General features: G+C 71.3%; 44 protein-coding genes and 2 pseudogenes. 20 read left to right on the forward strand and 26 right to left on the reverse strand.

Going from position 1 to position 46,544, the window contains the following annotated elements:
- Nucleotides 1-269 precede the first annotated feature (269 nt).
- The 3 genes from BHU15_RS16960 to rsmI all read right to left on the reverse strand — a co-directional run bounded on the left by BHU15_RS16960 (nt 270) and on the right by rsmI (nt 2,743).
- The gene (locus tag BHU15_RS16960; RefSeq protein ID WP_069627960.1) at nt 270-1,202 is read right to left on the reverse strand and encodes a TatD family hydrolase; all 933 of its coding nucleotides are present in this window, start codon (nt 1,200-1,202) and stop codon (nt 270-272) included.
- A 42-nt stretch (nt 1,203-1,244) separates the two neighbouring features.
- A complete protein-coding gene (locus tag BHU15_RS16965) occupies nt 1,245-1,700 on the reverse strand; it encodes a hypothetical protein (protein WP_069627961.1) in 456 nt (151 codons plus the stop codon).
- Between the two features lie 128 nt (nt 1,701-1,828).
- Entirely contained in the window at nt 1,829-2,743 is a 915-nt protein-coding gene (rsmI, locus tag BHU15_RS16970; RefSeq protein ID WP_255293132.1) for a 16S rRNA (cytidine(1402)-2'-O)-methyltransferase, read from the reverse strand.
- 121 nt (nt 2,744-2,864) lie between these two features.
- On the opposite strand from rsmI, the gene BHU15_RS16975 reads away from it, so the two are divergent.
- Complete coding sequence (locus BHU15_RS16975; protein WP_031231233.1) at nt 2,865-4,586, forward strand: dolichyl-phosphate-mannose--protein mannosyltransferase; 1,722 nt, start codon at nt 2,865-2,867, stop codon at nt 4,584-4,586.
- 156 nt (nt 4,587-4,742) lie between these two features.
- Nucleotides 4,743-6,368: a penicillin-binding transpeptidase domain-containing protein gene (locus tag BHU15_RS16980; protein ID WP_069627963.1), complete on the forward strand. Its 1,626-nt coding sequence runs from the start codon at nt 4,743-4,745 to the stop codon at nt 6,366-6,368.
- A 39-nt stretch (nt 6,369-6,407) separates the two neighbouring features.
- Here BHU15_RS16980 and BHU15_RS16985 read toward each other — a convergent pair whose 3' ends face one another.
- The gene (locus BHU15_RS16985) at nt 6,408-6,869 is read right to left on the reverse strand and encodes a VOC family protein (RefSeq protein ID WP_069627964.1); all 462 of its coding nucleotides are present in this window, start codon (nt 6,867-6,869) and stop codon (nt 6,408-6,410) included.
- Nucleotides 6,866-7,459 carry a DinB family protein gene (locus BHU15_RS16990; RefSeq protein ID WP_069627965.1) on the reverse strand — a complete coding sequence of 198 codons (594 nt, stop codon included), beginning with the start codon at nt 7,457-7,459 and terminating at the stop codon, nt 6,866-6,868. The genes BHU15_RS16985 and BHU15_RS16990 overlap by 4 nt, the downstream gene beginning before the upstream one ends.
- Nucleotides 7,460-7,518: 59 nt before the next feature.
- Here BHU15_RS16990 and BHU15_RS16995 point away from each other — a divergent pair, with 59 nt between their 5' ends.
- From BHU15_RS16995 to BHU15_RS17005, 3 genes are all read left to right on the forward strand, one after another.
- Nucleotides 7,519-8,484 (forward strand): helix-turn-helix transcriptional regulator, encoded by a 966-nt coding sequence (locus tag BHU15_RS16995; RefSeq protein ID WP_069627966.1) that lies wholly within the window; start codon nt 7,519-7,521, stop codon nt 8,482-8,484.
- A gap of 69 nt (nt 8,485-8,553) precedes the next feature.
- Nucleotides 8,554-9,063, forward strand: a complete 510-nt coding sequence (locus BHU15_RS17000; RefSeq protein ID WP_023541119.1) for a YbaK/EbsC family protein — start codon at nt 8,554-8,556, stop codon at nt 9,061-9,063.
- Nucleotides 9,060-9,911 (forward strand): EamA family transporter, encoded by an 852-nt coding sequence (locus BHU15_RS17005; protein WP_069627967.1) that lies wholly within the window; start codon nt 9,060-9,062, stop codon nt 9,909-9,911. Before BHU15_RS17000 ends, BHU15_RS17005 begins: the two co-directional genes overlap by 4 nt.
- Nucleotides 9,912-10,151: 240 nt before the next feature.
- Here the strand turns inward: BHU15_RS17005 and BHU15_RS17010 are convergent, their stop codons facing one another.
- Complete coding sequence (locus tag BHU15_RS17010) at nt 10,152-10,550, reverse strand: hypothetical protein (protein ID WP_023541117.1); 399 nt, start codon at nt 10,548-10,550, stop codon at nt 10,152-10,154.
- 498 nt (nt 10,551-11,048) lie between these two features.
- Here BHU15_RS17010 and BHU15_RS17020 point away from each other — a divergent pair, with 498 nt between their 5' ends.
- Nucleotides 11,049-12,422, forward strand: coding sequence for an NsdA family TPR-like regulatory protein (locus BHU15_RS17020; protein ID WP_069627969.1), 1,374 nt, complete (start codon nt 11,049-11,051; stop codon nt 12,420-12,422).
- Nucleotides 12,423-12,428: 6 nt separating this feature from the next.
- On the opposite strand, the gene BHU15_RS17025 is transcribed toward BHU15_RS17020, so the two are convergent.
- Nucleotides 12,429-13,349, reverse strand: coding sequence for a phosphotransferase enzyme family protein (locus BHU15_RS17025; protein WP_079128194.1), 921 nt, complete (start codon nt 13,347-13,349; stop codon nt 12,429-12,431).
- 240 nt (nt 13,350-13,589) lie between these two features.
- Here BHU15_RS17025 and BHU15_RS17030 point away from each other — a divergent pair, with 240 nt between their 5' ends.
- From BHU15_RS17030 to BHU15_RS17035, 3 genes and pseudogenes are all read left to right on the forward strand, one after another.
- Nucleotides 13,590-14,249, forward strand: a complete 660-nt coding sequence (locus BHU15_RS17030; RefSeq protein ID WP_069627970.1) for an MSMEG_1061 family FMN-dependent PPOX-type flavoprotein — start codon at nt 13,590-13,592, stop codon at nt 14,247-14,249.
- A gap of 101 nt (nt 14,250-14,350) precedes the next feature.
- Nucleotides 14,351-14,473, forward strand: a pseudogene (locus BHU15_RS41365) (EamA family transporter); the annotation flags it as partial.
- 14 nt (nt 14,474-14,487) lie between these two features.
- Nucleotides 14,488-14,898, forward strand: a complete 411-nt coding sequence (locus BHU15_RS17035) for an ankyrin repeat domain-containing protein (protein WP_069627971.1) — start codon at nt 14,488-14,490, stop codon at nt 14,896-14,898.
- Here the strand turns inward: BHU15_RS17035 and BHU15_RS17040 are convergent.
- A complete protein-coding gene (locus BHU15_RS17040) occupies nt 14,895-15,845 on the reverse strand; it encodes an SDR family NAD(P)-dependent oxidoreductase (RefSeq protein WP_069627972.1) in 951 nt (316 codons plus the stop codon). The genes BHU15_RS17035 and BHU15_RS17040 overlap by 4 nt on opposite strands.
- 156 nt (nt 15,846-16,001) lie before the next feature.
- Nucleotides 16,002-16,733, reverse strand: a complete 732-nt coding sequence (locus BHU15_RS17045) for a YqeB family protein (protein WP_069627994.1) — start codon at nt 16,731-16,733, stop codon at nt 16,002-16,004.
- Between the two features lie 221 nt (nt 16,734-16,954).
- Here BHU15_RS17045 and BHU15_RS17050 point away from each other — a divergent pair, with 221 nt between their 5' ends.
- Nucleotides 16,955-18,004, forward strand: a complete 1,050-nt coding sequence (locus tag BHU15_RS17050; protein WP_069627973.1) for an aldo/keto reductase — start codon at nt 16,955-16,957, stop codon at nt 18,002-18,004.
- 69 nt (nt 18,005-18,073) lie between these two features.
- Here the strand turns inward: BHU15_RS17050 and BHU15_RS17055 are convergent, their stop codons facing one another.
- Entirely contained in the window at nt 18,074-19,282 is a 1,209-nt protein-coding gene (locus BHU15_RS17055) for an NAD(P)/FAD-dependent oxidoreductase (protein WP_069627974.1), read from the reverse strand.
- Nucleotides 19,283-19,600: 318 nt separating this feature from the next.
- Here BHU15_RS17055 and BHU15_RS17060 point away from each other — a divergent pair, with 318 nt between their 5' ends.
- The 3 genes from BHU15_RS17060 to BHU15_RS17070 all read left to right on the forward strand — a co-directional run bounded on the left by BHU15_RS17060 (nt 19,601) and on the right by BHU15_RS17070 (nt 24,210).
- On the forward strand, nt 19,601-21,319 hold the full coding sequence (locus BHU15_RS17060; RefSeq protein WP_255293133.1) for a lyase family protein: 1,719 nt from the start codon (nt 19,601-19,603) through the stop codon (nt 21,317-21,319).
- A gap of 26 nt (nt 21,320-21,345) precedes the next feature.
- Nucleotides 21,346-22,533, forward strand: coding sequence for a bifunctional 3-oxoadipate enol-lactonase/4-carboxymuconolactone decarboxylase PcaDC (gene pcaDC / locus BHU15_RS17065; protein WP_069627996.1), 1,188 nt, complete (start codon nt 21,346-21,348; stop codon nt 22,531-22,533).
- A 111-nt stretch (nt 22,534-22,644) separates the two neighbouring features.
- Nucleotides 22,645-24,210 carry an MFS transporter gene (locus BHU15_RS17070; protein WP_069627975.1) on the forward strand — a complete coding sequence of 522 codons (1,566 nt, stop codon included), beginning with the start codon at nt 22,645-22,647 and terminating at the stop codon, nt 24,208-24,210.
- Between the two features lie 34 nt (nt 24,211-24,244).
- Here the strand turns inward: BHU15_RS17070 and BHU15_RS17075 are convergent, their stop codons facing one another.
- The 6 genes from BHU15_RS17075 to BHU15_RS17100 all read right to left on the reverse strand — a co-directional run bounded on the left by BHU15_RS17075 (nt 24,245) and on the right by BHU15_RS17100 (nt 29,513).
- Nucleotides 24,245-25,030, reverse strand: coding sequence for an SDR family NAD(P)-dependent oxidoreductase (locus BHU15_RS17075; protein ID WP_069627976.1), 786 nt, complete (start codon nt 25,028-25,030; stop codon nt 24,245-24,247).
- 7 nt (nt 25,031-25,037) lie between these two features.
- Nucleotides 25,038-26,240 carry a serine hydrolase domain-containing protein gene (locus tag BHU15_RS17080; protein WP_069627977.1) on the reverse strand — a complete coding sequence of 401 codons (1,203 nt, stop codon included), beginning with the start codon at nt 26,238-26,240 and terminating at the stop codon, nt 25,038-25,040.
- A gap of 44 nt (nt 26,241-26,284) precedes the next feature.
- Nucleotides 26,285-26,824, reverse strand: a complete 540-nt coding sequence (locus tag BHU15_RS17085; RefSeq protein WP_247748456.1) for a hypothetical protein — start codon at nt 26,822-26,824, stop codon at nt 26,285-26,287.
- A gap of 70 nt (nt 26,825-26,894) precedes the next feature.
- Nucleotides 26,895-27,674: an energy-coupling factor ABC transporter ATP-binding protein gene (locus BHU15_RS17090; RefSeq protein ID WP_023541099.1), complete on the reverse strand. Its 780-nt coding sequence runs from the start codon at nt 27,672-27,674 to the stop codon at nt 26,895-26,897.
- Nucleotides 27,671-28,432 (reverse strand): cobalt ECF transporter T component CbiQ, encoded by a 762-nt coding sequence (gene cbiQ, locus BHU15_RS17095; RefSeq protein WP_069627979.1) that lies wholly within the window; start codon nt 28,430-28,432, stop codon nt 27,671-27,673. Before cbiQ ends, BHU15_RS17090 begins: the two co-directional genes overlap by 4 nt.
- A 1-nt stretch (nt 28,433) precedes the next feature.
- The gene (locus tag BHU15_RS17100; RefSeq protein WP_069627980.1) at nt 28,434-29,513 is read right to left on the reverse strand and encodes an energy-coupling factor ABC transporter permease; all 1,080 of its coding nucleotides are present in this window, start codon (nt 29,511-29,513) and stop codon (nt 28,434-28,436) included.
- Between the two features lie 221 nt (nt 29,514-29,734).
- Between BHU15_RS17100 and BHU15_RS17105 the strand changes: the two genes are divergently transcribed.
- A complete protein-coding gene (locus BHU15_RS17105; protein ID WP_069627981.1) occupies nt 29,735-30,148 on the forward strand; it encodes an SsgA family sporulation/cell division regulator in 414 nt (137 codons plus the stop codon).
- A gap of 39 nt (nt 30,149-30,187) precedes the next feature.
- Here BHU15_RS17105 and BHU15_RS17110 read toward each other — a convergent pair whose 3' ends face one another.
- Together BHU15_RS17110 and BHU15_RS17115 are read right to left on the reverse strand one after the other, a co-directional pair.
- Nucleotides 30,188-32,446: an MMPL family transporter gene (locus BHU15_RS17110; protein ID WP_069627982.1), complete on the reverse strand. Its 2,259-nt coding sequence runs from the start codon at nt 32,444-32,446 to the stop codon at nt 30,188-30,190.
- Nucleotides 32,447-32,715: 269 nt separating this feature from the next.
- Complete coding sequence (locus tag BHU15_RS17115) at nt 32,716-33,288, reverse strand: TetR/AcrR family transcriptional regulator (protein WP_069627983.1); 573 nt, start codon at nt 33,286-33,288, stop codon at nt 32,716-32,718.
- A gap of 230 nt (nt 33,289-33,518) precedes the next feature.
- Here BHU15_RS17115 and BHU15_RS17120 point away from each other — a divergent pair, with 230 nt between their 5' ends.
- Entirely contained in the window at nt 33,519-36,878 is a 3,360-nt protein-coding gene (locus BHU15_RS17120) for a S41 family peptidase (protein WP_069627984.1), read from the forward strand.
- A 72-nt stretch (nt 36,879-36,950) separates the two neighbouring features.
- On the opposite strand, the gene BHU15_RS40140 is transcribed toward BHU15_RS17120, so the two are convergent.
- The 4 genes from BHU15_RS40140 to BHU15_RS17135 form a co-directional block, all read right to left on the reverse strand.
- On the reverse strand, nt 36,951-37,121 hold the full coding sequence (locus BHU15_RS40140) for a hypothetical protein (RefSeq protein ID WP_023541092.1): 171 nt from the start codon (nt 37,119-37,121) through the stop codon (nt 36,951-36,953).
- Nucleotides 37,122-37,211: 90 nt separating this feature from the next.
- Nucleotides 37,212-38,093 (reverse strand): SDR family oxidoreductase, encoded by an 882-nt coding sequence (locus tag BHU15_RS17125; RefSeq protein WP_069627985.1) that lies wholly within the window; start codon nt 38,091-38,093, stop codon nt 37,212-37,214.
- Entirely contained in the window at nt 38,090-38,986 is an 897-nt protein-coding gene (locus BHU15_RS17130; protein WP_069627986.1) for an alpha/beta fold hydrolase, read from the reverse strand. Before BHU15_RS17130 ends, BHU15_RS17125 begins: the two co-directional genes overlap by 4 nt.
- Complete coding sequence (locus BHU15_RS17135; RefSeq protein WP_069627987.1) at nt 38,983-40,524, reverse strand: flavin-containing monooxygenase; 1,542 nt, start codon at nt 40,522-40,524, stop codon at nt 38,983-38,985. The genes BHU15_RS17130 and BHU15_RS17135 overlap by 4 nt, the downstream gene beginning before the upstream one ends.
- Nucleotides 40,525-40,666: 142 nt before the next feature.
- Between BHU15_RS17135 and BHU15_RS17140 the strand changes: the two genes are divergently transcribed.
- Nucleotides 40,667-41,356, forward strand: coding sequence for a MerR family transcriptional regulator (locus tag BHU15_RS17140; RefSeq protein ID WP_255293134.1), 690 nt, complete (start codon nt 40,667-40,669; stop codon nt 41,354-41,356).
- On the opposite strand, the gene BHU15_RS17145 is transcribed toward BHU15_RS17140, so the two are convergent.
- Nucleotides 41,341-42,141, reverse strand: coding sequence for an exodeoxyribonuclease III (locus BHU15_RS17145; RefSeq protein ID WP_069627988.1), 801 nt, complete (start codon nt 42,139-42,141; stop codon nt 41,341-41,343). The two genes, BHU15_RS17140 and BHU15_RS17145, sit on opposite strands and share 16 nt — an antisense overlap.
- Nucleotides 42,142-42,181: 40 nt before the next feature.
- Here BHU15_RS17145 and BHU15_RS17150 point away from each other — a divergent pair, with 40 nt between their 5' ends.
- Complete coding sequence (locus BHU15_RS17150) at nt 42,182-42,661, forward strand: GNAT family N-acetyltransferase (protein WP_069627997.1); 480 nt, start codon at nt 42,182-42,184, stop codon at nt 42,659-42,661.
- Nucleotides 42,662-42,737: 76 nt separating this feature from the next.
- Here the strand turns inward: BHU15_RS17150 and BHU15_RS17155 are convergent, their stop codons facing one another.
- Nucleotides 42,738-43,145, reverse strand: coding sequence for a rodlin (locus BHU15_RS17155; RefSeq protein WP_069627989.1), 408 nt, complete (start codon nt 43,143-43,145; stop codon nt 42,738-42,740).
- Nucleotides 43,146-43,350: 205 nt separating this feature from the next.
- Nucleotides 43,351-43,761, reverse strand: a complete 411-nt coding sequence (locus tag BHU15_RS17160; RefSeq protein ID WP_031231212.1) for a rodlin — start codon at nt 43,759-43,761, stop codon at nt 43,351-43,353.
- Between the two features lie 218 nt (nt 43,762-43,979).
- On the opposite strand from BHU15_RS17160, the gene BHU15_RS17165 reads away from it, so the two are divergent.
- The 3 genes from BHU15_RS17165 to BHU15_RS17175 all read left to right on the forward strand — a co-directional run bounded on the left by BHU15_RS17165 (nt 43,980) and on the right by BHU15_RS17175 (nt 45,980).
- The gene (locus BHU15_RS17165) at nt 43,980-44,393 is read left to right on the forward strand and encodes a rodlin (protein WP_069627990.1); all 414 of its coding nucleotides are present in this window, start codon (nt 43,980-43,982) and stop codon (nt 44,391-44,393) included.
- A gap of 284 nt (nt 44,394-44,677) precedes the next feature.
- Nucleotides 44,678-44,911, forward strand: coding sequence for a chaplin (locus BHU15_RS17170; protein WP_069627991.1), 234 nt, complete (start codon nt 44,678-44,680; stop codon nt 44,909-44,911).
- A gap of 157 nt (nt 44,912-45,068) precedes the next feature.
- Nucleotides 45,069-45,980 carry a chaplin gene (locus BHU15_RS17175; protein WP_069627992.1) on the forward strand — a complete coding sequence of 304 codons (912 nt, stop codon included), beginning with the start codon at nt 45,069-45,071 and terminating at the stop codon, nt 45,978-45,980.
- Between the two features lie 63 nt (nt 45,981-46,043).
- Here the strand turns inward: BHU15_RS17175 and BHU15_RS40145 are convergent.
- Nucleotides 46,044-46,544, reverse strand: a pseudogene (locus BHU15_RS40145) (dimethylaniline monooxygenase); the annotation flags it as partial.

The raw sequence follows: 46,544 nt of genomic DNA on the forward strand, positions 1-46,544 counted from the left end.
GGGGCGGGGTCTGCACGCGGTTCCGGGGGTGGTGGCTGCTGGTGCGGGACCAGCGTCTCGGCCGGGGTGAACCACGCCACGGTGGGCGCCGGTTCGGGGCGGCGGTGTCCGGCCGCACGGTGACTGCCCTGCGTACTGCTCACGACGCTCGACGCTCCACAAGTCCGGTCCGGCCCCCACGCGACCCGGCGGACACTAGCGGAGCGACGGTCACTCTCCAAAGCAGCACGACTACACAGCGTCCCCACGAGCTGCCGGGACCGGCCGTCTCAGTACCCGAAGGCGCGCGCCGTGTTGGCCGAAATCGCCGTCGCCATCGCGTCCTCGCCGATCCCGCGTACGTCCGCCATGGCACGCACCGTCAGCGGAATCAAATACGGCGCATTGGGCCGTCCCCGGTACGGAACGGGCGTCAGAAAAGGCGCGTCCGTCTCGACCAGAACGAGTTCGAGCGGAGCGACGGCCAACGCCTCACGCAGCGGCTGCGCGTTCTTGAACGTCATATTTCCCGCGAAAGACATGAAGTAGCCCGCAGCGGCGCAGATTTCGGCCATTTCCGCGTCGCCCGAATAGCAGTGGAATACGGTCCGCTCCGGGGCGCCTTCGTCGGCGAGCACACGCAACACGTCGGCGTGCGCCTCACGGTCGTGGATGACGAGTGCTTTTCCGTGGCGTTTGGCGATCTCGATATGCGCGCGGAAGGAGCGTTCCTGCGCGGCCATGCCCTCGGGCCCCGTACGGAAGAAGTCGAGCCCGGTCTCGCCGACGGCCTTCACCTGCTCCAGCGCGGCCAGCCGGTCGATCTCGGCGAGCGCGTCGTCCAGGGCCGCGTCACCGCCGGCCTCGCGCGCGCCCTGGCGCGACCAGCCGTCGAGGTCGCCGTGCACGATGCGCGGCGCCTCGTTGGGATGCAGCGCCACCGCCGCGTGCACGGACGCGTGCGCGGCGGCGGTGTCGGCCGCCCAGCGGGACCCCTTCACGTCGCAGCCCACCTGGACGACGACCGGTACTCCTACGGAGGCGGCCTTGGCGAGGGCGTCCGTGACGGTGCCGCCCTGCATGTCCAGGTGGGTGTGCGAGTCGGCCACCGGCACCCGGAGGGGTTCGGGTGCCGGCGGCGGCTCATCGGTGCGCGTGGCGCTGCTCTTGGCGCTGTTCCTGGGGCTGTTCTCGGCGCTGTTCGCGGCGCTCTTCGGGCTCATGGGCACGATCGTACGAGGACGGCGCCCGGCGCCCGGGGCGGCCTACCTACGGTGAAAAGGGTGCAGGAGGTCGGAGAGGTGCCAGTGGTGGTCCTGCTTCGCCCGCGCGCTGTCGGCGACGGCCCCGATGGCCGCGCCGCCCGCCTCGTCGGTCACGGGTATCGGCTTGCCGTGCTTGGGCGTCTTCGCCTTGTGCGCCTTGGGCGCCTTCGGGGCCCGGGGCGTCCTGGGGGCGGTCATCTGCTGGCTCAGGGCGTGCACCGAGGACACCTGTCCCGAGCGCATGATGCGCACGACGTGGTGTCCGCAGTTGGCGCAGGTCGGGCTCGACAGCGGGGAAGGCACCCGCAGTCCGTCCGCCTTGTAGACGACGAATTGCTGTCCGGAACCGTCCGTGTGGTGCTCTATCTCGTACGCCTGCTCCCAGCCGTGCCCGCATCGCATGCAGCAGAACGCATATGCCTCGTGGGCGACGGCGTTGCCCGTGATCTCACTCATGCCAGCTCCTCTCCACTCGATCCAGTGGACGCCTATTCGGGCGGGAGCGCATCAGCGCTGTCGATTAATGGCAGGCTCTTGGCCTCCGCATGCCTAAAGCGCCCGGCACACGGTCTGCGCTTTGCTTTTCAAGATAGTCCTTTACCGTCCCGGGGGCTGGTACCGGCAGCATTCTTTGCCGCCACCACCGCATCGAAGACTTCCCGCTTGGGAACCCCCGCCTCGATGGCGACGGCGGCGATGGCTTCCTTCCGCCGCTCCCCCGCCTCCTCCCTCACCAGCACCCTGCGCACCAGTTCCCCAGGGTCGGTCACCGGCGCGCGCTCCGGGGCTCCCTCGACGACGACGGTGATCTCACCCCGTACCCCGTCGGCCGCCCACACGGCCAGTTCGCCGAGGCCGCCGCGCTTGACCTCCTCGTAGGTCTTGGTCAACTCGCGGCAGACGGCGGCCCGGCGGTCGGCGCCGAAGACCTCGGCCATCGCCGCGAGGGTGTCGTCGAGCCGGTGCGGCGCCTCGAAGTAGACGAGTGTGCGCCGCTCGTCGGCCACCTCGCGGAGCCTGCCGAGCCGCTCGCCCGCCTTGCGCGGCAGGAACCCCTCGAAGCAGAAACGGTCGACGGGCAGCCCGGAGAGCGCGAGCGCGGTCAGTACGGCGGACGGCCCCGGCACCGCCGTCACCTTGACGTCCCGCTCGACGGCCGCCGCCACCAGCCGGTAGCCGGGGTCGGAGACGGACGGCATCCCGGCGTCGGTCACCAGGAGCACGCGGGCGCCGCCGGCCAGTGCCTCGACGAGTTCGGGCGTACGGGCGCTCTCGTTGCCCTCGAAGTACGACACGACCCGGCCCGTGGTCTGCACGTCCAGCGCCTGGGTGAGCCTGCGCAGCCGCCGGGTGTCCTCGGCGGCGACGACATCCGCGGCCACCAGCTCGGCGGCGAGGCGCGGCGGGGCGTCGGAGGTGTCGCCGATGGGGGTCCCGGCGAGCACGAGAACGCCGGTCGGGGCTGCGGGGTCCGTTCCCCGGGAGGGCACAGTAGTCACGTACGCCATCCTCGCAGGGCGGCGCGGGAGGCCGGTCCGCAGCCGTGCCCGCGGCCGTGCCCGCGGCCGTGTCCGCCGACGCGTGACCACCTCACACAGTCGCGTTCCCTACGATGGCGCGGTGACCAGTACTGCGCCAGAAGCCCTCCAGGGTCGGGACGCCGAGGACAGGCCGCCGTCATGGCCCCAGCGCCTGCGGCGGTTCGGCTATGCGCCGAGACCGGTGATCGGGCTGCGCGAGCGGCTGGTCCCGCCGTACACGGAGCCGTCCCAGCGCCTGTGGATCGTGCTCGGCGTGCCGCCGCTGCTCGCCCACCGGCTGACCCGCTGGTCCGCGTGGCTCGGCCCGGCGCTGGTGGCGCTCGTCGCCGGGCTGCTGCGGTTCTGGCATCTGGGCAGCCCCAAGGCGGTGATATTCGACGAGACGTACTACGCGAAGGACTCGTGGGCGCTCGTCAAGCAGGGGTACGAGGGCAGCTGGCCCAAGGACGTCGACAAGCTGATCCTGGCCGACCCCTCGCAGGTGCCGGTGCCGACCGACCCCGGGTATGTGGTGCACCCGCCGGTGGGCAAGTGGGTCATCGGGCTCGGCGAGCTGATGTTCGGCTTCGACCCGTTCGGCTGGCGCTTCATGGTGGCGGTCCTCGGCACGCTCTCCGTGTTCATGCTGTGCCGCATCGGCCGCCGGCTGTTCCGTTCGACGTTCCTGGGCTGTCTGGCGGGCGGGCTGCTCGCCGTCGACGGGCTGCACTTCGTGATGAGCCGTACGGCGCTGCTCGACCTGGTGCTGATGTTCTTCGTACTGGCCGCGTTCGGCTGTCTGCTGCTGGACAGGGACTGGGCGAGACGACGGTTCGCCGACGCGCTGCCGGTGGACGCGGAGGGGGTGCTGCGCCCGGACCGCGCGGTCGGCGAGGGACTGCGGCTCGGCTGGCGGCCGTGGCGTATCGCCGCCGGTCTGATGCTGGGGCTGGCCTTCGCGACGAAGTGGAACGGCCTCTACATCCTGGCCGCGTTCGGTCTGCTCACGGTCATGTGGGACGTGGGCGCGCGGCGCACCGCGGGCGCCGTGAACGCGTATCTCGCCGTGCTCAAGCGCGACCTGCTGCCGGCGTTCGTCTCGACGGTCCCGGTCGCGATCGGCACGTACATCGCCTCCTGGACCGGCTGGATCGTCGGCGACAAGGGCTACTTCCGCGACTGGGCCGCCACCCAGGGCCAGGGCGGGATGTGGTCCTGGCTGCCGGACTGGCTGCGCAGCCTGTGGCACTACGAGACCGAGGTCTACAGCTTCCACGTCAATCTGACCTCCGGGCACACCTATCAGTCCAACCCCTGGAGCTGGATCGTCCTGGGCCGCCCGGTCTCGTACTTCTACGAGTCCCCGAGAGGCGGCACCGAGGGCTGTACGGCGGCCCCGGCCGACAAGTGCGCCCAGGAGGTCCTGGCGATGGGCACGCCGATGCTCTGGTGGGCGGCGTGCTTCGCGATCCTGTACGTCCTGTGGCGCTGGTTCTTCCGCCGCGACTGGCGTGCGGGCGCCATCGCCTGCGCGATCGCGGCGGGCTGGGTCCCGTGGTTCTTCTACCAGGAACGCACGATCTTCCTCTTCTACGCGGTGGTCTTCGTCCCGTTCCTCTGCCTCGCGGTGTCGATGATGATCGGCGCGATGCTGGGCCCGGCGGGCTCGGACGAGAGACGCAGGACGATCGGCGCGGTGGGGGCGGGTGTGCTGGTGCTGCTGATCGTGTGGAACTTCATCTACTTCTGGCCCATCTACACAGGTCAGACGATCCCGATCAGCGAGTGGCAGGACCGGATGTGGTTCGACACCTGGGTGTGAGCGGGCCGGTGCGCGCGGGTGTCCCCGGGGCGATCGTCGCGGTCCTGTAACGGGCGCCGCCCTGTTCACCCCCGTCCCGTAGAGTGCGAAAACATTGCTCCTTTGAACACGTTCGAACGTGGCCGGGGGCGCTCCTGGGGGGAGGGGACCCATCTCATGCGCAGTGGTGCGAAAGTCGCCGTCATCGGCGGCGTGTTCCTCGTCGTCGCCGGGGGTGTCGGCTACGGGGCGTACAGCCTCGTCGGCGGGGACGGCGGGGGTCTGGGCTCCGAGTCGAAGTCGACCGAGGTCAGGACCGGGCCGCTGAGCACCGAGGAGATCAAGACCACCGCCGAGGAGTTCCTCGCCGCGTGGGCCGACGGCAAGGACCCCGAACGCGCCGCCTCCTTCACCAACAACGCGGCCGAGGCGCAGGAAGCCGTCGCCGGCTACAGCGAGCAGGCGCACATCACCGGAGCCGTGATCACGCCCGGCGAGGCGACGGGCGCGAAGGTGCCCTTCACCGTGAAGGCGACGGTGAAGTTCGGCGAGCTGAGCAAACCCCTGTCGTACGCCTCCGAGTTGACCGTCGTGCGCGGCCTGACCAACGGCAAGCCGCTGGTCGACTGGACGCCGACCGTCATCCATCCCAAGCTGGAGAAGAACACCCACCTGGTCACCGGCAAGTCCGACACGCCGCCGATCAAGGCGGTCGACCGCAACGGGGCCGAGCTGACTGCGGAGAAGTACCCCTCGCTCGCGCCGGTGCTCGACCAACTGCGCGAGAAGTACGGGGAGAAGGCCGGCGGCGAGTCCGGCGTCGAGACATGGATCCAGACCGACGGCGGCGACGTGACCCGCTCGACGGTGCTGACGCTCTCCAAGGGCGAGAGCGGCGAGCTGAAGACGACGCTCGACGCGAAGGTGCAGGCGGCGGCCGAGCAGGCCGTGAAGAAGTACAGCGAGGCGTCCGTCGCGGCGATCAGGCCGAGCACCGGCGAGATAGTCGCCGTCGCCAACAACCGTAAGGACGGCTTCAACGCGGCGATGCTCGGCAAGCAGGCGCCGGGCTCGACGATGAAGATAGTGACGGCGGCGATGCTGCTGGAGAAGGGGCTGGTCGGGGCGGGCAAGCCGGCCGAGTGTCCCAAGACGGTGATGTACCAGGGCACGTCGTTCCACAACTTGGAGAACTTCGACATCAAGGGCGGCACGTTCACCCAGAGCTTCGCCCGGTCCTGCAACACCGCCTTCATCAAGCTGATCGACGACACGAAGGACGACCACGCGCTGCCGAAGTTCGCGGGGGAGGTGTTCGGCCTCGGGCTGGACTGGAAGTCCGGCGTCGCGTCCGCCGACGGCAGCGTGCCGGAGGCGGACGGGGGCGGGGCCGCCGCGCAGTACATCGGCCAGGGCACGGTCCAGATGAACGTGCTGAACATCGCGTCCGTCACCGCCACCACGAAGGACGGCACCTTCCGCCAGCCGGTCATCGTCCCGCGCGACCTGGACGACCGCGAACTGGCCGTCGCGGAGCGGCAGTTGCCGGGGGCCGTGGGGCAGCAGCTGCGCGACATGATGCGGGCGACCGCCTCGTGGGGCACCGGCCAGAAGGCGATGGCGGGGCTCGGCGGGGACAAGGGCGCGAAGACGGGGTCGGCGGAGGTCGACGGGCAGGAAACGTCGAACAGCTGGTTCACCGGCTTCCAGGACGACCTGGCCGCCGCCGCGAGCGTCGAGTCCGGCGGACACGGCGGGGACGCGGCGGGGCCGGTGGTCGCCGCCGTACTGTCGGCGGGGTAGACCCCGGGCCGCCGGCCCGCCCCGCCTTCCCGAGTCCGCTCAGTCCAGGCAGAACTCGTTGCCCTCGGGGTCGGTCATCACGATCAGCCCCCTGCTCAGCGGCGGAGCCGGCTCGTCCCGGCGTACGCGCGTCGCTCCCAGCGCGACCAGGCGCGCGCACTCGCTCTCCAGCGCGGCCATCCGCTCCTCCCCGTCCAGTCCGGGGGCGGCGCGGATGTCGAGGTGAACGCGGTTCTTGGCGACCTTGTCCTCGGGCACCTGCTGGAAGAACAGCCGGGGACCGTCCCCGTCCGGGTCCTCGACGGCCGACTTCGAGTTGCGCTGGTCCTCCGGTACGCCGATCCGCGCCAGGAAGTCGTCCCAGGCGGCCAACGGGTCGGCGCCCTCCGGCAGTTCGACGCCGGGCGGGCCGGGGTGGATGTAACCCAGCGCGTCGCGCCAGAAGGTCGACAGGGCGGCGGGGTCGTGGGCGTCGAAGGTGATCTGGATGTGGCGGCTCATCGGGTCGCTCCGTTCGTGGTGGCGTCGGTGTTGGTGTGCTGGTAGAGGTCGCGCAGCAGGCAGACCTCGGACAGATGGTGGATCAGCTCACGGTTGATGTGCAGGACCAGATCCGCCATGGGTGCGTCCGGGTACGGCTCCTTCTCGCCGATCGGAGCGCGGAGCCCGGCGGCCCCCAGACCGGCCACCCCGGCGAGCCAGATGTCGAGCTGGGCCTGGAGCTGGTCGAGCGCGGTGGCCGCGTCGCCGGCGTACTCCCAGGTCTCGTACGACGCCTCGGGCGCGCCGAAGTGCGCCGCGTTGCGGGCGGCGAGCACGCCGACGACGACGTGGCCGAGCCGCCAGGCGATGGTGGTGAAGGGCGGCGGCGTGGGCGTGGGGAAGGCGTAGTCGATGGTGAAGTCCCCGGCACCCCCCTGTACGGGCGCCGTCGATTCGCCGCGCGGCCGGACGCTCCACGCGTCCGGCACCGGGGACCAGAAGTACTCGTCGTCGGTGAGCCCGTCGAGGCGGGCCCGGAGCTGATGGTTCCAGTGGACCTCCCACTGCTCGCGCAGTGTGCGGTTCCAGTCGAGTTCGTCCGCGTTCATGGCTCCACCGTGACACCCCTGGCGGACAGGATCTGTCCGCCTTCTGTCAGGGTGGCGGAATGGAGAGTGCGAGCGGGGCCGCCGAGCGGGGTACGACGGAGCGGGTACTCACACTGCTCGGGCTGTTGCAGGGGCGGCGCCAGTGGAGCGGGCCCGAGCTGGCCGAACGGCTGGGCGTGACGTCGCGCACCGTACGGCGCGACGTCGAGCGGCTGCGGGCGCTCGGGTATCCGGTGCTGGCCGGTCAGGGGGTCGGTGGCGGCTACCAGCTCGGGCCGGGGCAGGTCCTGCCGCCGCTGCTGCTGGACGACGAGGAGGCGATCGCCACCACCGTCGCGCTGCTCGCGGGCGGCGGTACGAGCGATGCCACCCTGCGCGCGCTGACCAAGCTCGACCAGGTGCTGCCCGCCCGGCTGCGGCACGAGGTGCGCGCGCTCTCCGGCTCGGTGGCGTTCTTCGGCGCCGGCCGGCTCGCGGTCGACCCGGACGTGCTGATGACGCTGGCCAGAGCCTGCCGCGACGAGGTCGAGACCGGCTTCGACTACCCGGCGGGCAGCGGCGTACGACGGCGGCGGACCGAGCCGTACCGCCTGGTCGCCTCCGACCGGCGCTGGTACCTCCTCGCGTACGACCTCGACCGCGACGACTGGCGCACCTTCCGGGTCGACCGGATGACGGAGGTGGCGGCGCGGACCTGGCGCTTCCGCCCGCGCGAGGCGCCCGACGCGGCGGCGTACGTGCAGGAGGGGGTGGCGAGCCGGGTCTACCCGCACCGGCCGCGCTTCCTCGTGCACGCGCCGGCCGAGACGGTGCGCCGGCAGATCCCGGCGTCGGCGGGTGTCGTACAGGCACGTGGGGACGACCGGTGCGAACTGCTCAGCGGGGGCAACAGCCTGGACTTCGTCCTGATGCATGTCGTCCTGCTGGGGCACGACTTCGAGGTGCTCGATCCCCCGGAGCTGGCGGACCGCGCCCACGCGCTGGCCGAGAGGCTGCGTTCGGCCGCCACCGGTCCGCGTCCGTGAAACGAGTCCGTGAAACACGTCCGTGAAACGCGTTCGCTCCCGCAAGCCGCCTGCCGCTAGCGTGCCGCCATGAGCAACCCTGGCGGCACGCCTGACACCCCGGCCCATCCCCGCTTCGTCGAAGCCCTGCGCGAACTGGGACTCGACGACCTCACCGGCCAGGTCCGCACCTTCCCCGACGCCACCCGTACGGCTGCCGAGGCCGCCGCCGCCATCGGCTGCGGGCTCAGCGAGATCGTCAAGTCCCTGATCTTCGAGGCCGACGGCGTCCCGGTGCTGGTGCTGATGGACGGCGCCTCGCGCGTCGATGTGGAGCGCGTTCGGGCGGAGTTGGGCGCCGGTACGGTCAAGCGGGCGCGCGCCGAGCTGGTCCGGGAGACCACCGGGTACGCGATCGGCGGCGTCCCGCCCTTCGGGCACCGCACCCGCACCCGCGTGCTGGCCGACCGGGGGCTGCTCGACCACGACGTGGTGTGGGCGGCGGCCGGGACCCCGCACGCGGTCTTCCCGATGGACCCCAAGAGCGTGGTCCGGCACGCCGGCGGCACCCTGGTGGACGTCCGCGAGCGCACGGCGTGACGCCGGGTGTCGCCGCCGCCGTCCTGCTGGCGGCCGTCACGCACGCCAGTTGGAACGCGATCGCGCACACCATCAAGGACCAGCTGGTCGCCTTCACCCTGATCGCGGGCGGCGGCACCGTGCTCGGCGTCGTCGCCGTGTGCTTCTCGCCGTTCCCGGCCGCCGGCGCGTGGCCGTATCTGATCGCCTCCGCGCTGCTGCACATCGGCTACCAGGCCCTGCTGATGCGGTCGTTCAGCCTCGGCGACTTCGGCCAGATGTATCCGATCGCGCGCGGCACCGCGCCCCTGCTGGTGACCGTCCTGGCCGCCGTCTTCGTGGGCGAGTCGCTGGACCGCTGGCAGGCGACGGGCGTGGCCGTCGCGTCGGCCGGGCTCGTGGGCGTGGCCCTGTGGGGCATGCGGAGCACGGACACGAAACCGCAGTGGCCCGCGCTGCTGGCCGCGCTCGCGACGGGGGTGTCGATCGCCGCGTACACCGTCGTGGACGGAGTGGGCGTACGCGAGTCGGGCACACCGCTGGGCTACATCGGCTGGCTGATGATCCTCCAGGGCTCGCTGATCCCGCTGTACGCGCTGTACGCGCGCCGCTCCGCGCTGATCGCCCAACTGCGCCCGCACGCACGGCTCGGTCTGCTGGGCGCGACGCTGTCCGTCGGCGCGTATGCCCTGGTGCTGTGGGCCCAGACGCGCGCCGCGCTGGCGCCGATCGCCGCGCTGCGGGAGTCGTCGATCATCGTGGGTGCGGCGATAGGCGCGGTGTTCTTCAAGGAACGGTTCGGTACGCCGCGCATCGCGGCCGCCGGTCTGATGGTCGTCGGCATCGGGCTGATGCTGCGCACGAGTTGAGGCCACCCGGTCGCGCACGTGTGCCGCTGCCCGATGACACGTCGTGACGACCCAAGGACACATCAAGGGACGTGGCCAAGGGGGCAGGCACAGCAACCCTGTCTAGCCACACGGCAGAAGACACGACGACGGCCCCGGGGCCATCGGCACCGGGGGCTCGTGATTGCTAAAGAAATCTCCAGCCGGACCACCCCAGTTGCGCCCAGGCGCGAGGGTGGTCCGGTGTTGTATGAGGTGGATCTACGGGTCCGGGATCGGGTGAGAGCCGGGCTGATCTGCCGCTACGGTGGTCCATGAGGGGGCGTGTTCGTGGTAGGCCTCGGTCACGGGCACGTTGTCTTCCGGGTTGTCGTTCTCGTCCGTTGACGGAAGTCGGGATCCTCTGCTCTCGGCGACTCGTAGTGCGTCGCGCAGGGCCTCGCTCAGTCGCGCGCTGAGGAAGCGCAGCTCTCGGGTGCTGACCTTGTCGTCCCGGAGCATCGCCGCCGCGTGGTCGAGCAGGGTGGCACCTGTCTGGAGCTGGACCTCCTCCATCTCGTTGGCCAGCGTGGACAAGTAACTTCGGCCGTCGCCCGTGACGAGGTAGGAGCGTTGGCCGTCTTCGCCCGGCCATGGGAGCAGTCGTGCCTGGGTGCTCACATCGACACCTCCAACGTGTGGACGGCGCACCGCAGTCCCGCTTGGCAGCGGCATTCGTGTCGTTCGAGGCTGCGCTCATGCGCCAAGAGGTACGGCCGGACGAGTCGGGCGTCTTCGCCGCACATCATGGGCCAGACGTACGGATCCCGTACGCGAGGCAATGCCAACGTCGGCGCATCCACCGCACGGTAGTGGCCGCGAGGGGGCCGTAACAGGCTGATCAGCCGCTCGAGAATCCTGCCGATATCGTTCCGCATGTCGACCTGCTTTCATCAGGTAGGCCATGCCCCGGGGTGCCGTCACGCACCGCCGGGGTGTCTTGTCTCGACAGCCAGTCAACGACCCTCTTTGGCCAGGCGGCAGTGTTCACAAGGGGGTTCGTATGCACACCGGGGGTTCGGGAGGACAAGCGGAGGGGGTTCACGATGAACCCCCTCCCGGCGAGAACTGCTGTGACAGGATGAACACCCAAAGTGATATCGGGGGTGACGGCAGCACGTGAGCAAAGACCCGAACCATCAATTGGCCGCTGTCATGGCGGAAGCCGGGGCTTCAAACAAAGGGCTGGCCAGGCGCGTTCGCGAAGTCGCTGAGCGCCATGGCGACCACTTGGGTACCACGCACGTCGCTGTTCAGCGGTGGTTGGACGGTGGCGGTATTCAGCGTCAGACCGCCGGATACGTGGCCGAAGCGCTGAGCGACAAGCTTCGGCGGAGGATCACGCCAAAGGACCTGGGCTTCCCCGGTACGGCGCCGGCCCGGGTGCCCGTAGGCACCACCCCCTATGCCGGTTCGTTGGCCGAGACGCTGAGCACCTTGGAAACCCTCACGCATCAACGCCCGGAGGACAGGTCAGAAACCGAAGCCCCGCTGCCCGACAGTGGTGTGCAATCGGCCGCTCTGTCGTGGCTCGTCTCGCGGCCGGACGGCTTGTCCACGGATGCGCCTGCCACACATCGAGTCGGAATGCGTGACGTCGCCGCGATCCGTGCGGCCGCGGGCTTCTTCATGCAGTTGGACTTCCAGTTCGGCGGTGGCCACGCGCACAAGGCATTCCGCCACTACTTCCGCGAAGACGTACTGCCCTTGCTGAGCGCCAGCTACAGCGCCAAGGTCGGGAAAGCTCTTTTCCAGGCCGCATCCGAGATGGCCCAGCTCCTGGCGTGGAGCGCGTACGACAGCGGCAACCATGCCCTGTCCGACCGCTACATGATGTCGACGCTCCGCCTGACGCAAGTCATCGGCGACCGCGTGATGGGCGCCCGCATCCTCACGAACATGAGCCACCAGGCCAACTACCTTGGCCAGGCGCCCCGCGCCGTCACGCTCGCCCGCGCCTCAGTGGAAGGCGGACGAGCCGCCGCGACACCACGCGCCATGGCCTTGTTCTCCGCTCATGAAGCTCGCGCGCTCTCCACCGCGGGGGATCACAAGGGCGCCGGCCATGCGATGAACGAGGCGGAGCGGTTCTTCGAGCGCGCCGACAGCGCCGAGGACCCCGCGTGGCTGTCATACATGGATGAGGCCGAGCTGATCGGCGAGTTCTGCCACTGCTTCCGCGATCTCGGACAAGGGCCCGACGCCGTCCGGGTCGCGACGCGCGCCGTCGAGCTGACCGATCCCAAGTACGCCCGGACACTGGGCTTCTGCCGCATGGTTCTCGCTCAGAGCCAACTACTCAATGGCGACCTTGAGGCCGCCGTGACGACCGCCGGCCTTGCCGTCGAAGCAGGCGACGCCCTTCAGTCCGCGCGCTTTCAGCGGTACGTCAGTGACTTCCAGCGTCAGGTGTCGGTCCACGCCCACACCCCTGTGGTCCAGCAGTTCAACGGAACCGTGCGCGCAGCAATACAACGCCGGGACGACGAGTAAGCAGGATCAACCCGGATTCCAGTCACGCGGCGCGTCCTCGTCGCGGAGCGACGCGATACGACGCGTGTACTCCGCTGCTGTCTCGTCGCTCTCCGAGACGTTCTGCATCAGCCACGTCGTCATGTTGAACTCCTGCAACGACCGCAAGGTGGGGAACCCCGCCCACGAGCGGAGATCCCGACCGTATGCACCGACGAACGCGCCGTACTCCTGCGGCGTCTGCCAACCCAAGCTGTGATGCTCCGTGGCCGTGACCATCAGGTCCCACTCAGGGTGGTCGTAACCGAACCTCTCCAAGTCGATCAGGATCACCTGATCATTACGGTTCGTCATGAGATTCTGTACGTGGGCGTCCCCGTGTACGGGCCCCTTCCGAGACTCGAAGCGCAACTCCTCAACCTGGCAACGGAGTTCACGCGCGCGCTTACGCAGGAACGCGCGGTCGTCCTCCGGTATCCCGGTCGCCGCGTTGATGCGTCGGTCTGTCCGGTCCAGCACCGGGTATGGAGGGAGACTCAAGGACGCGGGCAAGGTGAGCGAGTGGAGGTCGCGGAGGATCGCTCCTAGTTCGCCGTACGTCGGCTTTCGGTCGCTCTCCTCGATCAAGTGCCAGAACGTCACCGGATGACCATCGATCATCACGGGTTGCTCCAGATCATCCAGAACCCGCGTCGCCGGGAAGCCCTCACGGGCCAGCCAGCGGGACACAGCGACCTCACCCCGGGCAGACTCCAGATACTCGGCCGACCGAGCGATCCGGACCACCACCGAGTGTGCTTCCAGGCGGAACAGAGCGTTCTCACCCAGGCGGATCAGCCGGGCCCCGTCACCGTTGAGCCCCGCTTGCCGACACGCCTCAGCGGCCACCCGTGTAGCCACGGCCGAGGTAAAGCCTTGTCCCGCGTTCAGTTCAGCACCAGACGGCATGCCTACCAACTCCTCAGATCCGCCGACCTGCCATCCGACCACCGGGCGCACTGTCACGACAACATCCATACTGATAGAACAGCCCCGCGGGCCACGACAGGCGAGGAACCAAGGCGTGACGTTCAGCCGTACACGCGGAGACTCGACCGTCCGGAGATCACTTGCGGCACGATCACGCCAGCCTTCTGACCGCCATGCGTACCAAGATCAATCGCAGGTCGGCCGATTAGGGTCGGAGGCATGACGACACCCGTTGCCAGCAGCGCCTTCGACTCGCTCCGCCTCGACGCCGTGCCCGACCAGGAGGCACTGCGCCGGGCCTACGAACTCCCCAGCGACGCGGCCGTGCGCAAGCAGATGACCGAACTTACCGAGCAGACCCGGCGGTTGATCGGCTGCTCACCGCTGGTCCTGGTCGCCAGCGCGGACGCCAACGGTAACTGCGACGTTTCCCCGCGCGGCGGCCCAGCCGGGTTCGTCGCCGTCCTGGACACACGGACGGTGGCGATACCGGACGCGACCGGCAACAAGCGTCTGGACACTCTGCAGAACGTCATCGCCACCGGACGGGCGGGGCTGCTGTTCCTCATCCCGGGGCGCACCACGACGCTCAGGGTGAACGGCCGGGCCTGCGTCTCGACTCGCCCGGACCTGCTGTCGCAGCTGACCGCCGTGGGCAAGCCGCCGGCCAGTGCGCTGGTGGTGGGGATCGAGGAGGTCTACCCGCACTGCCCCAAGTCGCTCCTGCGCAGCGGGGCCTGGAAGCCGGAGCAGTGGCTGCCGACGGACGCCCAGCCAACCTCGGCCGAAGTGACGCTGGCTCAACTGCGGATGCCGGAGCTGACGATCGCTGACATCGAACAGGCGGAGGCGGATTCGCTGAAGTACCGCTACGAATAGCGGGCCGACTGCTGCTGGACCACCGGACCGCCGGCCCCCAGACCAGCACGTCCCAAGATCAATTGCGGTGCAACCCGCAATTACAACTTCAGCAAGAATTGACATCGATCATCGTGGGTGCGGCGATAGGCGCGGTGTTCTTCAAGGAACGGTTCGGCACGCCGCGCATCGCGGCCGCCGGTCTGATGGTCGTCGGCATCGGGCTGATGCTGCACACGAGTTGAGGATGGGGCCAGGCATGAACAACAGGCGGCGGAAGAAGCTGTCGCGGCGGCTCGTGCTGGCCGCGAGGCTGGGGCGGACGGCTGAGGTCGGCGCGCTGCTGCGGGCCGGGGCGCCGGCGCAGACGTACGACTCCGAGGGGTCGACGCCCCTGTACGCGGCGTCCGTGCACGGCGACGCCGGCTCCGTACGCCTGCTCCTCGCGGCGGGCGCGCTGCCCGACACCGAGAGCGGCGACAGGACGGAGGGCACTCCGCTGTGCGGGGCCGCGTGCTGGGGGCATGCCGACGCCGTACGCGAACTGCTCACGTACGGCGCCGATCCGCGGCTGCGCGAGGACGGCGGCAGCGGGCGCTCACCGCTCGAATGGGCGCGGACCGGGCCGTATCCGGAGACCGTGCGGCTGCTGGAGGAGGCGGGGGGCTAGGGCGTGCCGGCCGAGGCCAGCATGTCGAGCGACACCTGCCACAGCCGCTCGGCCGCCACCGGGTCCAGGGCGTGCGCGGCGACGCCGCCGGAGTCGCCCTCCCGGTGCGGACGCGCCTCCTGGCAGTCCTCGAAGTACCGGCCGCCGATGCCTTCGAGCCCCGGCCAGGCCGCCACCAACACCGAGGTGGCCGCGCCCTGTTGGGGCGTCTTGAACGTGTAGCCGGAGGCGATCGCCTTGCTGAGTTCGTCCTGGCTCATATGGCGGGTGAGGTTCGACAGGACCGCGCCGGGGTGGACGGCGTTGGCGGTGATGCCGTCCTTGGCCCAGCGCCGGTTCGCCTCGACCGCGAAGAGCGCGGTGGCCGTCTTGGACTGGCCGTAGGCGAGCCGGGTGTCGAACGGCCCGTCGTGGAAGCCGATGTCGTCGAAGTTCACCGCCTGCCGCAGATGCCCGACCGAGGTGAGCGAGACGATCCGGGCCCGGTCGGCGGCGGCGAGCGCCGGGTGCAGACCGAGGGCGAGCGCGAAGTGGCCGAGGTGGTTCGTGGCGAACTGGAGCTCCCAGCCCTCCGGTGTCCGCAGCTCGGGGGTGTACATCACCCCGGCGTTGTTGACCAGGATGTGCAGCGGCCCGTCCCAGCCGGCGGTGAACTCCGCGACGGACCCCTGATCGGCGAGGTCGAGCCGCGCGACGCGCACTCGCGGGTTGCCGGTGGTGGTGCCGATGTCCCGGGCGGTGCGCTCACCGGCGTCGATGTCGCGTACGGCCAGGGTGACTTCGGCGCCCGCGCCGGCGAGCGCGCGGGCGGTTTCGACACCGATACCGGAGGAGCCGCCGGACACGACGGCGCGCCGGCCGGTGAGGTCGACACCGGCGACGACCTCGGCCGCGGTGGACTCGGCGCCGAACGGGGTGGTGACGCGGCCGGTGGAGTCGGTGGTCATGGGGGCTGCCTCTCACGGGTGACTCGCGGTCTGCTGGCAGCCTCAACCCAACCACCGGACGTGGGTCGTTCAGGGGAGGCGGAGCCAGCCCGTTTCCCTGGGGCCCCGGCCAGGACCACCCCCCGGTTCATGGCCCTGGCCGGGGACGGGGGCCGGTCAGGCCCCCGGTGGTCCGGGCGGTGGCTCGGAGGGTGGCTTCGGGAGGCGCCAGTACTGGCGTTTGCTCTCGTCGCGGATCGCCAGGCCCAGCCGGTTCAGCTCCTCGCGCAGCGCCCGGACGTCCTCCTTCTTGTCCGTCTTGCGCATCGCGTGCGCGCGGGCGCTCAGCAGGGCGTTCGCGCCCACCGGGAGGCCCGGTGTGTCCGGCACCCAGAGGTGGAAGTCGGCCTTGTGCGGGTCCTCGGCGGCCCAGTCGTAGCCGTGGGCGGTGAAGGCGGCGGCCAGGGCGGCGCGGTCGAGGTCGAAGGGTTCGCGGACCAGTTCCTCGGTGCGGTGGCCGAGCAGGACGAGGAACTTGCCGTCCAGGAAGAGCGGCCCGACGTCCGCCCGGGGCAGCTCGCGGGTCTCGTCGCGGATCGTGAGCGTCAGCCGGGTGTCCGACACCCGTACGGTCAGCGATTCGTGCAGCGCGATGAACCCCACCAGCACCCCGAGCACCACGCCCGCCGTCACGCCCAGGATGGTCAGCCAGGGCTCGGGGATGGAGTTCAGCAGCTTGGCCGGGCCCTTCAGCGGGGCCCAGTCCCACTCCACCAGCCAGTTGGCGAGGAGTTTGGCCAGCCAGCCGACGACCGCTCCGACGGCGGCGAACGCCGGGACGATCCAGGCGGGTTGGGCCAGCACGGTGACCTGCTCGGCCGCCTCCGGGGACTTCGCTCGCTTGCTCATGCGCATGCCACAAAGCTAGGAAGCGGCGGCCGGGGCGGGAATCCGCCGAAGGGATCGGCGGGCGTGACCAAAGTATCGACCTCGCCGAACGGTCCGGTCGCCCCGGCGGGCGCCGTACGGGACCGTCGCGCCTTGACCTCGATCGCACTCCAAGTCCTAGAGTGCCGGGCGTACGCCCCAGCAGACGTCTGACGATTGCCTGACCAGCAAGGGAGCACGACATGCGTTACCGCACTCTCGGCGGCACCGGTATCGAGGTGAGCGCCCACTGCCTCGGCACGATGATGTTCGGCTCCGTCGGCAACAGCGACCACGACGATTCCGTACGCGTCATCCACTCCGCGCTCGACCGGGGGATCAACTTCCTCGACACCGCGGACATGTACTCCGCCGGTGAGTCCGAGGTCATCGTCGGCAAGGCGCTCAAGGGCCGCCGCGACGACGTCGTCCTGGCGACGAAGGTGCACTTCCCGATGGGTGAGGGCCGCAACCGCGGCGGCAACTCGCGGCGCTGGATCGTCAAGGAGGTGGAGGAGAGCCTGAAGCGGCTGGGGACGGAGTGGATCGACCTCTACCAGATCCACCGGCCCGACCACACGACGGACATCGAGGAGACCCTTTCCGCGCTGACCGATCTCGTACGCGACGGCAAGATCCGCGCCTTCGGCTGCTCGACGTTCCCCGCCGAGGAGATCGTGGAGTCGCATGTCGTCGCCGAGCGCCGGGCGCTCCAGCGGTTCCGTACGGAGCAGCCGCCGTACTCGATCCTGGCGCGCGGCATCGAGTCGGCGGTGCTGCCGGTGTGCGAGCGGTACGGGATGGGTGTGCTGACCTGGAGTCCGCTCGCCTCGGGCTTCCTCACCGGCAAGTACCGCAAGGGCGGCGCGATCGACCTGACGACGGGGCGCGCGGCGCTGAGCCCGGCCCGCTTCGATCCGACGCTCCCGGTGAACATCGCCAAGCTGGAGATCGTCGAGCAACTGGCCGAGCTGGCGGCCGGTATCGGCTGCTCGCTGCCGGAGCTGTCGGTGGCCTTCACCCTCGCGCACCCCGCGGTGACGTCGGTCATCATCGGCCCGCGCACGATGGAACAGCTGGACGGGCTGCTGAAGGGCGCCTCGCTCACGCTGGACGACGCGACGCTGGACCGGATCGACGAGATCGTGGCGCCGGGGACGAACGTCTATCACCCGGACGGTGTCTGGAAGCCGCCCGCGCTGCGGGACGCCTCGCTGCGGCGGCGCCCGGTCGGAGACCGCGCCGCGGCGTGAGAGCGGGGAGTGCGGCGCGGTCTCCGACGTCTGTGACCCCTTCTCAGATGCCTTCTCGGAGATGGCTTTTCAGACCGTCGACTTGAGCATGGTGGACGGCGCGAACACGACATCCGTCGGGACGCGCGCCGCCACCATCCGCCGGTAGCGGTCGAGTTGGGACGGGCTGTTCACACACAGCGCGCCGGTGACGAGCTGTCCGTCCGAGTACACGGCGACGAACTCACGCTCGGCGAGCGTCCCGGCGACGACGTGCGGGACACCGGTCGCGAGGCCGACGAACTGGATCTCGGTGCCGTACTGCTCCGAGCGGTGGTACGGCAACGAGTCGAAGGGCATCGCGCACTCGCCGTCCGCCAGCAGCGTGTCGGCGGCGGCCGCGGCCTGTTCGGCCGTGTAGCTCCGCGTCTCGGCGTGGCCGTCGCCCTCGACCCGCATCACCTCGCCGAACAGCGGGTTGAACCAGCGGGCCACGCTGCCGGCCGCGACGACGCGCGAGGCACCCACCGCCGCGCACGTCGCGTCCAGGAGCACGCCGTCCTCGATGTCGAGACCGCTGCCCCGCAGCCATCCGGTACGTGGCGCGGGCCCCGCGGCGATGACGACCACGTCGGCCGGTACGAGAGCGCCGTCGGCCGTCACGACGCCCTCGGGGCGCAGGGAGACGGCGCGGGCACCGGTCGTCATGACCGTGCCGTGGTCGCGGTGCAGACCGGCCAGCACGCGGCCCATGTCCGCGCCGAGCACGCGCTCCAAGGGGGCGGCGCGCGACTCGACGACGGTGACGCCGAGCCCGCGGGCGCGGCAGTACGAGGCGACCTCGCAGCCGGTGAATCCGGCGCCGACGACGGCGACGCGTGGGTTGGCGGCGAGCGCGGCACGCAGGGCGAGGGAGTTCTCGGCGTCCTCTCCGAAGTCGCCCTCGGCGTGGTCGTCGAAGGTACGCAGAGCGAAGACGGCCGGATGGCCGCTCCGCAGTCCGGCGGGCCGGCGGGCCGCGGCGCCGGTGGCGATGACGAGCCCGTCGAAGCCGAGGCTCCGGCCGTCCCGCAGACGCAGCGCACGCCCGGCGTCGTGCGTGAGGTCCAGTGATTCGACCGTCGTGTGCGGCAGTGGTTCGACGTCCGGGCCGGGCGGGGTGCCGCGCCCCGCGTCGACCAGGGTGATCGGGTCGTCGAAGCCCCGGCGGCGAAGCGCTGCTGTCGCGCGCAGCCCGGCGTCGGAGGCACCGACGACGGCTATGTGGCGGAGTGTTCCGTCGGTCCCGCGGTTCGTCATTCCAGGTCCGAGTCCTTCTCGCGAGGCGGTCGTTCGCTCGACGGTGCACCTACCCACGACCTGTCAGAATGCCCTAAATATCCCCATCTCTTACGCATTCCTGACGCGAACCGGACGGCATGGGTGCGCGCCATTGACAGCGCCGCGGAGCATCCATGAACATTAATTCACCAGACGAACATCATGGCCCGTCGCTCGCCTCGCCGGACGGACCCCGACGGGAGACGCTGTTGGCGAGGGCCGGGCGCACCCCGTCCGGCGCGTACCGCTTCGACATCCGCGACATCCGACCCCAGGGCGACGAGGAGACGGTTTTCCTTGACTTCCGCCGACCGGACCACCCCATCGCCAGCGCCGATCTCCCCCGACGCGGGGCTGCTCTCGCCCGGCCGGGCGGGCTCCGCCGCCGAGGCGGCCACCGGTGACACCGCCTTCCTCCGGGCGCTGCTCGACGCCGAGGCGGCGCTGGCGCGCGCGCAGGCGGCGGTCGGGCTGGCGCCGGAGGCGGCGGCCGACGCGATCACCGCGGTGGCCGGGGAGGCGGGGCGGTTCGACGTACGGGACGTGGCGCTGCGGGCGCGCGCCGGGGGCAACCCGGTGGTCCCCCTGGTGGCGGATCTGACGGCGGCGGTGGACGAGCAGGACGCGGACGCGGCGCAGTACGTCCACCGGGGCGCGACCAGCCAGGACATCGTGGACACGGCGATGATGCTGGTCGCCACCCGTACGGTGCCGCTGATCCTGGCGGATCTGGACCGTACGGCGGACGCGCTCGCCGCCCTGGCCACGACCCACCGCGGCACGCCGATGGCGGGGCGCACCCTCACCCAGCACGCGGTCCCGACGACGTTCGGGCTGAAGGCGGCGGGCTGGCTGTCGTCGGTACGCGACGCCCGAAGCCGGCTGGCCGCCGTCCGTCTCCCGGTCCAACTGGGCGGCGCGGCGGGCACGTTGGCGGCTTTCGCGCCGACCGACGACGTGGTGGCCGGCCCGCCGGGCAGCACCTCGACCGCCGCGTCCTGTGAGCCCGTCTACGACCTGACGGGTGCCCTGGACACCACGCTCGACAGCCCTCCCGAGCCCCTGCCCGACTACCCGCCCGCCACCGGCGCCGACCCGAGGCTCGACCCCGAGCCCGAACTCGGCGCCGCCCCGGCGCCCGACGAGCCGGTCTACGACCTGACCGGCGCGGCCCCCAACGGCTCGACGGTGGAAGGGGACCGGCAGGAGGACACGGCCGGTACCGACACCGGGGTGCGGCTCCTCGCCGCGTACGCCGCCCAGCTGCGTCTCGCCGAACCGACGCTGCCGTGGCACACCCTGCGTACCCCCGTCGCCGATCTCGGCTCGGCGCTCGCCTTCACCGCGGGCGCGCTCGGCAAGATCGCCGCCGATGTGCTCGTGCTGGCCCGGACCGAGATCGGGGAGGTCGCCGAGGCGCGCGGCGGCGGCTCGTCCGCGATGCCGCACAAGCGCAACCCGGTGCTGGCCACGCTGATCGGCGCCGCCGCGCGGCAGGCGCCCGCGCTCGCCTCCGTACTGCTGGGGTCACTCGTCGCCGAGGACGAACGCCCCGCCGGACCCTGGCACGCCGAGTGGCAGCCGCTGCGCGAACTGCTGCGGCTGACCGGCGGCGCCGCCCACGACACCGCCGAACTCACCGCCGGCCTGCGGGTCTTCCCCGACCGGATGCGGGACAACCTCGGTCTCACCCAGGGGCTGCTCGTCAGCGAACGGCTCGCGGCGGCGCTGACGGCCGCCGTCGGCCAGGCGCGGGCGAAGCAACTGGTAGCCGCCGCGGCCCGCCTGGCGACCGGCGCGGGCATCCCGCTCGCGCAGGCGCTGACCGAGAGCGACCCGGCGGTCGCCGAGCTGATCGGGGAGGAGCGGATGCGGGCGCTCACCGACCCGGCCGGCTACACGGGGTCCGCCGGGGCGCTCGTGGACCGCGCGCTCGCCGAACACGCCGAACGCCCCGGGGCCAGGGGGGACACGCCGGAGGACCCACCGGACAGCCCACCGGAGGCCCCTCGATGACCGAGACGCCGGACAGGACGACCGAAATGCCCGAGACGACGACGGAGCCGGTCCACATCGGCCTCCCCCACCCCCACTTCCGCCTCGACGGCCCTGCCGACGGCGCGCCGCTGATCCTCGGGCCGTCCCTGGGCACGTCCCTGCGCGTGTGGGAGCCCCAGCTGGCGGCCCTCACCCGCGACCACCGCGTCCTGCGCTGGGACCTGCCCGGCCACGGCGGCTCCCTGCCCGCGTCCGCCCCCGGCGTCTCCGTGGCCGCCCTGGCGAACCAGGTGGTGCGGCTGGCCGACGAACAGGGCTGGGACCGGTTCGCGTACGCGGGGATCTCGCTGGGCGGCGCGGTGGGCCTGGAGTTGGCCGTTCGGCACCCCGGCCGCCTCGTGTCCCTCGCGGTGCTGTGCTCGTCCGCGTACTTCGGCGCCCCCGACACCTGGCGGGAGCGGGCGGCGACGGTCCTCGCCGAGGGCACCGAGTCCTTGGTGGCGGGCCGGCCCGGCGTCTGGTTCGCGCCCGGCTTCGAGCGCACCCCGCTGGGCGCGGCGCTCGTGGACGACCTGCGGGCGGCCGACGACAAGTCGTACGCGGCGTGCTGCTCGGCCGTCGCCGACCACGACCTGCGCGCGGAACTGGCGGCGGTACGGGGGGTCCCCACGCTCGTCGTCGCCGGCCGCGACGACCCGGCGACCCCGCCCTCGCCGCACGCCCGCACGATCGCCGACGGCATCGCGGGCACGAGCCTGGCCGAGATCGCGGGAGCGCGTCATCTGGCGAACGTGGAGCGTCCCGCGCCGGTGCTGGCCGCGCTGCTGGGCCATCTGGAGGCGACCGCGCGGGCGGTCGGGGACGCGGCCAGGCACGGCGCCGGGATGGCGGTACGGCGGGCGGTGCTCGGCGATCAGCACGTGGACCGGGCGGTGGCCCGTACGACGGCGTTCACCGCCCCGTTCCAGGACTTCATCACCCGCTACGCGTGGGGCGAGATCTGGACCCGGCCGGGGCTCGACCGCCGTACCCGCAGCTGCGTCACTCTGACGGCGCTGGTCGCCGGCGGGCACCACGACGAGCTGGCGATGCATGTCAGGGCGGCGGTACGGATCGGGCTGAGCCGCGAGGAGATCCGGGAAGTGCTGCTCCAGTCGGCGGTGTACTGCGGGGTGCCCGCGGCCAACAAGGCGTTCGCGATCGCCGACGACGTGCTGTCGGAGCACCCCTGAGGGTGCGCATCCGAGTCGCATGTCCGGTTCGCCCGACTTAAAGTCAGATCCGGTGAACGGTGGCGTTCCCTGTCCGAGGGCGCGCACCAGTCCGTTCCACCACCCTCACCTATGACTGATTCGCAGCCCCCACCGCCGGACACCACGAAGTCCGCCGACGGCCCCTCCGAAGCCCCCGGGGACAGCGGGGGCAACGGCATCGCGCTGGCCATCATCGCGTCCTGCCAGCTGATGGTGGTCCTCGACATCACCATCGTGAACATCGCGCTCCCGCACATCCAGAGCGCGCTCCACTTCTCGACGCAGAACCTGTCGTGGGTGGTCAACGCCTACACCCTCACCTTCGGCGGTCTGCTGCTGCTCGGCGGCCGTCTCGGCGACATCCTGGGGCGGCGCAGGGTCTTCATGTTCGGCATCGCGCTCTTCGCGCTCGCCTCGCTGCTCTGCGGACTGGCGCAGGAGTCGTGGCAGCTGCTGGCCGCCCGTGCCATCCAGGGCGTCGGCGGCGCCATCGCGTCCCCGACGTCGCTGTCGCTGATCACCACCACGTTCCGTGAAGGGCCCGCGCGCAACCGGGCCTTCGGCGTGTTCGCGGCCGTCTCGGCGGGCGGCAGCGCGATCGGGCTGCTGGCTGGCGGCGTCCTGGTGGAGTGGCTGGACTGGCGGTGGATCTTCTTCGTCAACGTGCCCATCGGGCTGGTGCTGATCCTGCTGACGCCCCGCTTCATCAAGGAGTCCGAGCCGCGCCCCGGCCACTTCGACATCGTGGGCGCGCTCACCGCGACGCTGGGCATGGTGTGTCTGGTCTACGGGTTCATCCGGGCCTCCGAGGAGGGCTGGACCAACGCCCTGACGCTCGGGGCCTTCGCGGCGGCCGTGGTGCTCCTGGCCCTCTTCATCGTCATCGAGCGCAATTCGCGGCAGCCGATCACCCCGCTGTGGATGTTCCGGGACCGCAACCGCGCGGGTGTCTACGGGATGATGCTGAGCCTGGCCGCGGCGCTGTTCGGCATGTTCTTCTTCCTGACGCTCTTCGTGCAGGAGGTCCTGAACTTCAGCCCGCTGCGGGCCGGTCTGGCCTTCCTCCCGGTGAGCGTGATCATCGCCGTCGGTTCGGGCCTCGCCTCGCAGCTGCTGCCGCGCTGGGGTCCGAAACCCTTCATGGTGGCCGGCGCGCTCCTGGCCACGGCGGGTCTCTCCTGGCTGACGCTGACCAACGTGAACAGCACCTATCTGGGCAGCCTGCTGGGGCCGGTGCTGGTCTTCGGTCTCGGTATGGGCTTCCAGTTCGTGTCGCTGACCCTGATGGCGCTGTCGGGTGTCGAGCAGGAGGAGGCCGGCGCGGGTTCCGGCGTCTTCAACGCGACGCAGCAGGTGGGCGGTTCGCTGGGGCTGTCCATCCTGGTGACGGTGTTCGGCACGGCCAGCAAGGACGAGGCGAAGAGCCAGGTCCCGGACTTCCTGGCGCACGCGACCCCGGCCCAGAAGGCGACGTTCCAGAAGACGGGTTCGCTGCCGAAACCGTGGAGCGACGAGGTGCTGGCCCACGGCGTCTCGAACGCGTTCATCGTGGCGGCGGTGTTCGCCGCCGTGTCGGCGGTGATCGCGATCTTCGTGATCCAGGTACGGGCCTCGGACCTGGAACGTCTCCAGGGCGGCATGCCGCCGCCCGCCTGACGCTCCGGGGCCGCGCCCCGTCACCCCGCGGAACTCACCGTTCCGCGGACACCGGCGGGGCCGCCAGCGCGTCGCGCAGCCCCACGTTCGCCGTCAGGATCCCGCCGTCCACCGGCAGCGTCACCCCGGTGATCCACCCGGCGTCCGACGACGCCAGGAACGCCACCGCCGACGCGACGTCGTCCGGCAGCCCCACCCGGCCCGCCGGGTAGTGGGGCGCCGCGCGTTCCAGGTTGGCCTCGCGGCCCCGCCAGGTTTCCGTGTGGATGGTGCCGGGGGCCACGAGGTTGACGCGGACCCCGCGCGGGGCCGCGTGGCCCGACAGGGTGCGGGTCAGGCTCGCGAGGCCCGCCTTCGCGGCGCTGTAGGCGTGGTTGCCGAAGTCCTGCTCGCCGTTGACGGAGCCGATGCTCACGATCGCGCCGCGCCCCGACGCCACCAAGTGCGGCAGTGCCGCCCGCGCGCAGCGGAAGGCGCCGGTCAGGGTCAGATCGAGGTCGCGGGCCCAGTGGTCGTCCGGTTCGTCCTCGAAGAGCGGCGCGTCCGGGGAGCAGGAGTACGCGTTGTTGACCAGGACGTCCAGGGAGCCGAAGCGCTCGACGGCGTACGCCACGGCCGCGTCGACCGACGCGCGGTCGCCCACGTCGCACACCAGCGACGCGGCCCCGTCGATCGACTCGGCCGCCCGCGAGGCCCGTTCACCGTCCACGTCCGTGACCAGCACCCGCGCACCCTCGGCGGCCAGCCGCCGGGCGACGGCCTCGCCGATGCCCCGGCCGGCTCCCGTGATCAGTACACCGTGATTCTCGAATCGCCTCATGTACCGATCATGAAGCCGACCTGACGGCTCGCACCAGGGCCTGTGCGCGGGGATCCGCCGTCACGCCCCTGCGCAGCCCGTTGGTGACGTAACCGAAGGCGATGCCCGACTCGGGATCGGCGAAGCCGAGCGAGCCGCCGCTTCCCGGATGCCCGAACGAGCCGGGGCCCAGCAGGGGCGCTCCCGAGCCGTGCAGCATGAAGCCGAGCCCGAAGCGCGTGCTGACGACCAGCACCCGGTCGGGGCCCGCCGACTCCTCGGTACGGGCGGCGGTCAGCGTCGCGGGGGCGAACAGCCGCTCACCGCCCCGGTAGCCGCGCCCGGGACCGTCCACCGGGCCGATCATCGCCGCGTAACAGCGCGCCAGCGCCCGCGCGGTGGAGATACCGCCGCTCGCCGGGAGTTCGGCGGCGTGGTACTCGGCGCTGTTCTCGTCCGGCCGCGGATCGATCACGTCGAACGCCCGCCGGGTGAGCGACTCGGGGTCCTTGTACGCCTGGGCGACCGACCGCTTCGCGCGCAGCCGCAGTCCTCCACCCGCCTCGACCGGCTCCTGGATCCTGCCGGTACGGCCCACCCGGTGCGCCTCGTCGGCGGGCAGCCCGATCCAGAAGTCCAGGCCGAGCGGCCGGGCGATCTCGTCGGCGATCCACCGGCCGACGGACCGCCCGGTGACGCGCTTGACCAGCTCGGCCAGCAGCCAGCCGTAGGTGTGCGGGTGGTAGCCGTGGTCGGTGCCCGGCTCCCACACGGGCCGCTGCGCGGCGAGCGCGCGGGCGCCCGACTCGCCGTCGAGCGCCTCGGCGGGGCTGAGCGGCCGGTCGAGCACGGGCAGGCCCGCGCGGTGCGACAACAGGTGCCGTACGAGCACCCGTTCCTTGCCCGCCGCCTTGAACTCCGGCCAGTACGTGCCGACCGGCGCGTCCAGGTCGATGCGCCCGCGCTGGTGCAGCAGGAGCGGTACGGCGGCGGCGACGCCCTTCGTCGCCGAGTGGACGACCTGCGCGGTGTCCACGGCCCACGGCTCCGCGCCGTCGAAGTCACGCGTACCGGCCCACAGGTCGACGACCTTGTGCCCGTGCCGGTAGACGGCGACGGCCGCGCCCCGCTCACCGCGCTCCTGGAAGTTCCGTACGAAGGCGTCCTTGACGGGTTCGAAGCCCGCGGCCACCGTGCCCTGGACGTCAGCGACGCCTACCATCCCGCTCATCCCTCCATGGTGCACGCATCACGGTGCCGACCGAGCCACCGGGATCAGGGCCGGCCGACGGCATCCTCGTCACGGACCGCGCCACCGTCAGCGGCAGCGGTACGGGCGGCGTCCTCGTCCCGCACCCGCCGGCGTTCCGCCCGCTGCCGCGCCGCCTTCACCGCGCCGCGCAGCGCGAAGGCACTCCAGAGTGCCGCGACCGCCACACAGGCCGCGCCCATCGCCGCGAGCACGGGCAACTCCGGCCGCCAGCCCAGCGAGAGCCGGGTGCCGACGAGGAGCAGCACCGCGGCGATCTGCCCCGGAATGTAGACGAGGACCCTGGCCGCGGTGGCCCGCAGAACGCCCGCCGTCAGCAGGCCGATCACGGCCCAGGCGACCAGATACTCCCCGAACGGTCCCGGTGCGACGGCCGGCAGGCCGAACTCCGACTCGCCGATGGAGGACGACGCCCCGGCCCAGCCCAGGCCCACACCGAAGGCGGTCACACCCACCGTCCACAACGTGTGGCGCCACCACGGGCCCGGCCGCACGTCGTTGTTGTCTTCCACGTCGTCGATGTCGAAGAGATCTTCAAACGTCATCACGCCCCGTAGGACGCGAGCGGCGGCCCCGGCCTCTCCTCGGGGGCGGCTTCGTGACCGAATCGACACATCACCGGCCGCGGGGGACGGGGACCGCCGAGGGGTCGAAACCGAACGGCAGCTCCAGCCGGTGCGCGCCCAACAACTCGGCGTCGCCCAGCAGTTCACGCGTCGGCCCGTCGGCCGCGATGACGCCCTCGCTGAGGATCACGGCGCGCGGGCACAGCTCCATCGCGTAGGGCAGGTCGTGCGTGACCATCAGGACGGTGACGTCCAACGCCCGCAGGATGTCGGCGAGTTCACGGCGCGAGGCCGGATCGAGGTTGGACGAGGGCTCGTCGAGCACGAGGATCTCGGGCTCCATCGCCAGGACCGTCGCGACGGCGACCCGGCGGCGCTGCCCGAACGACAGATGGTGCGGCGGCCGGTCCGCGTACTCGGCCATGCCGACCTGGGTGAGCGCGGCGACGACCCTGGCCTCCAGCTCCGCGCCGCGCAGCCCGGCCGTCGCGGGCCCGAAGGCCACGTCCTCGCGCACCGTGGGCATGAACAGCTGGTCGTCCGGGTCCTGGAAGACGATCCCGACCCGTCGGCGTATCTCCGCCAGGTGCTGCTTCGCGACGGGCAGCCCGGCGACGGTGACGGACCCGGCGCCCGCCGTGTGGATGCCGTTGAGGTGCAGGACGAGGGTGGTCTTGCCCGCGCCGTTGGGCCCGAGCAGCGCGACCCGCTCGCCGCGCGCGACGGTCAGGTCCACACCGAACAGCGCCTGGTGGCCGTCGGGGTACGCGTACGCGAGCCCGCGCACCTCCAGCGAGGGCGGCGGCTGTTTCCGGGGCTGCGTGCTCATAGGGTCCAGCCAAGCAGACAGACGGCGAGCGCCGTCAGGGGGAGTGCGGCGGCGGCCGTCCACTGCGCGCGGGACGCCGTCAGCTGGTCGATGACGGGCATCGTGCCGGTGTAGCCGCGGCTCATCATCGCCAGATGCACCCGCTCCCCGCGTTCGTAGGAGCGGATGAAGAGGGCGCCGGCGGATTTGCCGAGCACCCCCCAGTGCCGTACGCCGCGCGCCTCGAAGCCGCGCGAGCGGCGGGCGATCGACATCCGCCGCAGCTCGTCGGTGATCACGTCGCCGTAGCGGATCATGAAGGACGCGATCTGCACGAGCATCGGCGGGAGTCTGAGCCGCTCAAGTCCCAGCAGCAGCGCGCGCAGTTCGGTGGTGGAGGCCAGGAGTACGGAGGCGGCGACCCCGAGCGTGCCTTTGGCCAGCACGTTCCAGGCGCCCCACAGGCCGGGGACGCTCAGTGAGATACCGAGGAAGTGGACCTGGTCGCCGGGCACCACGAACGGCATGAGGACGGCGAAGGCCACGAACGGCACCTCGATCAGCATCCGGCGCAGCAGGAACCCGGCCGGGACGCGGGCGACCGCGGCGACCCCGGCGAGCAGCGCCGCGTACAGGCCGAACGCCCACACGGCCTCGCGCGGGGTGGCGACCACGACGAGCACGAAGCACAGGACGGCCGCGAGCTTGCAGTGCGGGGGCAGCGCGTGGACGGGTGAGTGGCCGTGCCGGTAGAGCTTGTGGGCGTGGCCCGCGCCCATGTCAGCTCCGTCCGTCGGCGACCGGCGCGTTCGCGGGCGTACGGCGCCGGTGGACCACGTAGAAGATCCCGCTGCCCACGACGACCGTGGCGCCGACGCCGATCATGCCCGCGAGGCCGCCCGAGAGCCGGGTGTTGGAGATGTCCTTGACGCCGTAGTCGGCGAGCGGCGAGCCGGCGGCGGCGTGCTCCTCGACCTTCCTGTCGATGCCCTTGTCCGCGGCGACCTTCTCCAGCCCGTCGGGACTGGCGGAGGCGTAGAAGGAGACGACTCCGGCGAGCAGCAGGGCCGTGCCGAGACCGGCGGCGAGCAGCCCGCGCGGCGAGCGGGAGGTGGCCGCCGCGACCGGGGCCGGGGCGGGGGCGTCGACCAGTTCACCGCCCACCCGCAGCTTGAGGGGCGCGGCGAGCCCGCGCGCCCCGTGGACCAGGTCGGGCCGTACGGCGATGACGGCGCCGACCGTCAGCGCGGTGATCGCGGCCTCGCCGATGCCGATGAGCACATGCACGCCGACCATCGCGGTGAGCACCTTGCCGACCGGGATGTGCGTGGTCCCGCCGATCGCGTAGAGGAGGGTGAAGGCTGCGGCGGCGGCGGGCACGGACACCAGCGCGGCGGCGAACGCGGACACGGTCACCGAGCGGCGCCCCCGGGGCAGGATCCGGAGCAGGCCGCGGAAGATCCCGTACGAGACGATCACCGTCACGACGCCCATGACCGTGATGTTGACGCCGAGCGCGGTGAGCCCGCCGTCGGCGAAGAGGATGCCCTGCATGAGCAGCACGACGGCGATGCACAGGACCCCGGTGCAGGGGCCGACGAGTATCGCCGCGAGCGCCCCGCCGAGCAGATGGCCGCTGGTGCCGGCGGCGACGGGGAAGTTCAGCATCTGTACGGCGAAGACGAAGGCGGCGACGAGGCCCGCGAGGGGCGCGGTGCGCTCGGCTCCGTGGCCTTCGGCGAGGGGCCCGGAGCCCAGTTCGCGGCGGGCGCCGCGCAGGCTGACGGCCACGGCGCCCGCGGCGACGACGCCGGCGGCGGCCGACACCGGCAGGTTGATCATTCCGTCGGGGACATGCATGGGCGGGCTCCGCTTCCGGGCAGGCTGTGGTGATGAACCGCTCGAAGTGAACCGGTTCGAATAGATAGTCCTCTCTTGCGAACGAGTTGCAAGAGCGCCTGCCATGCGAACCGGTGTACGGGCCCCGAACGGCACGGAAAGTTTGAGATTCCCGGGACACTCGGCGTTAATTAACGGACAAAAGGTATGTTGTGATGTAAAGCGCAACAAAGGAGCGAGCGATGGCAGCCGTCGTCGAGCAGCCCGCCAAGGTCCGTCTCATCACGGACGCCCCCCAGCCCGGGTGCCTGTCGGTCACCCTGCGCTACGACAGCGCTGACCCGCTCGCCGTCCGTGTCGCCTTCCCCGCCGAGGTGTCGCGGGACGCCGGCGAGGTGGTGTGGGCCTTCGCCCGCGAGCTGCTCGAAGCTGGCCTGCTCGCGCCGTCCGGTGACGGAGACGTACGGATCTGGCCCTGCGGCCGCGCCCAGACGATGCTTGAGTTCCACTCGGCGGACGGCGTGGCGCTGACCCAGTTCGACACCGCCGTACTGCGCCGCTTCCTGCGGCTGACACACCAGACGGTCCCGGCCGGCGAGGAGCGCTACCCACTGCGCGCCAAACGCGGCCTGGACCGTCTGCTGCACAACACCTAGGGCTCAGCCCCGGGCCGGATCAGGTCGGATCAGGTCAGGTCAGACCCGTACCAGCTCCTTCTCCGAGCCCGGACCGGAGTCCGGCCCCTGCCCGGCCCCGTCCGACTCCTTCTCCAGCATCTTCCGCAGCTGCTCGCCCTCCACGTCGACGTTCGGCAGCAGCCGGTCCAGCCAGCGCGGCAGCCACCACGCCCTGTTGCCGAGCAGCGCGAGGACCGCCGGCACGATGGCCATCCGGACCACGAACGCATCGAAGAAGACCGCGATGGCCAGCGAGAAGCCGATCATCTTGACCATGGACTCGCTGGAGCCGATGAAGCCCGCGAAGACCGCCATCATGATCACCGCGGCGGCGGTGACGACCCGCGTCCCGTGCCGGAAGCCGGTGACGATCGCCTGTCCGGGCCGCTCCCCGTGGACGTACGCCTCACGCATCCGCGTGACCAGGAAGACCTCGTAGTCCATGGCGAGACCGAAGACCACGCCCACCATGAAGATCGGCATCATCGACATGATCGGACCGGTCTGCTCGACGCCGAACAGGCTCCCGAGCCAGCCCCATTGGAACACCGCGACCACCGCGCCGAGCGCGGCGACGACCGACAGCAGGAACCCGAGGGCCGCCTTGAGCGGGACGAGGACCGACCGGAAGACGAGCATCAGCAGCAGGAACGCCAGACCCACGACGAGCGCGAGGTAGGGCAGCAGCGCGTTGTTCATCTTCTCGGAGAAGTCGGTGTTCATCGCGGTGGCGCCGGTGACCAGGACCTTCGCCTCGCTGTCCCCGGCGATCTCGCCGCCCGCGTCACGGATGGCGTGGACCAGGTTCTCGGTCTCCACCGAGGAGGGACGGTCCTTCGGGACGACGGTGATCGTCGCCGTGTCGCCCGCCTTGTTGTACGTGGCGGGGGTGACCGCCGCGACGCCCTTCATGTCCTTCACCGCGTCGGTGACCTGGCGGGCGGTCTGCTTGGCGTTGTCGTCGCCCTTGCCGTCCACGACGACCATCAGCGGGCCGTTGAAACCGGGCCCGAACCCGTCCGAGAGCAGGTCGTACGCCTTGCGCTGCGTGGTGCTCGTCGGCTGCGAACCGTCGTCGGGCAGCCCCATCTCCAGGGAGCTCGCCGGGACGGCGATGACGCCGAGACCGACGACCGCGGTGACGAGTACGGCGACGGGCCGGCGCAGTACGAAGCGCGCCCAGCGCGTGCCCATGTTGGGCTTGCCGTCGGCGATCCTGCCGTCCGCGGACGCGGCCCGCTCGCGGGCGTGCCGCTCGCGCACCTTCTTGCCGTGCACCCGCTTGCCCGCGAAGCCCAGCACGGCCGGGACGAGGGTGAGCGCGACAAGGACGGCGATCACGACCGTACCGGCAGCGGCGGCGCCCATCTTGGTGAGCATCGGGATGTTCACGACGGCCAGCCCGACGAGCGCGATGACGACGGTCAGGCCCGCGAAGACCACGGCGGACCCCGCCGTTCCGGCCGCCCGCCCGGCGGCCTCCTCGGGTTCCCGCCCCTCCGCCAGCTCCGCCCGGTAGCGGGAGACGATGAACAGGGCGTAGTCGATGCCGACGGCGAGGCCGATCATCATCGCGAGGATGCTGGTGGTGGAGCCGAGATCCATCACGCTCGCCAGCGCGGTGATGGTGGAGACGCCGATTCCCACGCCGATGAGGGCCGTGAGCAGCGGCAGTCCCGCCGCGATCAGCGAACCGAAGGTGATGACGAGCACGATCGCGGCCACGGCGATGCCGATGATCTCGGTGGCCCCCGTCTCCGGCGCCGCCTGGAGCGCGTCACCGCCGATCTCGACGGTCAGCCCGGCGCCCCGCGCGTCGTGCCCCGTCTCCTCCAGCGCCGTACGGGTGTCCTCCGTCAGCTCCATCGAACTGACCTTGTAGGTGACCGAGACGTACGCCGTCGAACCGTCCTTCGACACGGCCTTGGCCGTGTACGGGTCGGTGACGCTCGCGACCTGGTCGGAGCCGGCCGGCAGCTCGTCGACGATCTTCTCGACCTCGGCCTTGTGGGCGGCGGAGGTCATCTTCTCGCCCTCGGGCGCCTTGAAGACGACCCGTGCGGTGGCCCCGTCGGCGCTGCCGCCGGGGAAGCGCTCTTCGAGCAGGTCGAAGGCCTTCTGGGCCTCCGTACCGGGAATGGAGAAGGAGCTGGATGTCGCGGTGGACGCGGATGCCGCGCCGACGCCCGCGAGGGCGAGCAGCGCCACCCATACGAAGGCGACGAGATTTCGTCGTCGGAAGGCGAACCGTCCGAGCTTGTAGAGAAACGTGGCCACGAGGCGTACTCCCGGTCTGGGGGTGGGTCGGGGGTGTCTTGTCGATCAGGCCGGATCAGGGAGCGGGGTCTGGAGCGTGCGTACCAGGGACCGCGAACCCGGCCTGATCGGCAAGACACCCCCAAGGGCATGGGGAGCCGACCGACGGCGCGAGAGCGACACGCGTCAGGTGTTGGTGCCGTGAGGGCACCGGGTACTGCCGGTACTGCTGGGGAGCCCCGGAGGTGGGCGAGCGGCCCAGGGAGGCTGGCAGCGAGGCTGCCGGGAGATCAGACGCCGAGAGCGGGGAGAAGCACGGCGTCGATGTAATCGCGGAGGAAGGCCTGGTCCACCGGCCGGTCCTCGACGAGCTGCCGGGCGACGAAGGCGCCGACCAGCATGTGGGTGACGTATTTCAGCGCGGGCTGGTCCGCGCTGATCTCACCCCGTTCCACGGCACGGTGCACGAAGAGGCCGAGTCCGTTGAGCTCGGGCTCGATCAGCAGGTCGCGCAGCGCCTGGAAGAGATCGGGGTTGTCGTGGACGGCATGGAACAGGCCCCGCATCAGCGCGGCGTCCCGCTCCATCTGGCAGTCGTCGGCCATCGAGACCATGGCGAGGAAGTCCCCGCGCAGCGAACCGGTGTCGATCCGGGCGACATCGGCCGGCTTGTTGTGGCGCAGGGCCCGTGCGACCAGCTCCGGCTTGCTCCCCCACTGGCGGTAGAGGGTGGCCTTGCTGGAGTGGGTGCGGGCGGCGACGGCGTCCATGGTGAGGGCGTCGTAGCCGACCTCGCGCAACAGGTCGAGCGTGGTGCCGTACAACTCGCTCTCGCGCTCCGGCGTGAGTCTGGTGCGTGCCACGGTCGACCTCCCGTCGAGGTGTCGATAAGCCAAACGAAACGGTTTCGTACAGTACGAAGATAACCCCACCCTCATCGAAACGGCAACGTTTCGCTTGTGGGCTCCACCACACCCTGACGACCCGCCCCGGGCGCCCTCCGCACACCTGACGAGTACCTGCCGAACACATCCGGCCACCGTGGCCGCTTCCACGAGTTGCCGCGCCTCTCCCGCACGGAAAGCATTGGGGGGTGAGTGACGACGTCGCGTATCTCCGCTATCCGCATCTGCACGACGACTTGCTGTGCTTCGCCGCCGAGGACGACCTCTGGGTCGCCCCCCTCTCGTCGGCCAAGCACCGCCCGGACCGTGCGTGGCGGGTGACCGTCGACCGCACGCGGGTGGGTCATCCGCGGTTCTCGCCCGACGGCTCCCAGATCGCCTACACGAGCTGGCGCAGCCTGGATCCGGAGATCCACCTGGCGCCGGTGGCGGGCGGCCCGGCCCGGCGGCTGAGCTACTGGGGATCGACCGACACCCGCGTCTGCGGCTGGACCCCGCCGGACAAGGACGGCTCGGCGCAGATCCTCGCCGTCTCCTCGCACGGCCAGCCCTTCTCGTACTACTCCTGGGCCTACAGCGTCCCCACCGACGGCTCCCCCGGCGGCAAACTCCCCTGGGGCCCGGTCGCCGACATCGCGATCGCCGACGTCGACGGCGAGCGGCGCAGCCTGCTGCTCACCGGCAAGCCGCCGCACGAACCGGCCGCCTGGAAGCGGTACCGGGGCGGCGCCACGGGGCGGCTGTGGCTGCACGGCGAGCGGCTGCTGGCGGATCTGCCCGGTCATCTCGACTGCCCGATGTTCGTGGCCGGGCGCATCGCGTTCCTCTCCGACCACGAGGGCGTCGGCAATCTCTACTCGACGCTCCCCGACGGCACCGATCTGCGCCGGCACACCGACCACGACGCGTTCTACGCCCGCCACGCGTCGTCCGACGGGCAGCGCGTGGTCTACCAGTGCGCGGGTGATCTGTGGCTGGTGGACTCGCTGGCGCCGGACGCGGTGCCGCGCAAGCTGTCGGTACGGCTCGGTGGCCCGCGCGCCGGCCGGCGCACCTACCAGGTCCCGGCCGCCCACCACGTCGACGCGATCTCGGTGGACACCACGGGCCGGGCGAGCGCCATCTCCGTACGCGGCAGCCTGTACTGGCTCACCCACCGCGACGGCCCGGCCCGCACGATCACCGACACCCCGGGCGTACGGGTCCGGCTCCCGGAGATGCTGGGCAGCGGCGGCAAGGTCGCGTACGTCACGGACGCGGACGGCGAGGACGCGGTCGAGATCGCCTATCTGCCGCGCGCGAGCGGCGACCGGCCGCCGGTGCGGCTCGCCTCCGGGCGGCTTGGGCGCGTCCACGAACTGATCGCGGACCCGGACGGCGAACGGCTGGCGCTGAGCACGCACGACGGAAGGCTGCTGATACTGACGGTTCCTGACGACGCGTCAGAGGCGACGCCGACCGAGGAGACCGCCGAGCCCGTCGCCGCGGAGGTCACCGAGGACCTCACCGAACTGATCCGTTCCGTCAACGGCCCCGTCACCGACCTCGCGTTCTCCCCCGACGGCGACTGGATCGCCTGGTCCCACCCGGGCGTCGGCCGCTCGCTGCGCCAGATCAAGATGGCGCGGATCGCGGACCGTACGATCGTCGACGTCACCAACGGCCGCTTCGAGGACGAGAATCCGGTGTTCACCCGGGACGGCCGATATCTCGCCTTTCTCTCCTGGCGCGGCTTCGACCCGGTGTACGACGTGCACACCGGCGACCTCTCCTTCCCGCTGGGCTGCCGCCCCTACCTCGTACCGCTGTCGTCGGCGACGCCCTCGCCGTTCGCGCTCCTGCCCGACGGCCGCCCGGCCGCGGGCGGTCTCGACCCGCTGCCGGCCGCCCCGTCCGACGGCACGGCCCTGGCCGAGGGGACGGTCACGGTCGAGGTCGAAGGACTCGCCAGCCGCGTCACACCCTTCCCGGTGTCGGCGTCCAAGTACTCGGCCCTGCAACCCGTCAGCGGCGGCGGTCTGGTCTGGCTGCGCTGGCCGATCTCCGGGGCGCTCGGTGAGACGTTCGCCAACCCGGCCGACACCTCGGGCCGTCCCACGCTCGAACACTTCGACATCACCAAGGCGCGCAAGAGCGAACTCGTGGACCACCTCGACTGGTTCGCGCTCAGCCGGGACGGCACCCGGCTCGTGGTCGTGGACGACGACGAGCTGCGCGCCGTCCCCGCCACCGAGTCCGGCGACGGCGACTCGACCGTCCAGCTCGATCTGCGCCGCGTGCTGCACGAGGTCGACCCCGCCGCCGAGTGGCGCCAGGCGTACGCGGAGGCCGGCCGCATCATCCGCTCCTACTTCTGGGAACCGGACATGTGCGGCATCGACTGGGACGCGGTGCTCGACCAGTACCGCCCGCTGGTCGAACGCGTCGCGTCCCCGGACGAGTTCGCCGATCTGCTGCGCGAGGCACTCGGCGAACTCGGCACCTCACACGCGTACGTCACCCCCGCCCGCCGCAACGAGGGGCCGCCGCACTACCAGCGCGCCATGGGCCTGCTCGGCGCCAACCTCGTGTGCCGGGACGGCGAATGGCTGGTGAAGCGGATCCTGCCGGGCGAGTCGTCCGACTCCAAGGCCCGCTCCCCGCTGGCCGGTACGGGCATCCGCGAGGGCGCCGTCCTCACCCATGTCGACGGCCGGCCCGTCGACCCGGTGGCCGGCCCCTACCCGCTGCTGTCCGCCGCCGGCGGTACGACGGTCGAGCTGACCTTCCGTCCCGCCGAGGACCTGTCGCCCGCCAACGGCGGTGTCCGGCACGGCGGTTCACGCCGGGTGGCGGTCGTCCCGCTCATCGACGAACGGCCACTGCGCTACCAGGACTGGGTCGCCAAACGCCGCGAGGTCGTCCGCGAGATGAGCGGCGGCAAGTGCGGCTATCTGCACATCCCCGACATGGGCGGCTCGGGCTGGGCGCAGTTCAACCGCGATCTGCGCCTGGAGGTGTCCAGGCCCGCGCTGATCGTGGACGTACGGGGCAACGCGGGCGGCCACATCAGCGAACTGGTCGTGGAGAAGCTGACCCGGCGCATCCTCGGCTGGGACCTGACGCGCAACGCCCAGGCGGTCAGTTACGCCTCCAACGCGCCGCGCGGCCCGGTCGTCGCGATCGCGGACGAGGCCACCTCGTCCGACGGCGACATGATCACGGCCGCGTTCCGGCTGCTGAAGCTGGGCCCGGTGGTCGGTCAGCGCACCTGGGGCGGCGTGGTCGGCATGACCGGCCGGCACCGGCTGGGTGACGGCAGCGTGATCACGGTGCCGATGAACGCGGCCTGGTTCGACGCCTACGGCTGGTCGGTCGAGAACCACGGCGTGGAGCCGGACATCGAGGCGCTGCGCACCCCGCTCGACTGGGCGGAGGGCCGGCACGCGCAGCTCGACGACGCGGTGTGGGTGGCGCTGGAGCTGCTGGCGAAGCAGCCGGCGGCGACCCCGCCGGGCTACGGCGACGTCCCGGACCGCCGCCGTCCGCCACTGCCGCCGCGGAGCTGAACCGGCGCCGTGCGAAGGGGCGCACCCGGCGCGACAGGCACCGGGTGCGCCCCAGTCGTACGAAACGGCCGCTCAGGCGTCGTAGTCGTCGGAGAAGCGGTCGCGCGCGTCCTGCGCCCGCTGCCGCGCCCGGTCCCCCTCGTCCTGCGACGCCTCACCCCGCTCCTTCTCCTCGTCCGCCCGCCTCTTCGCCTTGTCGGCGAGTTCCCGCGACTTGTCCTTGAACTGGTCGGCGATACCCATGGCAACTCACTCCTGGAGGTCCGGTGAGGCCCGTGGAGAGGTCCCGGACCCAGACCAGACTTACACGACCGGACATCGCACGCATTTCGATCAATTACGCTGCGTACGCCCCTGCTCGTCGGCCGCCCCGCCCGCGCCGACCAGCCCCTTGCGCACGCCTCCGAGCCGGGGACCGAGGCTGCGTACGTGGCGGCTGCCCACCGTCGCGACGAGGCCCGGCAGATATCCGCGTACGGACTGCGTGCCGCGCAGCCACCACTGCGCGTACACATGCGCGGAGCGCCGCTCGATCCCGGTCACGATCCGCTCGACGGCCGGCCCCAGCGGATACGTCTTGTTCGCGGGCCACGGCAGCCGCCGCCGCATCTCCCGCATCACCTCGTCCTCGTCGGCGCCGCGCACCATGTCGGTGTCGGTCCAGGACAGATAGCCGACCCCGACCCGGACACCCCGGTACCCGACCTCGGCGCGCAGGCTGTGCGCGAAGGCCTCCACGCCCGACTTGGAGGCGCAGTAGGCGGTCATCATCGGCGCCGGGGTGATCGCGGCGAGCGAGGCGATCTGGAGGAAGTAGCCGCGGCTCTCCATCAGTACGGGCAGAAACGCCCGCGCCGTCACCGCGCCGCCGATCAGGTTGACCTCGATGACGCGCCGCCAGGCGGCCGGGTCGGAGTCCACGAACGGACCGCCCGCCGCCACACCGGCGTTGGCCACGACGATGTCGACCTTCCCGAAGCGCTGCTTCACCTCGTGCGCGACCCGGGTCATGGCCTCGTGGTCGGTGACATCGGCGCACCAGTGCTCGCACTCGGTGTGCAGCCTGCTCGCCACGTCCTTCAACTCGTCGGGCTCCAGGCCCACGAGCGCCACCCGCGCCCCGCGCGCCGAGAGCTTGCGGGCCAGCAACTCGCCCACGCCTCGCGCCGCGCCGGTGACGACGGCGACCTGCCCCTCAAGACTGACCCTGCTCATACGGCGCTCTCCTCCCCGACGTCGGTCCTGAGATGGTTCTCCACCAGTCCCCGTATCACCGCGGTCACCGCCTCCGGTGCCTCCACGGGGGTCATGTGCCCTATTCCGGTCAGCTCGGTGACTCCGACGCAGTCGGGCAGTTCGCCGGCCAGCCGGCGCGCGAGCACCGAGGGCGTCAGCCGGTCGGCCGTGCCCGTGACGACGGCCGTGGGGACCCGCAACTCCCGTACGCCCGCGTCGAGATCGAGTTCGCCGAGCACATGCGCCCAGGCCACCCGCACCGGGCGCGGACACGCGTGCACGATCCGGGCGCACGCGTCGACCCGGTCCGGCGCCGTGCCCGGCCCCATGGTCCCGTACCGAAGTATCCGCTTCGAGACGGGCGTGACCGGCCCCAGCGGGGCCCGCGCGCCCAGGATCATCCGGGTCAGCCGGGTCCGTGTCCGGCCGGGGCGCATCGGCACCACGCGCCCCTCGGCCACCAGCCGCGAACTGCCCGTGCTGCACAGCAGCGCGGCCGCCGCGTGCTCCCGGAACGCGGGCCGCGCCGAGGCGGCCATCAGTGTCATGCCGCCCATGGAGTGCCCGGCGAGCACCGCCTTCTCCCCCGGCGCGAGCGTCGCGCCCAGCACCGCCTCCAGGTCGTCGGCGAGCGCGTCGGTGGTGTAGCCGCCGGGTCCGACGGCGGGTGAACGGCCGTGCCCGCGCTGGTCGTAGACGATCACGCGGTGGTCCCGCGCGAGGTCGTGTATCTGGGCGGCCCAGAAGAGGGTCGAGCAGGTCCACCCATGGCTGAGGACCACCGCGGGCGCCCCCTCGGGGCCGTACACCTCTGTGTGCAGGCGTGCGCCGTCGGCGGAACGGGCGCTGACGGTGCGCTGGGGCCGGCTCATCGGACACTCTCCTTACGAGGGGTTCGGGTCGTCGCCGTTGGCGCGTGGACGACGTCGTACTCCCCCAGGTCCACGGCCCGTGTCGCCCGCCGGAACTCGGTCGTCGTGCCCGGCCAGAGGGTGGTGTTGCGGCCACGCGCGTCCAGGTACCAACTGCTGCACCCGCCCGTGCTCCACACGGTGCGCTTCATCCGCTCCTGCACCCGGTGGTTCCAGGCGTCGACGGCCGCCGGTTTGGGGGTGAGCGAGGCGCCCGCGCCGAGTGAGCCGAGCGTGCGCAGATAGTCGGCGAGATAGTTGAGCTGGGCCTCGATCATCAGGATCATCGAGGAGTTGCCGAGTCCGGTGTTGGGGCCGACGACGGTCATCCAGTTGGGGAATCCGACGGCGGTCGCGCCGCGCAGCGACTCCATGCCGTCCTTCCACGCCTCGGCGAGCGTGATCCCGTCCGCGCCCACCACCCGCTCGGCGATGGGCAGGTCGGTCACATGGAACCCGGTGCCGAAGACGATCGCGTCGACCTCGGCCTCCGTCCCGCCCCCAGAGCCTCCGGTCTGGGAGGTGCCCCCTGCCGCGACCACCGTCGATCCGCGCACCTCGGCCAGCCCGGACGCGACGACGTCCACGTTGGGCCGCGCGAGCGCCGGGTAGTACGTGCTGGAGAGCAGGATCCGCTTGCAGCCGATCCGGTACGAGGGCGTCAACGCGGCCCGCAGGGCGGGGTCCTTGACCGCCCGCGCGATGTTGGCCTTGGCGAGGCGCTCCACCAGCCCCAGCTCCTGAGGCCATTTGGTGAACGCCTGGACCTGCAACTCCCTGATCCCCCAGAGCAGTCGCCGCCGCGCCGCGCCGGTGACCGGCACCTTGCGGTGCAGCCACCGCTCGGCGGCGGTGATCGCCCGGTCGGTGCGCGGCAGCACCCATGGCGGGGTGCGCTGGAACAGCGTCAGCCTGGCCACGCCGGGTTGCAGGGCCGGCACGATCTGGATCGCGGACGCGCCGGTCCCGACGACCGCGACGCGCTTGCCCCGGGTGTCGTAGTCGTGGTCCCAGCGCGCGGAGTGGAAGACCTTTCCGGGGAACGAGTCGAGACCGGGCACGTCCGGCACCTTCGGGTCGGACAGTGCCCCGGTCGCGGAGACCACGACGTCCGCCGTGACGATCCCGCGCGAGGTCTCGATCTTCCAGTGCGCCTCGTCCGCGATCCAGCGCATCAGCCGCACCTCGTGGTCCAGCCGGATGTGCGGCCGGAGCCCGAAGGTGTCGGTGACGCGCTCCAGGTACGCGCGGATGTGCCGCCGACCCGAGAAGGTGCGCGGCCAGTCGGGGTTGGGCGCGAAGGAGAAGGAGTACAGGTGCGAGGGAACATCGCAGGCGCAGCCCGGATAGCTGTTGTCGCGCCAGGTCCCGCCCACCGAGCCGGCCCGTTCCAGGACGACGAAGTCGGTGATCCCCTCGCGCCGCAGCCGGACGGCGGCCCCCAGGCCACCGAATCCGGACCCGATCACCGCCACCCGTACATGCTCGTGCTTGGCCATGCCGCCGCCTCCCGCCGGAGCGCCTGAACCGAACCGCGCCAGTAATCACTGGCACTATTGGGAGAGTAGGGCAGCCACCTACCCGTGGGTAGGGGGCGAACGGGAAAAGTTACCGCCGGTACGAGGACATAGGCTGACCACCATGTCCGACCAGCAGAAAGCGCGCGAAGAGGTGCGCGAGTACCGGATGAAGGAACTCGCCGAAGCGGCAGGCATCACGGTGCGCACGGTGCGCTTCTACCGCGAACGCGGCCTGATCCCGCCACCGCGCAGGGAGGGCCGGATCGCCTGGTACGACAGCCACCACCTGGCCAGACTCCGCACGATCGCCGCCCTCCTGGAACGCGGCCACACCCTGACCGGCATCGCCGACCTCGCCACCGCCTTCGAGAGCGGCCGAGACCCCGGCCGGCTCGCCGAGGTACTGGGCCTCGGCGAGCCGACCGAGGAGACACCGGTCCGCCTCACCCCCGCGGAACTGGCCGACCACTTCGAGGGCGAGGTCACCGCGGAGAATCTGGCCACCGCACTCGAACTCGGCTACCTCGCCACCGACGGCGACGACCTGGTCCACATCAGCCGCCGCCTCCTGGACGTCTCCGCCGCCCTGGTCCGCGAGGGCGTCCCGCTCTCGGCGGTCTTCGAGGCGGGCCGCCAGATCCGCGCCCACGCGGACGCCCTGGCCGAACTCTTCGCCACCACACTCCAGACCCACGCGACCGGCGCGTCCCCCGAGACCCTGCGCCCCCTCGCCAAGAGCGTGGTGGAGGCGGAACTCTCGATGGCGATGGACCGCCGTCTGCGCAACAAGCCGGCTCAGCCCAGCTCGTAGGCCACACTCACCGGCGCGTGGTCGCTCCACCGCTCCTCGTGCGTCGCGGCCCGCTCCACCCACGCCTTCACCGCGCGCTCCGCCAGCCCCGCCGTCGCCACGTGGTAGTCGATCCGCCAGCCGGTGTCGTTGTCGAAGGCGCGCCCCCGGTACGACCACCAGGTGTACGGCCCGGTCTGGTCCGGGTGCAGGGCGCGGACCACGTCCACGTACGCCGCCTCGTCGAAGACCCGCGTCAGCCAAGCGCGCTCCTCGGGCAGGAAACCGGACTCCTTGCGGTTGGCCTTCCAGTTCTTCAGGTCGGCCTCCTGGTGGGCGATGTTCCAGTCCCCGCAGACCAGCACCTGCCGCCCGTCGGCCGCCGCCCGGTCCCTGAGCCCGCCGAGGTGGACCAGGAACTCGCCCATGAACCGGACCTTCTCGTCCTGGCGCTCCGTCCCCACGTCACCCGACGGCAGATAGAGGCTGGCCACCGTCACGCCGGGCAGGTCGATCTCCACGTACCGCCCGCTCGTGTCGAACTCCGCGCTCCCGAACCCGATCCGTACCCGCTCCGGCTCCCGCCGCGAGTAGAGCGCGACACCCGCACGCCCCTTGGCCGCCGCCGGCGCGAACACCGTGTGCCACCCCTCGGGCTCCCGTACCGCCTCGGTGAGCTGCCCCTCCTCGGCCCGCACCTCCTGAAGGCAGACCACATCGGCCCCGGTCCCGGCCAGCCACTCCACAAAGCCCTTCTTGGCGGCGGCCCGGAGCCCGTTCACATTCACGGAAGTCACAGTGAGCATCCCCGCACCCTACCCAGGCTCTACGATCGATGCCGTGGCCATCCAAATACGTCAGGTCCCCTACGACCACCCCGACGCCGTGAAGCTCGACGCCGAGGTCCAGCTGGAGTACGCGGCGCGCTACAACAGCGAGGGGGACGAGACCGTCCTCCACCCGAGGATGTTCGACCCGCCCGGCGGCATCTACTTCCTCGCCTACGACGCCGACGAGCGCCCGGTCGCCTCCGGCGGCTGGCGCTCACAGGAGACCAACGACGAGGGCTACTCGGACGGCGACGCCGAGATCAAGCGGATGTACGTGACGGTGGAGGCACGCGGCCTCGGGCTGGCCCGGCGGATCCTCGCCCGGCTGGAGGAGAGCGCCCGCGCGGCGGGCCGTACCCGGATGGTGCTGGAGACGGGCACCAAGCAGCCGGAGGCCATCGCCCTCTACCGCTCCAGCGGCTACACGGACTGCCCGAAGTTCGGCCACTACCGGTACGACCCGCTGAGCGTCTGCCTCGCCAAGCCGCTCGCGTAACGCGCCCGGAGTACCCCCGCACACGACGGAGCCCGGCCCGGCAGCCGAGCTGCCGGACCGGGCCCCGAGGGGAACGTCAGTGGTTGCCCACACCGTTCGCCGAGAGGATCGGGATGTCCTCCAGGATGTGCGACAGGGGCTCGTCGCCCTTCGCCTGCGTGGAGTTCTCGGTGCACTGCTGGTTCTGCGGGGAGGAAAGGACGTTGATGTCCTGGACCGCGATCGGCACGACGCCGATGAGCGAGCCGACGTTGGCCTTGACCGGCAGACCGACACAGGGCTTGTTGAGCGTGCCCTGCACGAGGCTGAGCTGCGGGCTCATGTCCCCGTGGGTCTCCGAGTTGCCGAACTCCTGCTCGGCACCGTTGCCACTGAGCGACGTCGTGCCCGTGTCGTTGCCGAGCGCCAGCGCCGGCGACGCGGTGGCGGCGAGGCCGCCGACCATCGTGGCCGCCACAGCAGCGGTTGCCCACAGCTTGTTCATTTTGTTGCCTTTCCAGAAAGTCGGAACCCCACCGGTGGAGTTCCGATTTGTACAACTCATCACATGACGTTTGGTTGCGCCCGTTCCCCCGAACGGCCCATAAGGCATATCGGCACATCGGCGCGCGCGGGAAAACAACCGGGTCACCGTCGAATTCGACGATGACCCGGCAGTGGTGATTCAGTCGCGATATTCAGCCGCGATATCAGCCGTTGCCCGCACCGTTGGCCGACAGGATCGGGATGTCGTTCAGCAGGTGCGACAGCGGCTCGTCGCCCTTCGCCTGCGTCGAGTTCTCGACACACTGCTGGTTCTGCGGGGAGGACAGGACGTTGACGTCCTGGACCGCGATCGGCACGAGGCCGATGAGCGAGCCCGCGTTGACCTTGGCCGGCAGGCCGATGCAGGGCTTGTTGAGCGAGCCCTGGATGAGTGCCATCTGCGGGCTCATGTTCCCGTACGTCGCCGAGTTGCCGTACGACTGAAGGGCACCGTTGCCGCTGAGCGACGTGGTGCCGGTGTCGTCACCGACGGCGAAAGCCGACGGCGCGGCCATAGCCGACATGCCGACGACGGAAGCGGCGACGGCCGCGGTGGCCATAACCTTCTTGATCACGATGAGTCCCCTTCTGAAGGATGCCCCAGTCCCCGGGGCCGTCATGAGCAACTGCATTCCGCAGGTTTAGTTATCGCGCTTCACTCCAACAGCCCATTAGGCACTCAATCAGCCCGCTCGGGCCGTGCAATCCGAACGAGTGAAGAGCCAGAACCAAACCCAGGGCATTCGGTTGGTCAGGCCGCACGACCTGCATTTCTTGAGAAAAGGAACTCACCGTGATCAAGAAGATCCTGACGGCTGCGGCGTTCACCGCCTCCGTGGTCGGCGCCTCCGCCGCCGCCGCGCCGTCCGCTTTCGCCGTCGGCAACGACACCGGCACCACGTCGCTGAGCGGCAACGGCGCCAAGGAGTCGCACGGCAACGCCGCCACCCACGGCAACCTGAGCCCGCAGGCCTCGCTCGTGCAGGGCTCGCTCAACAAGCTCTGCGTCGGCCTGCCCGCCAAGGCCAACGTCGGCTCGCTCGTCGGAATTCTCGTGCCGGTCGCGGTCCAGGACATCAACGTCCTGTCCTCCCCGCAGAACCAGCAGTGCGTCGAGAACTCGACGCAGGCGAAGGGCGACGAGCCGCTGTCGCACCTCATCGGGGACATCCCGGTCCTCTCGGCCAACGGTGCGGGCAACGGCTGACGGTCACCACCGTCACGGCGCCACTCCGGGCCGAACTGAGGCCGGCCGGGGCGCATCCGCCCCGGCCGGCCTCAGTGTCATATGAACGCCCGGCGCGCCCCCTCGGCGCGCAGAAACGTCAATTCCCGTGGCGATCGAGTGAACCAACAAAGGCCATAAATCAGGGCAGTTTCCTCATAAGCGCGTACTCGTTGGAGTTCCAGCAGCGGCGGTGCGGGCTGGGACAGCCGTGTTCGCGCAGCACGAGAGCCGTGCGCGCGTCCCGTTGTGGAAAGGGCTCAATCATGAATGCCAAGAAGGCAGCCACGCTCGTCGCCGGTGTTCTCCTGGCCGTCGGTGCCGCGGCTCCGGCCGTCGCCGACGCGGGCGCGCAGGGTGCGGCCGTCGGTTCGCCGGGCGTCCTGTCCGGCAACGTCGTCCAGATCCCCGTCCACGTGCCCGTCAACGTGTGTGGCAACAGCATCAACATCATCGCCCTGCTGAACCCCACCTTCGGCAACGCCTGCGTCAACGCCTGACACACGGCAGGTGCGCCGAGGCGCACCGCGGCTCCCCGCAGGGGTGCCCCCCTGGGCCGGTCCCGACCGCGTACTCCGGTACGGGGTCGGGACCGGCCTCGGTCGACACCGACACACCGACGCACCGGCGACACACCGGCGACACCAGGAGAACCAGATGCGAGAACTCATCGGCAAAGGACTGCTCACCGCCGCGGCGGCGTCGAGCGTGCTGTCCATGACCGGCGGATACGCCGCGGCCACCGACAGCGGCGCCACCGCCGCCGGTTCACCGGGGCTGCTGTCGGGCAACAGCGTCCAGGCACCCGTCGAGATCCCGGTCAACGTCTGCGGCAACACGGTGAACCCCGTCGGCGTGGGCAACCCCGCCTTCGGCAACAGCTGCGGCAACTCCTCCGGTGCGCACGCCGCGCCGCCCAAGCACCGGCCGGCCCACCACGCGCAGCCCGTCGCCCCGCGCACCGAGCCCGCGGCCCACACGGAGCCCGCCCGGGAGAAGCCGGCCGCGCCCGCGCGGACCACGCACCACGACAGTGACGCCAGTTCGACGCACGGCGCCAAGCCCCGTGAGCACGACGGCGGTTCCGGGCCCGCGAAGGGCGACCACGACGACGACGGCGGCTCCTCCGCCTCCGGCGCCGCGACCAACTCGCCCGGTGTGCTGGGGGGCAACCTCCTCCAGGCCCCGATCGACGTCCCGCTGAACGCCTGCGGCAACAGCGTCGACCTGGTCGGTCTGCTCAACCCGGCCTTCGGCAACGGCTGCGCGAACGAGTCCGACGTCGCTGTCCCGCACGCCCCGTTGCAGCCGCCCACGCCGCACACCCCGAACACGCCGGTCGACCCGCCGGCGCCGCCCTCGGAGGAGCCCGGGAAGCCCCCGGCCGTGCCGGTCGCCCACACCCCGATGCTCCCGGAGCAGTCGCCGGCCGTCGAAGAGGGCGACCTCATCGACCAGTTGGCCGAGACCGGCTCGAACGCCAACCTGCTCGCCACGGCGGCCATGAGCGCCGGTCTGCTGATCAGCGGCGGCATCCTCTACCGCCGCAGCACGGCGGCGCGCCGCTAGCGCCTCGCCCGTACCTCCCCGATCGCCGGACGGCCGGCGATCGGGGTCGGGGTGGGCAGGGCGTCAGAACCGCTCCATCCAGTCCGTCGGCGCCGCGCCGGCCGGCAGCGTCTCGCGGGGTTCGCCGGGGTGTACCTGCCGGGTGCCCGTTCCCAGGCGCCGTCGTACGCCCCGTACCACCCGGCCCGACGTGTACGTGGCGCCCAGCACGAAGCGCATCGACGGACCGAACGACGGCGCGCTCAGCAGACCGGTCACGAACAGACCGGGGTGTGAGGTCTCGAAGACGGCGTCCGTCTCGGGGGCGCCGCTCGGGCCCACCGTGCGCAGGCTCCGGCGCAGCCGCCCGTCGAGCAGTCCGAGCCGGTCCAGACGTGGTGTGAAGCCGGTGGCGGCGATGACATGGTCGGTCGTGACCGTGTCCACGGAGCCGCGGGCGGAGACCAGGTCGAGCCGTACGCGGCCCCCGTCCGGGACGGCGGCGGCGACGCTCTCGCCGAACCGGACGCCCACCGTCCGCTCGAACCGCTCCCGCAGCCACCAGGCGCCGGCCGGGCCGAGCGC

Origin of the sequence: Streptomyces niveus (assembly GCF_001723055.1) — a bacterium.
GTDB lineage: Bacteria > Actinomycetota > Actinomycetes > Streptomycetales > Streptomycetaceae > Streptomyces > Streptomyces niveus.

Excerpts from the sequence above, each read along its gene's own strand:
- BHU15_RS17080 (WP_069627977.1), bottom strand. The coding sequence starts at position 26,240 with ATGAGCGGGATGGTAGGCGTCGCTGACGTCCAGGGCACGGTGGCCGCG.
- BHU15_RS17085 (WP_247748456.1), bottom strand. The coding sequence starts at position 26,824 with ATGACGTTTGAAGATCTCTTCGACATCGACGACGTGGAAGACAACAAC.
- BHU15_RS16965 (WP_069627961.1), bottom strand. The coding sequence starts at position 1,700 with ATGAGTGAGATCACGGGCAACGCCGTCGCCCACGAGGCATATGCGTTC.
- BHU15_RS17105 (WP_069627981.1), top strand. The coding sequence starts at position 29,735 with ATGGCAGCCGTCGTCGAGCAGCCCGCCAAGGTCCGTCTCATCACGGAC.
- BHU15_RS16980 (WP_069627963.1), top strand. The coding sequence starts at position 4,743 with ATGCGCAGTGGTGCGAAAGTCGCCGTCATCGGCGGCGTGTTCCTCGTC.
- BHU15_RS16985 (WP_069627964.1), bottom strand. The coding sequence starts at position 6,869 with ATGAGCCGCCACATCCAGATCACCTTCGACGCCCACGACCCCGCCGCC.
- BHU15_RS17175 (WP_069627992.1), top strand. The coding sequence starts at position 45,069 with ATGCGAGAACTCATCGGCAAAGGACTGCTCACCGCCGCGGCGGCGTCG.
- BHU15_RS17140 (WP_255293134.1), top strand. The coding sequence starts at position 40,667 with ATGTCCGACCAGCAGAAAGCGCGCGAAGAGGTGCGCGAGTACCGGATG.
- BHU15_RS40140 (WP_023541092.1), bottom strand. The coding sequence starts at position 37,121 with ATGGGTATCGCCGACCAGTTCAAGGACAAGTCGCGGGAACTCGCCGAC.
- BHU15_RS17000 (WP_023541119.1), top strand. The coding sequence starts at position 8,554 with ATGAGCAACCCTGGCGGCACGCCTGACACCCCGGCCCATCCCCGCTTC.
- BHU15_RS17025 (WP_079128194.1), bottom strand. The coding sequence starts at position 13,349 with ATGCCGTCTGGTGCTGAACTGAACGCGGGACAAGGCTTTACCTCGGCC.
- BHU15_RS17100 (WP_069627980.1), bottom strand. The coding sequence starts at position 29,513 with ATGCATGTCCCCGACGGAATGATCAACCTGCCGGTGTCGGCCGCCGCC.
- BHU15_RS17135 (WP_069627987.1), bottom strand. The coding sequence starts at position 40,524 with ATGGCCAAGCACGAGCATGTACGGGTGGCGGTGATCGGGTCCGGATTC.
- BHU15_RS17075 (WP_069627976.1), bottom strand. The coding sequence starts at position 25,030 with ATGAGGCGATTCGAGAATCACGGTGTACTGATCACGGGAGCCGGCCGG.
- BHU15_RS17045 (WP_069627994.1), bottom strand. The coding sequence starts at position 16,733 with ATGAGCAAGCGAGCGAAGTCCCCGGAGGCGGCCGAGCAGGTCACCGTG.
- BHU15_RS17035 (WP_069627971.1), top strand. The coding sequence starts at position 14,488 with ATGAACAACAGGCGGCGGAAGAAGCTGTCGCGGCGGCTCGTGCTGGCC.
- BHU15_RS17055 (WP_069627974.1), bottom strand. The coding sequence starts at position 19,282 with ATGACGAACCGCGGGACCGACGGAACACTCCGCCACATAGCCGTCGTC.
- BHU15_RS17130 (WP_069627986.1), bottom strand. The coding sequence starts at position 38,986 with ATGAGCCGGCCCCAGCGCACCGTCAGCGCCCGTTCCGCCGACGGCGCA.
- BHU15_RS17090 (WP_023541099.1), bottom strand. The coding sequence starts at position 27,674 with ATGAGCACGCAGCCCCGGAAACAGCCGCCGCCCTCGCTGGAGGTGCGC.
- BHU15_RS17040 (WP_069627972.1), bottom strand. The coding sequence starts at position 15,845 with ATGACCACCGACTCCACCGGCCGCGTCACCACCCCGTTCGGCGCCGAG.
- BHU15_RS16960 (WP_069627960.1), bottom strand. The coding sequence starts at position 1,202 with ATGAGCCCGAAGAGCGCCGCGAACAGCGCCGAGAACAGCCCCAGGAAC.
- BHU15_RS17145 (WP_069627988.1), bottom strand. The coding sequence starts at position 42,141 with ATGCTCACTGTGACTTCCGTGAATGTGAACGGGCTCCGGGCCGCCGCC.
- BHU15_RS17050 (WP_069627973.1), top strand. The coding sequence starts at position 16,955 with ATGCGTTACCGCACTCTCGGCGGCACCGGTATCGAGGTGAGCGCCCAC.
- cbiQ (WP_069627979.1), bottom strand. The coding sequence starts at position 28,432 with ATGGGCGCGGGCCACGCCCACAAGCTCTACCGGCACGGCCACTCACCC.
- BHU15_RS17170 (WP_069627991.1), top strand. The coding sequence starts at position 44,678 with ATGAATGCCAAGAAGGCAGCCACGCTCGTCGCCGGTGTTCTCCTGGCC.
- BHU15_RS17155 (WP_069627989.1), bottom strand. The coding sequence starts at position 43,145 with ATGAACAAGCTGTGGGCAACCGCTGCTGTGGCGGCCACGATGGTCGGC.
- pcaDC (WP_069627996.1), top strand. The coding sequence starts at position 21,346 with ATGCCCGAGACGACGACGGAGCCGGTCCACATCGGCCTCCCCCACCCC.
- BHU15_RS16995 (WP_069627966.1), top strand. The coding sequence starts at position 7,519 with ATGGAGAGTGCGAGCGGGGCCGCCGAGCGGGGTACGACGGAGCGGGTA.
- BHU15_RS17125 (WP_069627985.1), bottom strand. The coding sequence starts at position 38,093 with ATGAGCAGGGTCAGTCTTGAGGGGCAGGTCGCCGTCGTCACCGGCGCG.
- BHU15_RS16990 (WP_069627965.1), bottom strand. The coding sequence starts at position 7,459 with ATGAACGCGGACGAACTCGACTGGAACCGCACACTGCGCGAGCAGTGG.
- BHU15_RS17070 (WP_069627975.1), top strand. The coding sequence starts at position 22,645 with ATGACTGATTCGCAGCCCCCACCGCCGGACACCACGAAGTCCGCCGAC.
- BHU15_RS17030 (WP_069627970.1), top strand. The coding sequence starts at position 13,590 with ATGACGACACCCGTTGCCAGCAGCGCCTTCGACTCGCTCCGCCTCGAC.